Raw genomic sequence first — 54,967 nt, forward strand, 5'->3', positions numbered from 1 at the left:
CAACGCGGCCAAGTGCTGTGCAAGCCCAATTCGATCAAGCCACACACGCATTTCACCTCTGAAATCTACGTGCTCAGCAAAGACGAAGGCGGCCGCCACACCCCTTTCTTCAACAACTACCGTCCCCAGTTCTACTTCCGTACCACGGACGTGACCGGTGCGATCGAGTTGCCAGAAGGCAAGGAAATGGTCATGCCAGGCGACAACGTGTCGATCACCGTCAAGCTGATCAACCCCATCGCCATGGAAGAAGGTCTGCGTTTCGCTATCCGTGAAGGCGGCAAGACCGTCGGCGCCGGTGTGGTTGCCAAGATCATTGCTTAAAACGACGTAGGAAGCACCATGTCTACCAAGCAAAAAATCCGCATCCGCCTGAAGGCGTTTGACTACAAACTCATCGACCAATCGGCCGCTGAAATTGTGGATACCGCCAAGCGCACCGGCGCGATTGTCAAAGGCCCAGTGCCTTTGCCAACCCGCATGAAGCGTTTTGACATTCTGCGTTCGCCGCACGTCAACAAGACCAGCCGCGACCAGTTCGAAATCCGTACGCACCAGCGTCTGATGGACATCGTCGACCCAACGGACAAGACCGTTGACGCGTTGATGAAGCTCGATCTGCCCGCTGGCGTGGACGTCGAAATCAAGCTGCAATAAGCAAAACGGTGTGGTTTCCGCGCAAGCGGGAGCCACAAACCACCCAAGGAAATAGTCCGCACTTGCCTCAAAGCCAAGTGCGGGCTATACTCCAAGGCTGCGCGGAAATTCGTTAGGGTTTTCACGCGGTTTTATTAACAGTCTTTCACACACAAACCGTGTAGCCAATTGCAGTTGCACGGGTGGAAGTTACGGAGAAAACAATGAGTCAAAGCAACTCCCTAGGGTTGCTGGGCCGCAAGGTAGGCATGATGCGCCTATTCACCGATGAAGGGGACGCAGTTCCTGTCACGGTGGTAGACGTGTCTAATAACCGCGTGACCCAGATCAAAACCCAAGAGAATGACGGTTATGTGGCCCTGCAGGTCACATTCGGTGCACGCAAAGCTTCGCGTGTAACCAAGCCGGCAGCCGGTCACCTTGCGAAAGCAGGCGTTGAAGCCGGTGAGATCATCCAAGAATTCCGCGTTACCTCGGATGCCGCAGCCCAGTACAAGCCTGGTTCTGCTGTGCCCGTGTCCGCCGTGTTTGCGGTGGGTCAAAAGGTCGACGTGCAAGGCACCACGATTGGTAAAGGCTACGCCGGTACCATCAAGCGCCACCACATGAGCTCGCAACGTGCATCGCACGGTAACAGCCGTTCACACAACGTTCCTGGCTCCATCGGTATGGCCCAGGATCCAGGTCGTGTGTTCCCTGGCAAGCGCATGACGGGCCATCTGGGTGACGACCTCGTCACCACCCAGAACCTCGACGTGATCCGTATTGACGAAGCCCGTCAACTGCTTTTGATCCGGGGCGCAGTTCCTGGTTCCAAGGGCGGTTTTGTGACGGTGCGTCCGGCCATCAAGGCCAAAGCAGCAAAAGGAGCGAACTAATGCAGCTCGAACTCCTGAATGACCAAGGCCAGGCCGCATCCAAGATCGATGTGCCCGAAACCGTATTCGGTCGTGCTTACAACGAAGACCTGGTTCACCAAGTCGTAGTCGCTTTCCAGGCCAACGCGCGTCAAGGCACCCGTGCCCAAAAAGACCGTGAGCAGGTTCGCCACTCGACCAAGAAGCCATTCAAGCAAAAGGGAACTGGCCGCGCTCGCGCCGGTATGACCTCCTCGCCCCTGTGGCGCGGCGGCGGTCGTATTTTCCCGAACATGCCTGATGAAAACTTCACGCAGAAAATCAACAAGAAGATGTACCGCGCTGGTATGGCCGCGATCCTGTCGCAGCTGGCCCGTGAAGGCCGTCTGGCTGTGGTGGACTCGTTGACTGTTGATTCGCCCAAGACCAAGCCCCTGGCGGCTAAGTTCAAGGCGATGAACCTGGCATCCGTGCTGGTCATTTCTGACCAAATCGATGAAAACCTGTATCTGGCTTCCCGTAACCTCGTGAACATTCTGGTGGTTGAACCCCGCTACGCCGATCCGGTGTCGCTGGTGCACTACAAGAAGGTTCTGGTGACCAAGGCTGCCATGGACAAACTCCAGGAGATGTTCGCATGAGCCGCATGAACTTGACCAACCGTCAATTTGACGAAGGCCGTCTGATGCAAGTGCTGATCGCTCCCATCGTGTCTGAAAAGGCAACCATGGTGGCTGAGAAGTCCAATGCAGTGACGTTCAAGGTACTCCAGGACGCGACCAAGCACGAGATCATGGCTGCTGTGCAGCTGATGTTCAAGGTGGAAGTCAAAGGCGTTTCTGTGGTCAACACCAAAGGCAAAACCAAGCGTTTTGGCAAATCCATCGGTCGTCGCGACAACGTGCGCAAGGCCTATGTGACGCTGAAGCCAGGTCAAGAGCTGAACCTGACCGGGGAGGCCGCGTAATCATGGCTGTCATTAAAATGAAACCCACTTCGCCAGGCCAACGCGGCATGGTGAAGATTTCGCGTGACCACCTGTACAAGGGTGCTCCTCACGCGGCGCTGTTGGAACCCCAGTTCCAAAAAGCGGGCCGTAACAACAATGGTCATATCACCACCCGCCACCGTGGCGGCGGTCATAAGCACCATTACCGCGTTGTGGACTTTGTTCGCAACAAGGATGGCATTCCTGCAAAGGTCGAGCGTATTGAATACGATCCAAACCGTACGGCCCACATCGCTCTGGTGTGCTATGCCGACGGCGAGCGTCGTTACATCATTGCTCCCCGTGGTCTGGAAGCCGGTGCAACCCTGCTGAGCGGTGCTGAAGCCCCGATCCGCGCTGGTAACACCTTGCCTATACGCAACATTCCTGTCGGTTCGACCATCCACTGCATCGAGCTCAAGCCCGGTGCTGGTGCACAGATCGCCCGTTCGGCTGGTACCTCCGCGACGCTGCTGGCGCGCGAAGGCACCTACGCCCAGGTGCGTATGCGTTCGGGTGAAGTTCGCAAGATCCATATCGAATGCCGCGCCACCATTGGTGAAGTCGCCAACGAAGAACACAGCCTGCGCCGTTTGGGCAAGGCCGGTGTCAAGCGTTGGATGGGTATCCGCCCAACCGTTCGCGGTGTGGTGATGAACCCTGTGGATCACCCACACGGCGGTGGTGAAGGTAAGACCGGCGAAGGCCGTCATCCAGTCGATCCTTGGGGCAATCTGACCAAGGGTTACCGTACCCGTAACAACAAGCGCACCCAAGTGATGGTGGTGTCGCGTCGCAAGAAGTAAGGGGTAGCTAGATGACTCGCTCACTCAAAAAAGGTCCATTCGTAGACCACCACTTGATTGCCAAGGCTGAAAAGGCCGTGGCAACCAAGGACAAAAAGCCAATTAAGACCTGGTCGCGTCGTTCCATGATCTTGCCCGATTTCATCGGCCTGACCATTGCTGTGCATAACGGCAAACAGCACGTCCCTGTCTATATTACCGACCAAATGGTGGGCCACAAGTTGGGAGAGTTCGCACTCACCCGTACTTTCAAGGGTCACCCTGCCGACAAAAAAGTCGTGCGGAAATAAGGAAAGACCATGGAAACACGTGCAGTCCTTCGTGGCGTGCGTTTGTCAGTAGACAAAGGCCGTCTGGTCGCAGATTTGATCCGCGGCAAAAAGGTAGACCAAGCTCTGAACGTTCTTGAATTCACGCAGAAAAAAGCTGCTGTGATCATCAAGAAGGTGCTGGAGTCGGCTATCGCCAACGCTGAGCACAATGACGGTGCCGATATCGACGAGTTGAAGGTTAAAACCATCTACGTCGAACAAGGTGCGACGCTCAAGCGCTTCACGGCCCGTGCAAAAGGCCGTGGTAACCGTATCAGCAAGCCCACGTGCCATGTGTACGTGACGGTCGGCAACTAAGAGGTTCGGAAGATATGGGACAAAAAATCCACCCTACCGGCTTTCGTTTGTCGGTCAGCCGTAACTGGTCCAGCCGTTGGTACGCAAGCAACAACGACTTCGCCGGCATGCTGGCCGAAGACATCAAGGTACGTGAGTACCTGAAAGCCAAGCTGAAAAACGCTTCGGTTTCGCGCATTCTGATCGAGCGTCCTGCCAAGAACGCCCGCATCACGATTTTCTCGGCTCGTCCGGGCGTCGTGATCGGCAAGAAAGGCGAAGACATCGAGAACCTCAAGCGTGACCTGGCCAAGCAATTGGGCGTGCCCGTCGCAGTCAACATCGAAGAAGTGCGCAAGCCTGAAATCGATGCCAAGCTGATTGCCGACAGCATCACCCAGCAGCTGGAAAAGCGCATCATGTTCCGCCGTGCGATGAAGCGCGCCATGCAAAACGCCATGCGTCTGGGTGCCCTGGGCATCAAGATCATGTCGTCTGGCCGTCTGAATGGCATTGAAATCGCTCGTTGCGAGTGGTACCGCGAAGGTCGCGTGCCACTGCACACCTTGCGTGCGGACATCGACTACGGCACCTCTGAAGCCAAAACCACTTACGGCATTATTGGCGTGAAGGTTTGGGTCTACAAGGGTGACCACCTGGGTCGCAATGATGCCCCCGCCGCGCAAGAGCCGCGCAGCGAAGAAGAACGTCGTCCCCGTGGACCCCGTCGCGATGACCGCGGTGGCCGTCCCGGTGGCAATGACCGTCCTCCAGCACGTGCTCCCCGCCGCCCTGTAGGTGCCAATGCGGCTCCTGCAGACGGTAGCGACAAGCCTGTTGAAGCCACAGGTGCAGCTGCACCGAAATCTACCGTTCAGCGCGTCCGTAAAGTAGCCGCGCCTGCTGCACCTGCTGCAGCTGACGGTAAAGGAGAATAAACATGTTGCAACCCGCGCGTCGCAAGTACCGCAAAGAGCAAAAAGGCCGTAACACCGGCATCGCAACCCGGGGTAGCTCGGTTGCGTTCGGTGATTTCGGTCTGAAGTGCACTGACCGTGGCCGTCTGACGGCCCGCCAGATTGAAGCCGCACGCCGTGCGATTTCCCGTCACGTGAAGCGTGGCGGCCGTATCTGGATCCGCGTGTTCCCTGACAAGCCAATTTCCCAAAAGCCTGCTGAAGTGCGTATGGGTAACGGTAAGGGTAACCCTGAGTATTACGTGGCTGAAATTCAGCCGGGTAAGATCGTTTTTGAAATCGTCGGCGTTCCTGAAGAACTGGCCCGTGAAGCGTTCCGTTTGGCTGCTGCCAAACTGCCTTTGCGTACCACCTTCGTTGCCCGCATGATTGGCCAGTAAGCAGGAGACTGATATGACCAAATCTACTGAACTGCGCACCAAAGACGTTGCCGGCCTGAAGGACGAAGTGAAAGCGCTGCAACGCGCCCATTTCGGCCTGCGTATGCAAAAAGCCACGCAACAACTCACCAACACAGCCACGATCCGCACCGCGCGTCGTGACATTGCCCGCGCCAAGACCATTCTTGTCGAGAAGCAAGCCGCTGACAAAACCGCTAAGTAAGGAGCGAAAACATGACGGAAGCTAAAACATCCCTCAAGCGCACCTTGATTGGCAAGGTGGTCAGCGACAAACGAGCAAAGACTGTGACCGTGCTGATCGAGCGCCGTGTGAAGCACGAGCTCTACGGCAAGATCGTTGGTAAGTCGAGCAAGTACCACGCCCATGATGAAAAGGGTGAGTTCAAGCTGGGCGACACCATTGAGATCACGGAAAGCCGTCCGATCTCGAAGACCAAGAACTGGGTTGCTACCCGCTTGGTGCAAAAGGCTATTGCAGTCTAAAGCTGCAAACTAGTTAAAAAACGGCTCACAATGTGGGCCGTTTTTGTTTATGGGGCTGGCACAGCCCCATTTTTCTTTTTACTCCAGGAGCACACCATGATCAAAGTTGGCGACACCCTTCCATCCACCACCCTGTTCGAGTATTCCGAAGTCGAAGGCGAAGGCTGCAGCATCGGCCCGAACGCCGTCGACGTGGCCAAGGCCACCGCAGGCAAGACGATTGCGCTGTTCGCCCTGCCTGGCGCGTTCACGCCCACCTGCTCTGCCCAGCACGTGCCCGGCTATGTGGCCAACGCAGAGGCTTTCAAAGCCGCCGGCGTAGACGAAATCTGGTGCCTCAGCGTGAACGACGCCTTTGTGATGGGCGCCTGGGCGCGCGACCAGAAGACTGCAGGCAAGGTCCGTATGCTGGGCGACGGCAGCGCCGACTTCGCCAAGGCCACCGGCCTGACGCTGGACCTGACGGCCAAAGGCCTGGGCCTGCGCAGCAACCGCTATTCGATGCTGGTGAAGAATGGCGTGGTCGCCAGCCTGAACATCGAAGGTCCGGGCAAGTTTGAAGTCAGCGACGCAGCCACCCTGTTGGCCCAAGCCAAGACCGCATAAGCTACTTGCTATCAATAAAAGAGCTGCTGACGCAGGTAGTACCTGCGCCAGCAGCTCTTTTTTTTAAAAAGTTCAGTGTCAGACGACGGCTTTCTTCAGCCAATCGGCAAAGGCTGCGCATTCCCAGCGGTCCATGGCGCCGGTGTTCCAGCACAGGTAATGCGCATGCGGGCTGGGCACGCTGCGGGCATACAAGCGCACCAGCGCACCGTTGTCCAGCCAGGGCGCACCCAGGCGTAGCCGGACCAGGGCGATGCCCATGCCGGCCGCCGCGGCATCGCACATCAGGCCGATGTCGTTGAACTGCGAGCCATCGGCGGGTTCGGGCCAGTCGAGTTGGTGGGCCGCGAACCAGGTGCGCCAAGGCTCCAGCGGTGAGCGCAGCAGGCGCGCGCCTTCCAGGTCGTCCACCGCGTCGAACGGGCCGTGCTCGCGCACAAAAGCCGGCGAGGCCAGCGGCGTAACCTCGTCACGGGTCAGGCAGACGTGTTCCACATCCGCATAGCGCCCGGTGCCGAAGCGCACTATCAGGTCGGCATCTTCGGCCACCACGTCGAGCAAGGGAATCGACACCTGCAGGGTCAGGTCGATCTCGGGATAGGCCTCGGTGAACTGGCGCAGCCGCGGGATCAGGATGGCCCGGGCAAAGGTCGGCGTGACCGCCAGCCGCAGCTTGCGCTTGCCGGGGGCCGACTGGGTGCTGGGGAAGCGCTCCAGAATCGCCAGCCCCTCGCGCACGTGGGCCAGGTACTCGCTGCCTTCGGTGGTCAGTGAAAAGTCGGCCCGCCCAAACAGCTTGGTGCCCAGGATCTGCTCCAGCTGCTTGACCCGGTGGCTGACCGCGCTGGAGGTAACGCACAGCTCGTCGGCCGCCTGGGTCACGCTGCGCAAACGGGCCAAAGCTTCGAAGGTCAGCAGGCACTGGATTGGGGGTATACGCGTAGCACTCATGCCGGCATTGTCCCTCTTACGCCAGGGGGTGCTCGCTACAATGGCCCCCTTTTTGCCTAGGGGATTGCGCGTGTCTGACCGTTTCAAAGTGTGGCTGCAGTACCTGCTGCCCAAGCACGCCATCACCGCTTTTGGCTGGCATGTCGCCACGGCACGCGCCGGCAGCATCACCACCGGCATCATCCGCTGGTTCGTAGCCAAGTACGGGGTGAACATGGCCGAGGCGGCCAATCCAGATATCAGCAGCTACGCCAGCTTCAACGAGTTCTTCACCCGCGCCTTGAAGCCCGGCGCCCGTCCACTGGCCAAGGCCGATCTGGTGTGCCCGGTGGACGGCGCGATCAGCCAGTTTGGCCGTATCGAGCGCGACCAGATCTTCCAGGCCAAGGGCCATACTTTTTCGACCACCGCGCTGGTGGGCGGCGACGCTGCCCTGGGTGCGCTGTTCGAGAACGGCCACTTTGCCAATATCTACCTGAGCCCCAAGGACTACCACCGCATCCACATGCCCTGCGATGGGCGCCTGACGCGCATGACCTACGTGCCGGGTGAGCTGTTCTCGGTGAACCCGGTGACGGCGCAGGGCGTGCCCGGCCTGTTCGCGCGCAACGAGCGGGTGGTCTGTGTGTTTGATTCGGCGCGTGGGCCATTCGTGCTGGTGCTGGTGGGCGCTGCCATCGTCGGCAGCATGGCCACCGTCTGGCAGGGTGTGATCAATCCGCCACGCGGCCCGGTGCGCGAATGGCGCTATGACGACCAGCAGGTGGTGTTGAAGCAGGGCGACGAGATGGGCCGTTTCCTGCTCGGTTCCACCGTGGTGATGCTGTTCCCCCAAGGCCCGCTGAGCTTCAACACCGCCTGGGCACCAGCAGCTAGCGTGCGCCTAGGTGAAGTGATGGCCAACGCTATTTGAAAATCACCGTTTTGTGGCCGTTCAGCAGCACGCGGTGCTCGCTGTGCCACTTGACGGCGCGGGCCAGCACCTGGCTCTCGGTATCGCGGCCCTGGGCGGTGAAATGCTCGACGGTGCGACTGTGGTCTACGCGGGCTACGTCCTGTTCGATGATCGGGCCTTCGTCCAGGTCCGCCGTCACATAGTGGGCGGTGGCGCCGATCAGCTTCACACCCCGGTCATGCGCCTGGTAGTAGGGCTTGGCGCCCTTGAAGCTGGGCAGAAAGCTGTGGTGGATGTTGATGGCACGGCCGGATAGCTTGCGGCACAGGTCGTCGCTGAGGATCTGCATGTAGCGCGCCAGCACCACCAGCTCGGCACCTTCGCTTTCAATCACCTCGTAGGCGCGGGCCTCGGCCTGGGCCTTGGTGGCGGCAGTCACCGGGATATGGTGGAACGGCACGTTGTAGCTGGCCGCCAGCTGGTAGAAGTCGCGGTGGTTGCTGACAATGGCGCGGATGTCCAGCGGCAGCAAGCCGCTCTTCCAGCGGAACAGCAGGTCGTTCAGGCAATGGCCTTCCTTGCTGACCATCAGCACGGTGCGCACCGGCTCCGAGGTCTCGTGCAGGCTCCAGCGCATGGCAAAGCCTTCGGCGAAGCTGCCCAGCTGGCTGCGCAAGTCGGCAGCGCTGACGGCGCCGCAGGCGAACTGCACGCGCATGAAGAACAGGCCGGTGTCGTGGTCGTTGTACTGCGCGGCTTCTTCGATGTTGCTGCCGCGTTCCAGCAGAAAGCCGGAGACGGCATGCACGATGCCCTGGCGGTCGGGGCAGGACAGGGTGAGGATGTAGGCGTGGTTGTGGGTTGGGGTCATACAGGCTGGATTGTCGCCGAGCTTGCGGCTGCGGGTCAGCCGGGCAGCTGCTTCTGCAGGCTGGCGCAGTAGTCGGTGGCGGGAATGCTGGGTGTTTGCCACGTGCTATCAAAATTTACTATGCTTTTGGTAGCTGCTGGCGCTGGTCCTGCCTGCAGCAGAACGGCTTTGGATACCAGGTTTTCAGGCAGGTATTGTGGCACGCCCAGGCTGCGGTCCACATGGCCGGCGCCGGCCAGCAACAGCACGGTCTTGCCGCGAACGGCAGCCGCCTGCAGGGTTTGCGCCATGGCCATGTCGCGGGCGATCTGGATGCGCGTCATGGGCGCGATCTGGCTTTCGGGCAACAGGCCGCAGTGGCCAAGGCGGATCGCCTGCTGCTGGGCCTTTAGCGCCGGGCCGGGCAGTTGGCCGTCCAGCGCGCTGTTCGCCATGGCGGTGCGCATCTGGGTCCGCGGCAGGTTCGCGCCAAGCACCGGCACGCCAGCCCGCATTGCAGCCATCACCGCCGGCCCGTAGGCGGCCCAGGGCCAGCCAGCGTCGTCCCATTGCAGGGCGGCCTGTACCTGGGCGGCGTCGGCATCGCGCGGTAGTGCTGCAGTGCTGCGGCCTTGCTCGGCCATTTCGATGGCCACGGCGGCGAGCTGGCCTTGGGTGGCCAGGGCTTCTATGGTTTCGCGGTGGATGCGTTGGTGGTCGGGGGCGTCGTGCTGTTCGCCCAGCAGGATGGCATCCGCCGGCAGCAGCGCCAGAGCGCGGTTCGGCGACATGCTGGCGCAGCCCGTCAACAAGGCCATGGCCAGCAGGGCGGCGCGCAGCAGCATGCTCAGTGGATGACGACCGGGTTTTGCGCCAGGCCGGCGTATTGCTCCAGCGTGTCTTCGACTTCTTCCTGGGTCGGGGTGTTTTGCTGCCAGGCGGCGATGTGGCGCTGGAACAGCTCGGCCCAGGAGCCATCCAGGTAGACCTCTTTGCCCGAGCGTTTGTCGACAATTTCAAAGCCGTGGCGCTCCAGCGTGGGTGCGCGCGGGGTGTCCATTTGCGGCAACAGGGCCTCCAGGGCGGCATTCGGCTGCATGTGGACCACCACAAAGGATTCAGAGTCGTAAAGCGTGTTCATGGTGCGGTCCTTTTCAATCACTGATGCACAGATGGCTACGTTTCTACAGTTTTCAAGGCAGCTACAGATTACGGCTTTTCCACGCCGCGCAGTTGTTGGTCGATGAAATCACCGTTGGCATTCGTGATTTTTAGCCGCGCCGGCAGGTAGCCCAGGTTGGGGGCCAACCAGATTTCGACCTTCTGGTCGAATTCCTTGCGCGGTTTGCGGATCAGTTTGATGGTTTCTAGCTCGCCGCTGGGCACCCGGATCTTCTCCGGCGTCTCCACGGTAAAAGCCCAGATATCCGCATCCTTGGGGCCCACGGTTTGCAGCGCAATGCCGCTGCCGGCAGGGTAGCTGGCTGGATCGGCGGCCAGCATGCCGGCAATTTGCAGGATCACGCTCAGCTGGTCCTGGGCAGCGGCCTGCAGGGTGACTTCGGGCGTGTTGGCGCTGAAGGTGACTTTGTGCTTCTCCTGGTCGAAGTGCGCGGCCTGTTCGCTGCGCCATTTGTCGGAAAACCGGGTCGGCGCCAGGCCGCCAGGCGTGATCTGCCCGCTGCTGGTACGGGTGCGCGAGCCAAAGAACAGCATGCTGGCCTGCAGCTGGGCGTCATAGTGCTGGCCGTCCTGCCGCCACAGCAGCTCGCCGCGCGCCTGGTAGCGCAGCTTTTTCGATTCACCGCTGAGCTCGTAGAGCAAACGCACGGACGCCGGAAAGGCGAAGGCCGTGGCCTGGGTGACGGTGGGCGGGGCGGGCGGGGCCGAGACCGGGGCGGATGCAGCGGGTTCCGGTGGTGCTGGTGGCGTGACCACCGGGACTTCCGGTGCCGAGGCCGGTGGTTCGGGCAGCGGGGCGGGCTCGGCTGGCAGGGGGGCCGGGGTCTCCACGCTGGCGACGGTGGTGCTGGCGGGGGCCGCGTCCACTGGGGGCGGGGCGGGTTGGGGCTTGGGCCGTGCTACCGGAGGCGCCGGCGCCGGGGCGGCTGCGACCGGAGGAGGAGGCGGCGCGGCGATGCTGCGGGTTTGCAGTGCGCGGACTGTCGGGGCTTCCCCTTGTACCTGCAGCGCCGCTGGCAGCTCGCGCAGCAGCAGCAGGTGGGCCAGTGCCACACCGCCGCCGATCATCAGCAGCGCACGCAGGGGCAGGGTGGGCTTCGTTAAACTCATTTGTCTATGCAACGCTTGATCCACTCCACCCGGCTGACTCCCCTATGAAATTGGCCACCTACCAAGACGGTTCCCGCGACGGCCAGCTCGTAGTGGTGTCGCGCGACCTGGCTTCGGCCCATTATGCGACCGGCATTGCCAGCCGCCTGCAGCAGGTGCTGGACGACTGGGGCTTCCTCAGCCCACAGCTGCAAGACCTGTACGACGCGCTGAACCAGGGCCGGGGCCGCCACACGTTTCCCTTCGATCCGCTGCAATGCATGGCGCCGCTGCCGCGCGCCTACCAGTGGGTGGAAGGCCAGGCCTATCCCAGCCTGCTGCAGGCCCAGGACGCCGAGCCCGGCCTGGTGCTGGCCCCGGGCAGCGGCGACAACCTGCTGGGCGCCTGCGAGCTGCTGCGCTGCCAGTCGGAAGCGCTGGGCGTGGACTTCGGCGCCGGCCTGGCCGCCATCACCGCCGATGTGCCGCAGGGCGCGACCCCGGCCCAGGCGCTGGACGGCGTGCGCCTGCTGCTGCTGAGCAACAGCGTGCGCCTGCGCAGCCTGGAGCCGGTAGAGCGGGCCAAGGGCGCGGGTTGGGTGCAGAGCGCGCCGGCCACCGCGTTCAGCCCGGTTGCCATTACCCTGGACGAACTCGGCGATGCCTGGGACAAGGGCCGCGTGCACCTGCCGCTGCACACCAGCTGGAACGGCCGCAAGGTCGGCATGTGCGATGCCGGGCCCGAGATGCAATACCACTTTGGCCAGCTGATCGCCCAGCTGTGCGCCACCCGCAACGTGCGGGCGGGTAGCATCGTCGGCTCCGGCCCGGTGGCCAACGCGGGCGTGGGCAGCAAGTCCAAGACCCAGTGGCCCCAAGGCTATAACTGCATCGCCGAAAAGCGCGCCATGGAGACGCTGCAAAGCGGCCAGCCGAGTACGGCTTACCTGCAGTTCGGCGACACGGTGCGCATCGAAATGAAGGGCCAGGACGGCCTGAGCCTGTTCGGCGCCATCGACCAGGAATTGGCACCCCTGCTGGGCTGAAAGCGCCGCCCAGATACGAAATATAGGAACCCATATGCAACATCGTTTTCGCCATTTATTGTTGGTTGCCACGCTGGCCGTCCTGGCCGGCTGCGCATCCGCCCCGCCCGAGGCCCCGTGGCCCGACCAGCAGATCGACATCACCCAGATGCGCACCAGCACCCCCTGGCGGGTCAAGGTGCCGACGCCGGCGCCGGATCTGGTGCGGGACCGCTCGCGTACCAGCACCGTCATCGTGGAGATCCTGGTGGACGCCGACGGCAAGGTGCTGCGCAAACGGGTCGCCCAGTCCAGCCAGAACCCGGTGCTCGACGAGGCCTGCCTGCTGGCGGTGAACGACATGCAGTTCGCACCCTACCGCGGCGTCGGCGGTGCCGAGGCAGTCACGGTGATCGCCCCCATGACCTTCCCGTTCTACGACCGGCCCAGATAAGCGTGACTGGTTTGCTATATAAAAAGTAGCTGCTTGCGCTGGTGAAATAAGCGCTAGAGGCACTTTTTATATCGAAATTCGGCGGTGTCTTGAAACTGACACGCCAACGCCATCAATCTGCCATGCAGCCCCCGTAGTCTCGACAGCGTGAACAACGCTGAAGAGATCATCGTGGAATCATTCGCTGCACAACCGGCCAGTCTGCGGATTGCGCTGGTGACCGAGACTTTTCCGCCCGAAGTGAATGGCGTCGCCATGACCCTGGGGCGCCTGGTGGAAGGCATGCTGCAGCGCGGCCATGCGCTGCAAATCGTGCGGCCGCGCCAGCCCGGGGCGGAGGCCCAGGGGCCGCGCGCGGGGCTGGATGAAGTGCTGTCCGCCGGCGTGCCGATTCCCAGCTACGGCAATTTCCGCTTCGGCCTGCCGTCGAAAAACCGGCTGCTGGCGCTGTGGCAGCAGATGCGGCCCGACGTGGTGCACGTCGCCACCGAAGGCCCGCTGGGCTGGTCGGCGGTGACGGCGGCGCGCAAGCTGCAGCTGCCGGTGACCAGCTCGTTCCACACCAATTTCGACAACTACTCGGGCCACTACGGCCTGGGCCTGCTGAAGACGCCCATCGACGCCTACCTGCGCAAGCTGCACAACCGCACCATGGCCACCCTGGTGCCGACGCCGGCCATGGTCTACGCGCTGCAGGCGCGCGGCTACCGCAATGTGTCGGTGCTGTCGCGCGGCGTGGAGATCGCCCAGTTCAGCCCGGCGCGCCGCTCCAGTGCGCTACGCGCCAGCTGGGGCGTGGGCGAACAGGATGTGGTGGCGCTGTATGTGGGCCGCCTGGCCCGCGAGAAGAACGTGGCTGCCGTGCTGGCCGCCTTTTCTGCGATCCAGGCGCGCCAGCCCACGGCCAAGCTGGTGCTGGTGGGCGACGGCCCGCTGCGCAAGGCCTTGCAGGACAGCTGTCCGCAGGCGATTTTTGCGGGCGTGCGCCAGGGCGAAGAGCTGGCCACCTACTACGCGTCGGGCGACCTGTTCCTGTTCCCCAGCATGACCGAGACCTACGGCAATGTGGTGCCCGAAGCCCTGGCCAGCGGCCTGGCCGTGCTGTCGTATGCGCATGCCGCGGCCGCCCACCTGATCCGCCAGGAGTACAACGGCGCGCTGGTGCCGCTGGGCGAGGAAGCCCAGTTTGTGCAGGCCGCGGTGGCCCTGGCCAGCCACCCGCAGCGGCTGCAGGCGCTGCGCCTCAACGCCCCGGACAGCGTGGCCCACCTGGGCTGGGCCGCGGTGGTGGACAGCTTTGTCGGCACCTTGCGCACCGTGGTGCAATGCCACGGCGGGCATTTCAGCAGTCTGCCCGCGGCGCAGTTTGTGCAGCCTAAACCGTCGGTTGCGTCCAGCGCATAAGGGCTTGGCCCATGCGGACCGTTGAGCCATCGCGCAAGCCCTCGCACAGCGCAAAGCCCTTGGGCGCCAGCACGATGATGGTCGAGCCATGCTGAAACCAGCCCATCTCCTGGCCCTTGGTGAAGCTGGCGTTGCAGGGCAGGGTGTTCGGGCCTTGGTACTTCAGGTGCAGCAGCACATCCAGAAAATGCAGGCGGATGCTAGCCACCAGGATCGCCGCGACCGGCACCAGCGCAACCGTCTGGCCGCGCGCCGGGCCGTCGCCGGTGATGCGGGTCTTCAGAAAGGCGCGTTCGTTCTTGCAGAACAGCTTTTCAACCCGCTTCAAAGCAATCGGGTTCACGTTCCAGGTGTCGCCGGAAAAGTAAGTCACCTTCTCTACCGTGCAGTCCTGAGGCGCGTGGAAGCGGTGGTACATGCTGGACGTGAGCCGCAAGGTCACGAAATAGCCGTCGCGCCATTCGCCGCTGCGTGCCTCGTCGCCCAACAGCTCTTGCAGCGTGTACGGAAAGCCCTTGGCCTGGAACACCTGGCCGCCTTCGATCGGACCAAAGGCGCCAACGATGCCATCGCTGGGGCTGCTCAGCACCGCCGGGTCCAGTGCGATGGGGCGCAGGCCGTCTTTCAGTTCGCGGGTAAAGCAGTCGTGCATGCTTTTGAACTGCGTCTTCTTGGCCTCGCTCAGGTCCAGGTCCGAGAAGAACTTCCACACCGCGATCGAGGCATCGCGCACCAGCGGCTGCTCGATCTGGCTGAACCAGCCCATGGCCTGCGTCAGCCAGCGCCGTGGCAGGCGGTTGGTGAGCAAAAAGTTCAGGTCTTCCTGTTTCAGTAGTTGCTGTATCTGCTGGCGTATCTGCATGGTCAATCTCTTTTGAAAGGAAAAATCTTGTGAATGAATCAATGGCTTTGCTTGCTTTGGGAGGCGGTGCCGCGCTTTACGCTGCAACCCGCGTGAAGACGCGGCTGGAGTTGTCTCTGGCCAAACACCGCTCGCTTACCGGGCACCCGCGCATGGCGCGGCGCATGGCCGCGCAGCTGCCGAACTACGGCTACGACGATGCCCAGGCTTTTGGTCTGGACGGCGCGCCGCCCGAGGTGGTGGGGTTGCGCAAGACCGCGCTGGCCCGGCTGGCCACCGAGTACGCCAGCCGCTTCGCCCACAGCCTGCAGCTGACGTGCGCGGCCGAGGGCGATATCTCCGACATGCAATTCATCGCCGCCTACAAAGTGCCCTACCAGTTCCGCGAGCTGTTCGGCAAGGCGCTGAAGACCGGCTCCTTCGTACAGTCCACGGCCGGCGTGACCGTGACCGATATGGACGGCAACGTGTTCTACGACCTGACCGGTTCGTACGGCGTGAACCTGTTCGGCAACGACTTCTACAAAGACTGCATCCGCCAGGGCAGCGCCATGGTGGCCGAACTCGGCCCGGTGCTCGGCTCGTACCATCCGGTGGTGGCTGACAACGCGCAGCGGCTCAAAGCCATCTCCGGCATGGACGAAGTGAGCTTCCACATGTCCGGCACCGAGGCCGTGATGCAGGCCGTGCGCCTGGCCCGCTACCACACCAAGCGCACGCATTTGCTGCGCTTTTGCGGCGCCTACCACGGCTGGTGGGGCGATGTGCAGCCCGGCATCGGCAACCCGGTGACCGAGCGCGACACCTACACCTTGAAGGATATGGGCGAGGCCACCTTGCGCGTGCTGCGCCGCCGTAAAGACATCGCCTGCGTGCTGGTGAACCCGCTGCAGGCCCTGCACCCGAACATCGGCGCACCGGGAGATTCCTCGTTGCTGGACAGTGGCCGCAGCGCGCATTTCGACCGTGCCGCCACGACACGCTGGCTGAAGGAGCTGCGCCAGATCTGCACCGAGAAAAACATCGCGCTGATCTTCGACGAGGTGTTCGTCGGCTTCCGCCTGGCACCCGGCGGCGCGCAGGAATACTTTGGCGTGCAGGCCGACATGGTGACCTACGGCAAGACACTCGGCGGGGGCCTGCCGGTGGGCGTGGTCTGCGGCCAGCATGCGTGGATGAAGCGCTTTCGCGAGGAGGCCCCGGCCGACATCTGCTTTGCCCGCGGCACCTTCAATGCCCATCCCTATGTGATGGGTGCGATGAATGTGTTTTTGCAGAGTCTGGAGACCGCGCCGATCCAGGCCATGTACGCCGGCCAGGACGCGCGCTGGGACCAACGCGCTGCGGATCTGAACCAGCGCCTGGCCGCTGCAGGCGTGCCGGTGCAGGTGGCAAACATGTCGTCTATCTGGACCGTGCTCTACACCCAGCCGGCCTGCTACAACTGGTTGCTGCAACATTACCTGCGGCTCGAAGGACTGGCCTTGAGCTGGGTGGGTACCGGGCGTTTCATCTTCAGTCTGAATTACAGCGATGCCGACTTTGCTGCCGTGGCCGAGCGCTTCGTGCGCGCCGCCCAGGCGATGCAGGCCGATGGCTGGTGGTGGCATAACCCGGGCTTGACCAACAAGCTGATCAAGCGCCGGGTACTGCGGGAGATGCTGGCGCACCGCTTCTGACAGGGCCAGCACCACGCCGCTCAGGCGTGGTGGGCTTTGCGGGGTTCGATCAGCTCGCCGCGCAGCAAGGCCAGCGGTGCCTTGTAGTACAGCAGGATGTCGTGGAAGGGGTCGGTCAGGATCTTGGTCATCCAGACCAGGCCGGCTTCCACGTCCTTGATGAAGAACAGGTGCACGGTGCGGAACACCAGGCCGCCCACGCCCACGGCCAGCCACAGCAGGCCGGTGTTGCGGGCAAAGCCTTCCCAGGTGGTGTGCGGCTCCAGCAGGCCGAACAGGCCGGGCTGCCAGACCAGCAGCAGCGGTGATGCCGCCCAGATCGCCAGCAGCACCACTTTGCGGCGCAGGTTGTAGCCAACCTTGATGTCTTCCTTATGTTCGTGCGTGGCCTGGTTCACTACGTCATAGCCCTTGGGCTCGAAGAAGAAGTGCCCGGCCTGGCGACTCGTCATCGACACCAGCCAGGCCAGCAGCGCGGCCAGCGCCGGGTCTTTGAACAGCAGCGCGTAGGCGCAGACAAAGCTGACTGCGCTGACCAGGTGCAGCGACTGGTTGATACGGCTGTGGTGGTAGTAGCGGTGGTCGTCCCAGCGCTGCATTCTGAGTTGCTCGAAGAAGTCGGACATGGGTGGCTCCTGGTTAAACGGTGGCGGTGTGTTGCATTGGCACGCTGGTGGCGGTAGAGGGCGACGGGTCTTGCCAGTGCAGCAGCTCGAGCCGCCCGTCCATGTGCTCGACCAGCGCGGTGCGGCTCTCCACCCAGTCGCCGTCGTTGCAGTACAGCGTGCCGTTGATGCTACGCATCTCGGCGCGGTGGATGTGGCCGCAGACGACACCGTGGTGGCCGCGCTTGCGGGCTTCGGCGGCCACGGCTTCCTCGAAGTCGGTCACGTAGTTCAGCGCCGTTTTCACCTTGCCTTTAAGGTAGGACGACAGCGACCAGTAGGGCAGGCCCATACGGGCGCGCAGGCTGTTCAGGTGCCGGTTCAGCTTCAGCGTCAGTTCGTACAGGTTGTCGCCCAGGTAGGCCAGCCATTTTGCGTACTGCACCACCGCGTCGAAGTAGTCGCCATGCACCACCCACAGCTTGCGGCCGTCGGTGGTGACGTGCACCGCCTCCTGCACCACCTCGATGCCACCGAAGTGGTGGCCCACAAAGCCGCGCGCAAATTCGTCGTGGTTGCCGGGCACGAAGATCACACGGCAGCCTTTGCGGGCGCGGCGCAGCAGCTTTTGCACTACATCGTTGTGCGACTGCGGCCAGTACCAGCGCCGGCGCAGCTGCCAGCCGTCGATGATGTCGCCCACCAGGTACAGGTAGTCGCTGGGGTAGGCTTTGAGGAAGCGCAGCAGCGGCTCGGCCTGGCAGCCGGGCGTGCCCAGGTGCAGGTCGGAGATGAAGATGCAGCGCAGGCGTTGCGCCGGCACTGCGTCGTCGTCGGGTCCATCGTCGTCAGATGGCGCCAGCGCGGCGCGCCAGAGTCCGGCGGCGGGCGCACCTGCGTCAAAGGCCTGGAACATCAGGCCCCTGCCGGTGCGGCAGCCCCACAGGATGCGCAGATGCGGTGCGACATATCGTTCATGGCAGCTCCATGGCAATGCAGTTGCCCGCGAGTGTGCGGTGGCCATGTGACACGCAGAAGGCGCTGGTGTGGCAAATGCATGACGCGCGCCGGATGCCGCCCGGAACCTTTGGCCCTGTTTCGGCACCAACCAGTTCCGTTACGTCCAGAGAACCTTCCATGAATGCATCTGAAACCCGGGCCATCGTCACCCTGAGCCTGCTCGCCGCCTTTGTCGATGGTGAAAAGCACGAGCGCGAGCGCGCCGAGATCAAGCGCATCGCCGAAGGCCTGTCGCAAGCCGATGGCCTGAACCTGCCCACGCTGTACCAGGACGTGCTGCTGCAGCGCGTCTCGCTGGACAGCGTGGCGGCGGCGCTGGTCAGCGTCGAGTCCAAACAGCTGGCCTATGAAATGGCCGTCTGCGTCTGCGATGCGGATGGCGTGCATTCCCCTGCCGAGCAGCGCTTCTTGGCCAGCGTGCAACAGGCCCTGGGGTTGCAAAAAGCGGCTGCCGAACAGTTCGTGCAGCAGGCCGACGCCATGGCCTCCGCGCCGTTGGCCGCGACCGCAGCCGCCATTACCGCTAATGTCAGCGATGCCGAACTGGACAAGCAGATCCTCAACGCCGCCATCGTCAACGGCGCGCTTGAGCTGCTGCCCGAATCCCTGTCCACCATGGCCATCATTCCCTTGCAGATGAAGCTGGTCTACGGCATCGGCAAGGCCCATGGCTTCGAGCTGGACCGCGGCCATATCAAAGACTTTCTGGCTACCGTCGGCGTAGGCCTGACCTCGCAGTACCTGGAGCAGGCCGGGCGCAAGCTGCTCGGCGGCTTGCTGGGCAAGGTCGGCGGCGGCCTGCTGCGCGGCCTGGGCCAGCAGGCGGTCAGCACCGGCATGAGCTTTGCCGCCACCTATGCGCTGGGCCATGTGGCCAAGCGCTACTACGCGGGCGGGCGCAGCATGTCGACCCAGGTGCTGAAGGACGTCTACGCCAGCGTGACCCAGGAGGCGCAAGGCCTGCACAGCCGCTACCTGCCGGCCATGCAGCAGACGGCCCGCAGCCTGGACGCGGGCAAGGTGCTGGCCATGGTGCGCGGCGCCTGAGCTGGCGCGCAGGCGCGGCATAATCGCTGCCATGCCCACGCTGCGCAACCCCCACGCCTTCGCCCGCCATCTGGCGCGCTGGGTGCTGCTGTGTTTTGCGCTGTCGCTGGGTGTGGCGATTGCCGCGCCGCTGACGCACCCGCTGGCCATGGAGCTGGTTTGCTCCAGTGCCGGTGCCGTCAAGCTGCTGGTCAAGTCGGCTGACGGCAGCACCCAGGTGGTGAGCCAGATGGGCGACTGCCCGCTGTGCCTGACCCCTGGCGCGCCGCCGCCAACTGCCCGGGTGCAGGTCGAACCGGCCCAGCCGCTGGCCTATGTGCTGCGCAGCATTCCGGCCGCCCACATCGCCTGGCTGACCGCTGCGCCCCTGCCGGCGCGCGGGCCGCCGACCTTGCTCTGAACTATCAAATATGTAGCTACTCGTGCAGGTGCCACCTGCGCTAGCGGCCTATTTCTTGTTTTTTTGAGTTGGGGTCTTGCGACCGAATATTTTCATGTCTATTTCAATTGCTATTAAATCCGTAGCTGCCTGCGCAGCTGTTATCTGTGCCAGCAGCGCTTTTGCCCATGTCACCTTGGCGGACCAGGCGGCGCTGGCCGGCACCTATTACCGCGCTACCCTGCGCGTCGGCCACGGCTGCGAGGGTTCGCCCGTGACTGGCTTGCGTGTCACCATCCCGGCCGGCTTCCAGGACGCCAAGCCCATGCCCAAGGCCGGCTGGCTGCTGGCCATCAAGAGCGGCAAGCTTGACAAACCCTTTGACGACCACGGCAAGCAGGTCACCGAAGGCGTGACCGAAATCACCTGGACCGCTGCGTCCAAAGACAGCTGGCTGCAGGACGCCTACTACGACGAATTCGTGCTGCGCGGTGCCCTGCCTGCCACGGCCGGCGCCATGTGGTTCAAGGTGCTGCAGATCTGCGAGAAAGGCAGCGTCGACTGGTCCGAAGTGCCGGCCAGCGGCACCTCCAGCAAGGGCCTGAAGAACCCGGCGGCGCTGCTGGAAATCATCCCGTCGGAACACGTTGGCCATGCCCATTAAAGGAATGAATGCTATGAAATTCGCAGCTATTGCCGCAATACTGGTCTGCGCCAGCGGCCAGTTGTTTGCCCAGAATGTGGAAGTCAGCAACGCCTGGGCCCGCACCACCGTGCCGGGCCAGAAGGGCAGCGGCGCCTTCATGACCCTGACCGCCAAGGAAGCGGCCCGGCTGGTCTCCGTGTCCACCCCGGTCGCCGGTGTGGCCGAGGTGCACGAGATGAAGATGGAGGGCGACGTGATGAAGATGCGCGCGCTGCCCGGCGGGCTGGATCTGCCGGCCGGCAAACCCGTGGCCCTGACCCCCGGCGGCTACCACATCATGCTGATGGACCTGAAGGCCGCGCTGCCCAAGGACAGCACCATCCCGCTGACCCTGGTGTTCCAGGACGCCAAGGGCGTGCAGAGCAAGCAAGAGCTGAAGCTGCCGATCGCCACCACGGCCCCCGGAGCCCCTGCGGCGGCCGCCCACAAGCACTGACCACGGCGCACACGGCGGGTCTTCACTGCCGTTTTCGCCAAGTGCCGCAGGCCTGAGCCCCTGCACCCTCTGAATGTCCCGCGCTGACAGGCGCAGCTGTAGCTGAACGCGTCCCTACGCCGGGCCGGGTTCGCTCGCCTATTCCATTTTTGAAGATATGACTTCCTCGAATGCAACTTCGCCTTCTCACACGTATGGCGCGTCTGGCACGCCGGGTGCGTCCCGTTTTTATGCCATGGCCTGGCGCTGGCATTTCTATGCCGGGCTGTTCGTCGTGCCCTTCTTGCTGATGTTGGCCGTGACCGGCCTGGTGATGGTCTTCTTCACCGGCTTCCAGACCCGCCTGGGCACGACGACCTACGTCACACCCCAAGGCCAGGCCCTGGCGGTGACCGCGCAGGCCCGGCCCGTGCTGGCGCAGTTTCCTGCGGCCCAGCTCAAGGAATACATCGCGCCCAAGACACCCGATGTGCCCAGCTGGTTTCTGATGCTGCACGACGGCGTGACCGATGCGGTCGCCGTGAACCCCTACACCGCCGAGGTCATCAAGGTGGTAAACAAGGACACCACGGTCTTCGCCTGGGCCGAGAAAATCCACGGCACGCTGCTGCTGGGGCCTACCGGTGACTACCTGGTAGAAGTGGCCGCCGGCCTGGGTATGGTGATGCTCATCACCGGCCTGTACCTGTTCTGGCCGCGCCAGCTGGAGCGGTGGTCCGAGGTGCTGGTACCCCACTGGCGGGCCACGGGCCGCAAGTGGTGGAAGTCGCTGCACGCCAGCCTGGGCTTCTGGCTCAGCCTGGTGCTGTCTTTGTTCCTGCTGACCGGCATGTCGTGGACGGGCGTGTGGGGCGCCAAGCTGGTCCAGCCCTGGAGCAGCTTCCCGGCCACCAAATGGGACGCCGTGCCCACCTCGGACGCCACCCACGCCACGCTGAACAGCGCGGGCCTGCACGACGTGCCCTGGGGCTTGGAGCAGACCCCGTTACCGGTGTCCGGCTCCCAAATGGGTACGCCCGGTGTGGGCGCTGGCGAGGCGGTGAACCTGGACGGCGTAGCCGCCTTGGCGCAGCGCCTGGGGTTCACCGGGCAGTATCACATCAATGTGCCGCAGGATGCCACGGGCGTGTACTCCATCTCGGCCGACACCATGAGCGGGGATCTGGCCAACCCGTTCCAGGACCGCTTTGTGCACGTGGACCGCTACACCGGTCGCATCCTGGCGCAGGCGGGCTATGCCGACTACGCCCCGGTGGCCAAGGCCATGGCCGTGGGGATTGCCTTGCACCAGGGCGATGTAGGGCTGTGGAGCGCCTGCGCCAACGTGCTGTTCTGCCTGGCCGTGGTGCTGTTGTGTGTGAGCGGCGTCGCCATGTGGTGGGTGCGGCGCCCCAAGGGCAGCGGCCGGCTGGCCGCGCCCAGCGTGCCCGCCCAGGCCCCTCTGTGGAAGGGCGGCGCGGTGGTGATGCTGCTGGTGGCTGTGGCTTTCCCCTTGGCAGGCGGCGTATTGCTGGCGGTGCTGCTGCTGGACTGGCTGGTACTGGCCCGCGTGGCGGCGCTGAAGACCGCCCTGTCTTGATGCCAAGCGCCATCTGGCGGTGCGCAATGCGGCTCCATTGGGGTAAGCTGTGAAAACCCGCACCGCTACCCCCCACAGGAGACACCATGAGCGATACACCCGCCTTTGATTTCAGCAAATTCGTGCCCGGCTTTGATTTCTTGCAGAACCTGGGCAAAGGCGCGGCGAACGCAGCCCCGGCCATGCCCGCGATGGGCGGCTGGGTGGCTCCCACCATCAATGTCGAAGAGCTGGACAAACGCATCACCGAGCTGAAGGCCGTGCAGTTCTGGCTCGACCAGAACGCGGTCGCGTTGAAGGCCACCATCCAGGCGCTGGAAGTGCAGAAAATGACCCTGGCCACATTGAAGGGCATGAACTTCAGCATGACCGATCTGGCCAGCGCCTTCAAGCTCAAGCCCGATGTAGCCGCCGAAAAACCGGCAGAGAAGCCGGCCGAAAAGCCCGCCGCGCCCGAACCCGCACCGGCACCCGCCGAAGCCGCTGCCGACGCGCCGGCCGCGCCCGGCGTGGTCGACCCGCTGAAGTGGTGGGGCTCGCTGACCGAGCAGTTCCAGCAGATCGCCGGCGTGGCCCTGAAGGACGCCAGTACCCAGGCGGCGATCGAGAAAAGCAAGAATCTGGCGACCAACTTCGCGGCCGAAGCCCTGAAAAGCGTAGGCGCCATGGCCAAGGCCGCCCAGGTGCCGTCGGCCAAGCCCGCCGCCAAAGCCGCTGCCAAAAAGACCCCCGCCAAGAAAGCGCCAGCCAAAAAGGCCGCGGCGAAAAAGCCGCTGAACTGATATCCTGAACCCGAACTGCATTCCGAGCTGGCTATGAAACTCTTTCCCCACGGCCACGCCACCCACCCGCAATGGCGCATGGCCGCCGGCCTGGTCCTGGCGCAACTGCGCGCCCACATGGCCTTGCCCGACTACGCCAGCGCGCCCACCCTGGGCCTGCTCTACATCACCGACCACTACGCGGCCGACGCCCAGGACATCCTGGACCACCTGAGTGGCGAGCTGCCCGAGGTGACCGACTGGTCGGGCACCGTGGGCATAGGCATCGCCGCCAACAATGTCGAGTATGTGGACGAGCCCGCGCTCAGCGTCATGCTGTGCGACCTGCCGGCCGACCAGTACCGCGTGTTCTCCGGCGTGGCGCCGCTGGGCCTGGGTTTCGAGGCGCATACCGCCCTGGTGCATGCCGATGCCAACACCCCCGATCTCACCGAGCTGGTGGCCGAAATGGCCCAGCGCACCGATACCGGCTACCTGTTCGGCGGCCTGGCGTCCAGCCGTTCGCGCTCGGTGCAGTTTGCTGTCGGTGGCAACGGCAACATCAAAGGCCATGGCGCGGCGCGCGGCGTGTTCAGCGGTGGCCTGAGCGGCGTGGCCTTTGGCGGCGGCGTACCCCTGGTGTCGCGCGTCACCCAGGGCTGCCAGCCGATCACCGCCACCCGCGTGGTCACCGCGTCCGACGCCAACCTGGTGCTGGAACTGGATGGCGAGCCCGCGCTCGACGTGCTGCTGCGCGACCTGGGCGTGAACCTGGAGCAGCCGCAGGAAGCCCTGGGCCGGGTCCGCGCCACCCTGGTCGGCCTGACCCGTGCCGCCGTCGGCGATACCGTGGTGCGCACCGCGCATTTCGGCAGCGAGGTGGTGGTGCGCCACATCATCGGCCTGGACCCCACGCGCAAAGGCGTAGCTATCGGCGACAACGTCGAAGTCGGCACCCGGCTGGCCTTCTGCCAACGCAATGTGGCGGCGGCCAGGGCCGACCTGGTGCGCATCTGCGCCGAAATCCGCGAAGAGTTAGAGCCCGAAGAGCTGTCGGTCGAGCTGGCTACCGCGCTGGCCGCGCCCGAGGCCGAATCTGCCCCCCACCCGGCGCGGCGCATTGCCGGAGCTGTTTATGTAAGCTGCACCGGCCGCGGCGGCAACCACTTCGGCGGCCCCAGCGCCGAGCTGCAGATTGTGCGCCGGGCCCTGGGCGACGTGCCCCTGGTCGGCTTCTTCGCCGCCGGCGAGATCGCCCGGCAGAACCTGTACGGCTACACCGGCGTGCTGACGGTGTTTACCGACAGCGCTAAGTAGGCGCAACGGTTTCTCACCCGAGGAACCCGCAGAACCGGCTGTGCCGGGCTGTAGGGTTCGCCCCCTGCAAGGGGGTGGGCGGAAAGCGCTTGCGCTGTAGCCTGGGGGTGTTCAACGTCTCAAAGCCGTAAACGCGGCGAACTCCCAGCGCCGCATGCCTAGCACCAGGGTGTAGGCTTCGCGTGCATCCTCGGGCAGCTTCTGGTCGGCCAGGTGCTGCTGGGCAAAGTCCTGCGCTACCCGCTGCAGCCGCTCCAAGAACACCGGCGCCAGGCTGCGGCTCACCGAGCCATGCACCAGCAGCAGGCCCTCGCCCGGGCCGTCAAAGCCGCCGCTGTAGTAGTCCAGCACCACGTCCTCGCGGAAGAACTGCATCACCGGCCCGTGCGGCCGCCAGCGGAAGGCCTTGGCCAGCCGCAGCCGGTAGCGGTTCAGCGGGCGCAGCTCGATGATGCCGATACGGTCCAACTGCGTCAGGCAGGCAATGCACTCGGCCTCGCTGAGTCGGTAGCAGGTCACGATCTGCTCCAGCGTCCACTGGCTGAGCACGCAGATCGCCACCAGCAGCAGCTTCTTGTCGGCCACCACCGCGCGCTCCTGTTCCTGCGTCAGCTCGGCCAGCAGCGGCTGGGCATCGGCCACGCGGCGCGCCAGCTCGGCAAAGTCCAGCTTCAGCGCGCGGCAGATAGCGTCTACCCGCGACAACGGCATATCGCCTTTGGACAGCATGCGCTTGACGCTGGATTCCGCCACCCCCAGCTTGGCCGCCAGGTCGGCGTAGGTCAGCTGGGCGGCTTTGAGTTCTTTCTTCAGGGCGGTGACGAGGTCGGCGGTTGTGCTCATGGGTATCGATTATTGATACCTTTTGTACTGTAAGCGCATGCAGGTTGGTATTTTGTGGCGGGTTTGCGTGGGCTGTACCGACACTCGCGCCACTTAATCTTCAAGGAGTTGGCTGTGGCGTTCTTTTTACGAGACCTGGGAAACCGCCGGCCGCGGCCTGCTCAGCAATCCGCAGGGGCTGGGCACAATGCTGCCAACATGCCACAAGGAAGCCGCCATGCCCCAAGCCGCCACTGAGCTCACCCGCCGCGCCTTTTTAGGCGGCGTGGCCGCTGGGGCGGTGCTGGCAGCGACCGATGCGGCGGCCACTTGCCCGGCCGACCCTTTGAGCGTCTGCAATGTGACGCACCTGTATTCAATGCCGACGGCGCAGATTGTGGCGGTGCGCAATGCCGACGACATCTGCCAAGCGCTGCGGCGCTGGCCGGGCCAGGTCAGCGTGGGGGGAGGGCGCTTCAGCATGGGCGGGCAGACCGCGCTGGCGGGTGGCTTGCAGCTGGATATGCGCAGCATGCAGCAGCTGGTTGCGCTCGACCCGGTGCGCAAAGTGGCGCGGGTGCAGGCCGGCATGCGCTGGCGGGATCTGCAGACGTTGATCGACCCGCATGGTCTGGCGGTGCGCACCATGCAGAGCTACGCGAACTTCACCGTCGGCGGCTCGGTATCGGTGAACTGCCACGGGCGCTACGTGGGCCATGGGCCTATCGTCTCCAGCGTGCGGGCGCTGCAATTGGTGTTGGCAGATGGCACGGTGCTGGAGACTTCGCCCGAGCAGCATGCCGAGCTGTTTTTTGCAGCCATTGGCGGCTACGGCGGCGTCGGCGTGGTGACCGAGGTGGAGCTGGCGTTGGACGACAACTTCGCCATCGAGCGCCATACCGAACGGGTGGCGCTGGCGGACTACCCCGCCTGGTTCAAGCAGCAGGTGGCCAGCGACCCCAACGCGCTGCTGCACAACGCGGATTTGCAGGCGCCAGACTTCGGGCAGCCGCATTGCGTGACCTGGCGGCGCAGCGACAAGCCGTTGACGCAGCCGGCCCGTTTGCGCAGCACCCAGGGGCGCTACCTCAAGGAAAAAGCTGCCATCTGGGCCATGACCGAACTGCCGGGCGGGGATGCGTTGCGCCGCCAGCTGGTCGACCCTTTGCAGGACCGGCCCGCCGTGGTCTGGCGCAATTACGAGGCCAGCCACGACGTGGCCGAGCTGGAGCCTGCGACGCGCTCCATCGCCACCTATGTGCTGCAGGAATACTTCATTCCCGAGCGCCATTTCCTGGCGTTCGCCCGGCAGATGGCGGTGTTGCTGCAGCAGTCGTCCACCGGCACCTTGAACGTGTCGATCCGCCATGCGCCGGCCGACCGCCAGAGCCTGATGGCCTGGGCGCAGGAGGATGTGTTTTCCTTCGTGGTTTATTACAAGCAGCGGGTCGCCGGGGCTGCCCAGCCGGCGGTGGCCTCATGGACCCGTTCGATGGTGGGCTTGGCCCTGGCGCATGGGGGCACGTACTATCTGCCCTACCAGTTGCATGCCACGCAGCAGCAGTTCGATACGGCCTATCCCCAGGCCGCCAGGCTGCGGGCCTTGCGCCAAAGCCTGGGGGCGACCCGGTTCAGCAATGCCTTGTGGGACCGGTACGGCGTTTGATGACACCCATGTTTGCTATATTTTAAATAGCTGTATGCGCACATAGAATGTGCGCCACAGCCCTATTTGGCATTAAAAATGACACTACAGACAAACGATTCTGCGCCCCATCCCAACCAGTTCGCGCTGCTCAAGCAGCGGCGTTTTGCGCCGTTCTTCTGGACCCAGTTCTCCGGGGCGGCGAACGACAACCTGTTCAAGTTCTCGTTCACCGTGATGGTGACCTACCAGCTCAGCGTCAGTTGGTTGCCGCCGGCGCTGGCGGGGCTGGTGATCGGGGCGCTGTTCATTCTGCCGTTCCTGCTGTTCTCGGCGACTAGCGGGCAGCTGACCGACAAGTTCCCCAAGACCCGGATGATCCGCGCGGTGAAGAACCTGGAGATCGCCATCATGCTGGTGGCGGCCTACGGCTTTTTCACGACCAACCTGGCGGTGCAGATACCGGTGCTGCTGGCCTGTGTGTTCCTGATGGGGCTGCACTCCACCTTGTTCGGGCCGGTCAAGTTCGCCTACCTGCCGCAGGTGCTGTCGGACGCCGAGCTGACCGGCGGCAACGGCATGGTGGAGATGGGCACCTTCGTGGCCATTCTGCTGGGCAATATCGTCGGCGGGCTGCTGGTGACGATCCCCGAGGTCGGGCATACCGCGGTGGCCATCGGCTGCGTGGCGCTGGCGCTGATCGGCCGCTGGCTGGCGCAGGCGATTCCCGAGCTGGCAGCCACCGATCCGCAGCTGAAGATCAACTGGAACCCGTTCACCGAGACCTGGCGCAACCTGCAGCTGGCGCATGGCAACCTGGTGGTGTTCCGCTCGCTGCTGGGCATCAGCTGGATGTGGTTCTTCGGCGCGGTATTCCTCAGCCAGTTCCCCAGCTTTGCCAAGGAGGTGCTGCACGGCGACGAGCAGGTGGCTACGCTGTTGCTGGTGCTGTTTTCCATCGGTATCGGCACCGGCTCGCTGCTGTGCGAGGTGCTGAGCCGCCGGCATGTGGAGATCGGCTTGGTGCCGCTGGGCGCCATCGGCATGAGCGTGTTTGCGGTCGATTTGTACTTTGCCTCGCGCGGCCTGCCGGTGGTGCCGGTGATGGGCCTGGGGGCTTTTGTGGCGCAATCCGCGCACTGGCGGGTGATGGCCGACCTGGCGCTGCTCAGCCTGTTTGCCGGGCTGTACAGCGTGCCCATGTACGCGCTGATCCAGCTACGCAGCCAGCCCACGCACCGGGCCCGCATCATCGCGGCCAACAACATCCTGAACGCGCTGTTCATGATTGGCAGCTCGGTGATCGCCGGGGCGCTGCTTAGCAGTGGCTTCAGCATTCCGCAGATCTTCTTGTTCACCGGCCTGGCGAATGCGGTGGTGGCTTTCTACATCTTCCTGCTGGTGCCCGAGTACCTGCTGCGCTTCGTGGCCTGGCTGCTGTCGCACTGCGTGTACCGCTTCAAGGTGACGGGCGAGCAGCATATCCCGATCAGCGGCCCGGCGATCCTGGCCTGCAACCACGTGAGCTTTGTCGATGCAGTGCTGCTGATGGCGGCCAGCCCGCGGCCCATCGTGTTTTTGATGGACCACCGGATCTTCCAGGTACCGGTGCTGGGCTGGCTGTTCCGCCTGGCCAAGGCGATTCCCATCGCGCCGCGCGCCGAAGACCCCGCGGCCTACGACGCCGCGTTTGCGGCTGCCGCCAAGGTGCTGCAGGACGACGATCTGCTGGGCATCTTCCCCGAGGGCGGCATCACCAAGGACGGCACGCTGCAGGAGTTCAAGGGCGGCATCATGAAGATTCTGGAGCGTGCGCCGGTGCCGGTGGTTCCGATGGCGCTGACCAATCTGTGGGGCTCGTACTTCAGCCGGGCCGAAGGCGGCACCGCCATGGCCAAGCCGTTCCGGCGCGGCATGCTGAACCGGGTGGGGTTGAACGTAGGGCCCGCGATGGCAGCGGGCGAGGTGCAGCCAGAGGCGCTGCGGCTGCGGGTGGCGGGGCTGCTGGCCTAGGCTGCGCTGGCGTACTGGCCTAGCAGGGCTTCAAACTCATCCAGCGGCACCGGTCGGCTGAACAGATAGCCCTGGCATAGCGTGCAGCCATTCAGCGCCAGGAACGCGCGCTGCTGCTCGGTTTCCACGCCTTCGGCGATCACGTCGATGCCCAGGCTATGGGCCATGCCGATGATGGTCTGGACGATCAGGGCGTCGGTGTGCTGGATGCCGATGTTGCGCACAAAGCTCTGGTCGATCTTCAGCTGGTCGAGTGGCAGCCGCGTCAGGTAGGACAGCGAGGACTGGCCGGTGCCGAAGTCGTCCATCGAGAAACGCAGGCCCAGCCCCCGCAGCACCTTCATCTTGGCGATGGTGTCTTCCACATTTTCCAGGGCCAGGCTTTCGGTGAGCTCGAGCTTCAGGCGGTCCGGGCGGGCACCGGTGTGGCGCAGCACCGCGCCGACCTGCTCCATGAAGTCCGGCTGCCGGAACTGCAGCGCGCTGACGTTCACCGCCAGCTGCAGGTCGGCGGTGGCCGGGTCGTTGCGCCAGCGCTGTAGTTGCTTGCAGGCGGTTTGCAGCACCCACAGGCCGATGGGCAGGATCAGCCCGGTTTCCTCGGCCAGCGGGATGAAGTCGAACGGCGACACCAGGCCGCGCGTCGGGTGCTGCCAGCGGATCAGCGCCTCGGCGCCCACCGGCTGGTCGCCCGGGCCGATCTGGATCTGGTAGTACAGCTGGAACTGCTGCTCGGCCAGCGCCGTGCGCAAATCGTTCTCCAGCGCAGCGCGGGCGCTGACCGCGGCCTGCATCATCGGATCGAAGAAGCGAACGGCATTGCGCCCGGCATTCTTGGCCGCGTACATGGCGAGGTCGGCGTACTTGATCAGCTCTTCCAGCGACTGGGTTTGCCCGCTGAACAGCACCGCGCCCATGCTGGTGGTGCTGTGCACATGGTGCGAGGCCAGCTGGTAGGGCTGGTTCAGGGTGTCCAGGATTTTCGCGCCCACGGCCTGGGTCTGTTCTGCGGCCTCGGTGGCAAACGGGCTTAGGTCTTCCAGCAGCACCAGGAACTCGTCGCCGCCAAACCGGGCCACGGTGTCGCCTTCGCGGACGCAGCTTTTCAGGCGCAGGGCCACTTGCTGCAGCAGCACATCGCCCATGTCGTGGCCCAGGGTGTCGTTCAGGGTCTTGAAGTGGTCCAGGTCCAGGCACAACAGCGCACCATGCCTGTCGGTACGGGTGCTGGAGGCAAAGGCCTGCTGCAGGCGGTCCATCATCAGCCGGCGGTTCGGCAGGTGCGTCAGCGCGTCGTAGAACGCCAGGTGCTCGATCTCCTTGGCGGCGGCGGCTTTCTGGGTGATGTCCACCAGCGTGGCGACGTAGTGGATGAGGCCGCCGCCAGCGTCCGTGACGGCGGTGATGGTCATGTAGTACAGCCGCACCTCGGCGTTCTTGCAGCGGTTCCAGATCTCGCCCTGCCATTCGTTGGCGGTCTTCAGGGTGCTGTACATGGCGGTAAAAAAAGCCGCGTCGTGGCGGCCCGAGGCCAGCATGCTGATGGGCTGGCCAATGGTTTCTTCGGCGCTGTAGCCGGTGATCTTGCTGAAGGCGTTGTTGGTTCGCAGTACCACCGCGTCGCGGTCGGTGACCAGCACGCCTTCCTGCGATTCGAAGGCGATGGCGGCGATGCGCAATTCATTCTCGGCATGCTTGCGTGCCGTGATGTCCTTGCCGATTCCGTGGTAGCCGCAAAACTTGCCGCGGTCGTCAAAAATCGGTGTACCGCTGATGGATATCCAGTAGGGCTGCTTGGTGTGAATGTCGACGCGCTGGATTTCAAAATCATGGAACGGCAGGTGCTGTTGCAGCAGCGCCTTGTGCTGTTCCCATTGGGCCTCAGTCACATTCAGCGTTGGCTCGTCCCAGCGGGCATGTCCATAGGGTGAAGTGTCTTTTTTATCGAGCTGTGCTTGTGCATTGCCCTCAAAGCGTACGAACCGAAACTGCGCATCCTGTTCCCAGTACCAGTCGGAGGACAAGGCCGAGAGGATGCGAAACCGCGCCTCGTTGGCCTCCAGTTGCCGGTGAACGCGGTACGACTCGGAGACATCACTGAAGACCAGCACCACACCGACGATCTCGCCATCGGCATTGCGGATCGGCGCGGCGCTGTCGGCAATCTGGTATTCGGCGCCGTCGCGCGCCAGCAGTGCCGTGTGGTTGGCCAGCTCCACGACTTCGCCGCGCGCCATGACCACCTGCACCGGGTCCGGTATGGGCGCGCGCGTGCCGGCATCGACGATGCGGAACACCGCCCGCAGCGGCTGCCCCACGGCGTCGGCCATGGACCAACCGGTGAGCCGCTCCGCCACGCCATTCATGCGGGTGACCCGCCCCTCGGCATCGGTGGCAATCACGGCGTCACCAATCGAATGCAGGGTGATGGCCAGGTTTTCCTCGCTCTCGCGCAGCTGGTTTTCGAAGCCCTGCCGCTTCAAGGCCATGTTGTTGAAGCGCTGGGCCAGCTCGCGCAGTTCGCGGATGCCGGTGGTCGGCATCTGCGGCAGATAGCGCCCATGGGCCAGCCCGTCGGTGGCGTCGAGCAGGCGCTGCAGCGGCTGGGCGACAGCGCGGCGTATGCCTTCGTGTGCCAACCCAAAGCTGAGTAGCAGGCCGAGCAGCAGAAAGCCGATGTCGTTCCACATCCGCTGGTTGGCGGCGGCATACAGGTTTTCCAGTGGAATGGTCAGGCTCATGGTGGCAATCGCCTTGCCATCCGATTCGATCAGTGGCCGGAACACCACCAGCTGGCGCTTGCCATCGCTGTCGTGGCGGTGTAGCACGCCGATGTCGCCGTGCTGGTTCAGTGCGCTGCTGAAATTGGCGTCGTAGAACAGCAGGCCCAACTCCAGCGGCGCGGGTGGGTATCGGGCAATCACGTAGCCGCTGGGGTCGGTCACCCGGGCCACGGCGCCATCCGGCAGGCTCAGGTCGGCCAGGCGGCGGCTCCACCAGTCGAGTGATACCACCGCCACCGCCGCGCCCACCACCTTCTGGCTGGCGAAGTTGACCACCGGATAGGCAAAGTTGACGCTGGAGGCCTGGGTTGCGCGGTCCACCTGGAACGCGCCTACCGAAAACTCCCGCGACTGGATGGCGCGCTGGAAGTAGGGGCGGTCGGCCACGTTCACTGGCGCCCTCAACGGGGTGGCGTTGCACAGCAGCGCGCCATCGGCCCGCGGCAGGCCCAGGTTGACGTAGGTATTGTTCAGCGACAGCACTTCGGCCAGGTACTGCGAACAGCCGGCTGCATCTGGTTGCTGGGCCTGGGGCAGGTAGGCCAGGTTCTGCAGGAATTCGCGGGTGTTGTTGATCAGCCTTTGCTGGGTGGCAGCCAGGCTTTTGACGGTCAGCGTGGCGCGCTCTTCGGTGGCGGCAATCGCTTCGGTGCGGTTGGCGTGCGCCTGGTAGACCACCAGCAGCACCGCCGGCAGGATGGTGACCAGCACCAGCAGCCGGATCCTGGCCGACAAGGAGCTCCACTTTCCAGCTTGCCACAGACGCATACCGACCTTTCCCAAGAGGGCGCTTTACGCCATGCAGAGATGCGCTTGATCTTAGCCTGCATCGGCCCCGCAAGGCCAGCTGTCTGGGGCGGGCATGCCCTAACCGCTTTGCTGCATCCGCAGCCTGCGGGCTGCGTCTTCGGCCCGGGCGTCATCAATTTCGCGCAGTACGCTGCCCATGTCGACGGCGCCGGCCTTGCGCTGGTAATGGCCGGTGAGCGTCACCTCGGTGCTCAGCAGGCCGCGCTGGTACAGCTCCCACATCTCGGGGCCGAAGTCGGTGTGCAGCAGCTCGGGTGCGAACTGGCCAAAGAAGTCGCGCAGATTCAGCACATCGCGCAGCAGCATGCGCTGGGCGTGGTTGTTGCCGGCCGCATCCACTGCCTGGGGCAGGTCGATGATCACCGGGCCGTCGGCGGCCAGCAGGATGTTGAATTCCGACAGATCGCCATGCACCGTGCCCGCGCACAGCATGCGCACTACTTCGGCCAGCAGGCTGGCGTGGTGGCGGCGCGCGTCTTCGGGGCTGAACACCACGTCGTTCAGCCGCGGGGCGGCGTCGCCAGCGGCATCGGTCACCAGCTCCATCAGCAGCACGCCTTCAAAGAAGTTGTACGGCCGCGGCACGCGCACGCCGGCATCGGCCAGCTTGTACAGCGCATCCACCTCGGCGCTTTGCCAGGCCGCTTCTTGCGATTCGCGGCCAAACTTGCTGCCCTTGGCCATGGCGCGGGCCTGGCGGCTGTTTTTGACCTTGCGATTTTCGGTGTAGTCCACGGCTTGGCGGAAGCTGCGGTTGGTGGCTTCTTTGTAGATCTTGGCGCAGAGGGTGTTGTCGCCGCTACGCACCACGTAGACCATGGCTTCCTTGCCGCTCATCAGCTGGCGGACCACGGTGTCGATCAGGCCTTCTTCGACCAAGGCTTGCAGTCTGGGGGGAGCTTTCATGCGGCCCATTTTGCACCGCGTACCTGGGCGGTAAAAAGTATCGTAATTCGATACCTGGCAGCGTATTTCATCAAACTAGACGAAGAATGCGTGCGGGTCGGGCCTGGCGCTGGACACAATCGCGGCCATGTTCAACCACTCTTCGCAGGAAACCATGCAAGCTTCCAAAACCGTTCTGATCCACCGCGACTCCAAAGCCTGGTCGTTGCAGGTCTGGCTGTCGTTCGCCATCGCCATCTTTGTCTGCGCCGTCGGCCTGGCCTATCTGCCGGGCCAGGATCTGGACCGGGCTTTCATGGTGATGGGCTACTTCTTTTGCCTGTCCGCAGCTTTCGTGCTGGCCAAGTTTGTGCGCGACAACGAGCGCGCACAGGGCGAAGCCCGGGTTGCCGACACGCCGATGTTTAAGTTCGTGGTTTGGGGCGGCTTCTTCCTGGCCATGGGCCTGACCGGCTGGGGCCTGGCGCGCATGGACGTGAACGAGACCTACAAGGCCTTTCTGGGTGTGAGCTGGCTGTACCTGATTACCTGCACCTTCACTCTGGCCAAGACGCTGCGCGACAAGCATGACGCGGATGTGGGCGAAGCCCGTCTGCAAGGCCGGGCGGCACGCGTCGATGCGGTTGCTGAATAAGCCCCAAGGAAAAGGTCATGAACAAGACAATTGCTACTTTTTTAATAGCTGCCAGCGCATTCGCTGTCTTCGGTGGAGCCTTTTTTGATGCACAAGCACAGAGCGAGGCCTCGGCGCTGAGCGCTGTGTCGGCCTTGCCGGTGGCCTCGGTTGTGGTGGGCGCCAGTGCGGCTGCGGGATCGGTGGTGGCGGTGCCGGTCGTCTTGTCTACCGCCGGCGCGGTGCTGGTGGTCAAAACGGTGCAGTCCACCGCCCGCGGCACGGTGTATCTGCTGGAGCGGGCCTCGGACGGCGCGCAGGCCAGCATCGAAGTGGTCGGCAAGGGCGTGGCGGGCGCATCGCTGGTGGCAGGCAGTGTGGTCACGGTGAGCGTGATCGGCGCGGGCACCGTGCTGTCGGCGGCAGGTGAGGCGATTGCCTTCATCCCGAATGCGCTGGGCCGTGCCTTGCTGCACAACGAACGTGTGACCAATTGAACCGAAAGCCCGCCATGCGCCTGCAAATTCTGCCCGCCATCTGTTTGTGTGCCGGCCTGTGGCTGGCCCCACCCGCGCTGGCCGGGCGCTCCTGCGATGCCGAGCAGCCGCCCAAGGCCGCCACCATAGAGCGCGGCCTCACCTTGGCCGAACGCACCCTGGCGGCGCTGGATGCCAGCGGCGCGCGGGTGGTGATCCTGGCCCGCGCCGGGCAAGACCTGAGCCCGTACGGCCTGCGCTATTCGCACCTGGGCTTTGCCTACCGCCAGCCCGACGGCCAGGGCGGCCACGTATGGCGTGTGCTGCACAAGCTCAACCAGTGCGGCACGCCGGATGCTTTTATCTACCGCCAGGGCCTGGGCGAGTTCTTCATGGACGACCTCTGGCGCTATGAAGCCGCCTGGGCCGTGCCTACGCCCGAGGTCCAAGAGCGACTGCTGGTCTTGCTACAAGACACGCCCCGTGCCGTGCGCCTGCACAGCAAGCCCTACAGCCTGGTCAGCTACGCCTGGGCGACCAAATACCAGCAGTCCAACCAGTGGGCGCTGGAAACCCTGGCCGCCGCCATGGAGCCCAGTGCCGACTCGCGCGAGCGGGCCCAGGCCTGGCTGAAGTTCAAGGGCTACACACCCACCACCCTAAAGATCGGGCCGTTGACCCGGCTGGGTGCGCGCGCCACCAAGGCCAACGTGGCCTTCGACGACCACCCGAACGAAAAGCGCTTCAGCGACCGTATCGAGACCATCACCGTGGATTCGGTGTTCAGCTGGCTGCAACGCACACAGCTGGCGGGCGCGCCCGTACAGTTGGCCTTGTAACAAGGAATTGATATGAGCAAAGCACTGCGTTTGTCCGAAAAGTGGTTCCACCGCGGCCTGTGGCTGGTGGCCTTCATTTTTGCGGGTTTCCTGATCGGCCTGGGCGGCAGCGTGGTGGGCGATCTGCCGCAGGTGGAGCACCAGTTCACCCTGGAAGACTTCATCGACAAGCCGGCGGCCACCGAGGCGCGGGCCGCGGTCAAGGCCGGCCAGCTGGCTGAACGCGATGCCGACACCGCGCTGGAGCAGGCCAGCCTGAAGCTGCAGGTAGCCCAGTCCAATGGAGCGGCTGCCCGCGAAACTTTTGACAACTGGCTGGCCACCCGCCACGCCACCGGCCGCTCCGACCAGGACCCCGAGCTGCTCAGCCGCACCAAGGCGCTGGACCAGCTGAAGGCCGCTGAACGCAGCGCCCAGACCCTGATCGACCAGCAGGAGCAGATTGCGCTGGATGCCCGCCAGTCGGTGCAGGCCGCGCAAACCCGGCTGACAGCGCTGGAAGAATCGGCCCAGACTGGCCTGGACCAGGCACAGCGCAAGCAGGAGCTGCGGGTGTTCGGCTACCGGCTGGCGCTGACCCTGCCGCTGCTGGCCATCGCCGGCTGGCTGTTTGTCAAACAGCGCAAAAGCACCTACTGGCCGTTTGTCTGGGGTTTCATTTACTTCGCTCTGTTCGCCTTCTTTGTCGAACTGGTGCCGTATCTGCCGAGTTACGGCGGCTATGTACGCTATGTGGTCGGCATCGTGCTCACCGTGCTGGTCGGGCGCCAGGCCATCGTGGGGCTGAACCGCTACCTGGAAAAACAGAAGCTCGCCGAAGCCCTGCCCGATGCCCAGCGCCGCGAGGAACTCAGCTACGACGTGGCCCTGGCCCGATTGGCCAAAAGCGTCTGCCCGGGCTGTGAGCGCCCGGTGGACCTGAAGAACGACAGCATCGACTTTTGCCCGCACTGCGGCATTGGCCTGTTTGACCACTGCGCGCCCTGCCATACCCGCAAGAGCGCGTTTGCCAAGTTTTGCCATGCGTGCGGCACCTCGGCGAGCCGGCCGGCGGAGTCTGTGGGAACTTAGCCACAGCTCGGCACGGGCCGGGTGCTGCATTTAAGATACGGGTTATCCCCCATCTGAACCCCGCCCGCGACCCGCACGGGCTGCCCCGCCATGCCTTTGCTTGACCACTTGCGCACCCGCCTGCCCCTGTTCGCCCTGACCGTGGGCTCTTTCGGCATAGGCTCTACCGAATTCGTCATCATGGGCTTGCTGCCCGAGGTGGCGGGCGACCTGAATGTGTCCATCCCCTCGGCCGGCATGCTGGTCACCGGCTACGCCATGGGCGTGGTGGTGGGGGCGCCGCTGATGGCCGTGGCCTTGTCCAAGGCGCCGCGCAAGGGCGCTTTGCTGACCTTGATGGCCATCTTCATGCTGGGCAATCTGCTTTGCGCGCTGGCCCCCAGCTTCGGCCTGATGATGGCCGCGCGGGTGTTCACCGCGTTCGCGCATGCGGCTTTCTTTGGCATGGGCGCGGTGGTGGCCGCCGACCTGGTGCCGCGCGACCAGCGGGCCCAGGCCATGGCGCTGATGTTTGCCGGCCTCACCCTGGCTAATGTGCTGGGCGTGCCCGGCGGTACCGCCCTGGGCCAGGCGCTGGGCTGGCGCTACACCTTTGGCGTGGTGGCGGCCATCGGCCTGGTGGCGCTGGTGGGTCTGGCGGCTTTGTTGCCGCGCATGGCAGCCGTGCCCGGCCCCGGGCTGGCCCAGGAGTTCCGCATGCTGCGCGACCCGCGGGTGCTGCTGGGCATGGCTTTGAGCGGGGTGTCGGCTGCCAGCCTGTTTTCCGTTTTTACCTATATCCGTCCGATTTTGAGCGGCGTGACCCAGGTCAGCGATGACGGTGTCAGCCTGTTCCTGCTGCTGTTCGGCGTGGGCCTGACGGTAGGCAATCTGCTGGGTGGGCGCCTGGCCGACCGGCGGCCGCTGCGCATGCTGGTGGCCATCTTCTTCCTGCTGACCCTGGTGCTGGCGGGCTTCACGCTGACCAGCGCCTACTGGGGCCCGGCGCTGCTGACCCTGTTCGTCTGGGGTGTCATTTCGTTCGCCGCCGTGCCGGCTCTGCAGATCCGCGTGATGGACGCCGCACATGGTTCGCCCACGCTGGCGTCCACGTTGAACCAGGGCGGCTTCAACATCGGCTGCGCAGGCGGTGCCTACCTGGGCGGCCTGGCAATCCAGTCGGGCGTGTCCTATGCGCAGCTGCCCTGGGTGGGTGCGGCGCTGGCGCTGCTGGCGTTTGGCATGACCTTCATCGCCCGGGCCCAGGACCGCAAGCACGGCCGCCAGGCGGGCGCGGCGCGGGATGCCGCGGCTTTTGCCCATTGAGTTTTAGATAAAACAGGCCTCTGGCGCAGGTGGAATCAGCGCAGGCAGCTATCAAATAGATAGTGTTTCTGTGATTGCCAAGCTACCAGGCCAGCTGCAGCGGCCGCCCCTGTGCGGGAAAGACGTGGATGGCTGGCGCGGCGGGGAACACCTCGCTGGGGCCACGTTCGCGCGGGTCCAGAAAATCGCTCAGCACGTCGTCGCGCAGGCGGATGAAGGCCGGGTCGCTGCGATTGCGCGGGTGCGGAAGATCGACCCGCACGGTGCGGCGTATGCGCCCCGGGTGCGGCTGCATCACCACCACCTGGTCGCCCAGGAACACGGCTTCTTCCACGTCGTGGGTCACCAGCAGCATGGTGATCTTTTCCTTCTGCCAGATGCGCTGCAGCTCGCCCTGCAGGCGCGCCCGGGTCAGCGCATCGAGCGCGCCAAACGGCTCGTCCAGCAGCAGCACGCGCGGCCGGTTCACCAGGCCACGGGCGATGGCCACGCGCTGCGCCATGCCGCCGGAGATCTGGTGCGGGTAGGAGTGCTCAAAACCTTCCAGGCCGACCAGGGCCACGTGTTCGGCCACCAGGCCGCGCTTCTGGCCTTCGGTGAACGGCGCGTTGCGCAGGCCCACGGCGATGTTCTGCGCCACGGTGAGCCAGGGGAACAGCCGGTGGTCCTGGAACACGATGCCACGCTCTCGGCCCGTTCCGGTGATGGGTTCACCGTCGAGCAGGATCTGGCCCTCGTAATCGGCATCCAGCCCGAGCACCAGGCGCAGCAGCGTCGACTTGCCGCAGCCGCTGGCGCCGACGATGCTGACGAACTGGCCGCTGGGGATGTGCAGGTCGATGTTCTGCAGCACCTGCAGCGTGCCGCCGGCAGCCTGGGTACTGGCGTAGCGTTTGCCCAGGCCACGGATGTCGAGCTCGTTGGCCACCACGGTCTCTGTCGTCATGTCGTTCTACCTTTGAAAATGCGCCGTTCCAGCACGCGCGCGGATGCGTTCATCAACCAGCCCACCAGGCCGATCACCGCCATGCCGAAGATCACCAGGTCCATCTGGAAATGCTCGCTGCCTTCGATCAGCAGATTGCCGACGCCGCGGCCCGATACCAGCAAGTATTCGGCGCCGATGGTGGCCAGCCAGGAATAGATCAGCGCCAGATAGACGCCGGTGAAGATTGATGGGATCGCCGAGGGCAACACCACCTGCGTGACCGTCTGCCAGCGGGTGTAGCCGTAGACGCGGGCCACTTCCAGCAAGCTGGCCGGCGTGTTGCGGATGCCGGCCGCCGTGTTGACCACCACCGGCACCAGCGCGGCCAGCGACAGGAACACCACCTTGGCCACGTCGCCCAGGCCAAACCACACCGATATCAGCGGAATCCAGGCGAACAGCGAGATCTGCTTGAAGGTGTTGAAGCTCGGCCCAACCAGGCGGTTGAAGCGCGGCCACAGGCCGAGCAGCGCGCCGAGTACCAGGCCCGAGGCTGTGCCGATGAAGAAGCCGGTCAGCTCGCGCGCCAGGCTGGCGCTGAGCGCGCGCCAGAGCCGGCCGCTGCTGACCATCTCCCAGGCGGTGTCCAGCACCTTGCCGGGCGAGACCAGCAGGGCGGAATTCACCAGGTCGAGCCTGGAGGCCAGCCACCACAGCGCGAGCGCGGCCACCGGCAGCACCAGGCCGCGCCAGCGCTGGCTGCCGGGCACGGCCAGCGGTACGACGGTGGCGAGTTCGGCCTTGTCGAGTGTGCCGGCCATTAGTGCGCTCCCTCGGTGCTGGTCGCGCGGCTGCCGATGAAGCGGCGCTCGGCCAGGTCCAGCAGCCGGTCGATCGCATAGCCGATGGCGCCGACCACGATCACCGCGGCCATCACCAGGTCCAGCTGGAACAGCTGCCGGCCGTAGACGATCAAATAGCCCAGGCCTTCGCTCGACGCCACCAGCTCGACCACCACCAGCGACAGCCAGGCCTTGGTGAAGCCGAGGCGGATGCCGGTGAACAGCGTGGGCACGGCGGTCGGCAGCACGATCTCCAGCACCTGCTGGCGCCGGGTGTAGCCGTAGACCTCGCCCACTTCGCGCAGGTTCACCGGGGCTTGCCGAAAGCCCTGCAAGGTGTTCAGTGCCACCGGAACCAGCGCGGCCTTGGCGATGAGTATGTATTTCAGCGGCTCGCCTATGCCCACCAGCAGCAGCACAAACGGCAGCCAGGCCAGCACCGGAATCTGCACCAGCGCATTGAAGCTGGGCAGCACATAGGCTTCGACGCTGCGCGACAGGCCCATGGCCGTGCCCAGTGCCAGGCCGATCAGGCTGCCGACTGCAAAGCCGACCAGCACGCGCTGCATGCTGGCCGACACATGCAGCCACAGGTCGCCGCTGGCGGCCAGGTCTTGCAGCGTCTCCAGCACGAATAGCGGAGGTGGCAGCACCTGGGCAGAGATCCAGCCCTGGGCCGCGCCCAGCGTCCACAGGGCCAGCAGGACCAGCGGCAGCCAGAGTGACTCCAGTACCGTGGCACTGCGACGCACGATGCGTTGCACTTTGGGGCGCGCGGCTGGCGGGTGCTCGGCCGGGACCGGCAGGGTGGCGGTGGCGTCAGCGGACATGGGCGTCTGTGCTTACTTCGAGGCCACCGTGGCCGCGCCGGCCTTGGGCTTGCCCTTGGCATCGAATACGGTCCAGCGGTTTTCCAGGCCCTGCTTCTTCAGCGCGGCCTTCAGGTAGCGGGTGTCGAACCAGCCGTCCACCGGCACTTCGCGGCGTATCAGCTTGAGCTTGACTGCGTCGCTAACCACGGCCTTGTAGCGGCCGATGATGAAGTCGTCGACCAGGGGCGAGTTGCGCACCGCCAGGTCCTGCTTGTCGAACTCGGCTTCCCATGACGCCACCGGCGTGCCGCTGCGCGCCCACAGCTTGAACAAATCGGCCCGGTTCTTCTCGTCCGAGGCCCAGTCGGCGGCGCGCACGAACACATCCACCACACGCTGCACCTCGGCCGGGTTGTCCTTCTCGAAGTCCTCGCGCACCAGCAGCGATGCCTGGCGGGTATAGGCCGGGTCCTGGCCCTGGGTGGAATAGACCACCTTGGCCAGGCCCTGGTCGCGCACCTTGAACCATTCGTAGCCGCCAAAGGCCGCGTCCACACCGTTCGACACCACAGCCGCCTGGGCGCTGCCCACGTCCAGGTTCACCGCCTTCAGATCGCGCTCCGTCAGGCCATTGGCCGCCAGCACATTGTTGGCCACCAGGTGGCCGTTGGTGCCGCGGAAGATCGATACCTTTTTGTCCTTCAGGTCCTTGATGCCGCGGATCTCCGACTGCGGTGGCGTCACCACATACAGGTTGTTGCGCGCGCCGCTGACCAGCAGCAGCTTGGTTTTCAGGCCGTTGGCGCGGCCTATCACCTGGGGCAGGTCGCCCTGGTAGGCAAAGTCGATCTGCTTGTTCGATAGCGCTTCATTCACCGCCGGGCCCGCGCCTTTGAAGAACAGCCATTCGACCTGCACACCCGAACCCTTGAACTCTTCCTCCAGCCACTGGTTGCCGCGCACCACGCCGCCGGGCGAACCGCCCCAGTTGACCGGGTCGCCGCCACCGGCAGTGGCCACGCCGATGCGTATCACCTGCGGCGCGGCCTGCAGCGAGAAGGATGCGATGGACAGCGCCAGGCCGGCGGTGGCCAGGCTGATGCGGCGGATTTTGGAGAATTTTGGGGACATGGTGGTACCTTGAAAATGGAATAGAGAACCGCTCAGACCTTGCCGCGTACTTTGTCGGCGATGTCTGTGCCTTCGAAGAAGCGCGGATTGGCTTCGGTATAGAACTTGTAGGGGTTGCCGAAGGTGAAGGCCTTGAAGTCGGCGGCGGAGATCACGCCTTGCTCCACCAGGTCCCAGCTTTCGGCCAGCGGCTCGGTCAGGTCCGGCACGTCCCAGTGGCCAATGTCGGACGACCAGATGGCGTTGATCTTCACGCCCAGCGGGTGCACCTTGTGGTTGAAGGCCGCGGCCACGGTGCGGTCGTCGGCCTCGGAGCCGAAGAAGAAGTTGTTCACCCAGCGGTCGCGGATGTCTTCCACGCTTTCGATGCCGGCGGCCTTGAAGTCGTCCAGCTCGTCATCCACCGGGTCGCGGCTGTGCGGCAGGGCAGAGATGCCCAGGCTGTCACGCAGCAGCGTGTCACGGTTGATGGCTTTGCCCTTGGTCAGGTCCTGGCCGTAGCGTTCGAACAGCGACTCCAGCAGCTCGATGTCGGCATGTGCCGGGTTGTAGTTCTGGACTGCATGGCGATTGCGCTTTTCCCAGCGGTCCACCAGGTGCGTGTAGACGTGCGAGCCCCAGTCGGCGCCGCCTTCCAGCAGGCCCACGCGCAGGCCGGGGAAGCGCTTGGTCACGCCGCCGAAGAACAGCGCCTTGGCAAAAGCCTGCGAGCCGTCGGCGAAGTGGCCTACGTGGTTGAACATGTAGTTGCTGGTCGACTGCCGGCCGGTCCAACCCTGGCTGCCGTAGTGGGTGGTCACCGGTACGCCCAGCTCGACCACCTTGGCCCAGAACGGGTCGTAGTCGTGCTCGCTGTCGATGCCGAAGAAGTCGGTGTAGGTGGCGTGCTTGGCCACCTCGGGGTGCGCGTCCTTCGGGTACAGCGCGGCCACGGAAGGGATGGGCCGGCGCACGCCGCCGGGGATGTTGATGACCTTCAGGCCCAGGGTGTTCACCGCGAATTCCAGCTCTTCGATGGCCTCTTTCGGCGTGTGCATGGGGATGCCGGCCACGGGTGTCAGGCGGTGCGCGTGCTTGCGGTACTGGTCGGCGTGGAAGTGGTTGATCGCGCGGTGCAGCGGTTGGCGGAATTCGGTGCCGGCGGCGGCCGGCGACAGCACGTCGTTGGGGAACAGCACCGAGTAGTCAGCGCCTTGCTCGGCCAGGCGCTCGGCCAGCAGATCAGGCAGGGTGTAGGTGGCCAGGTCCAGCGTGTTGCGGGTGACGCGGGCCCACCAGGGGGCGCGCAGCGTGCGGTTGTGCTGACGCTCTTCGGCAGTCTGTTGGTACCAGTCCTTGCCGGCCGCGCTCTTGGTGGCGAAGCGGCCGCCCAGCGCCTTGCGCAGCGCATCGACCAGGGCCGTGCCGCCGTAGTGCTGCACATAGTCTTCCAGCGCCGGCGCGAAGTCGTTGACGTGCACATCGGTGTCGATCACCGGGTGGTCCAGCCGCGCCTTGACGGCAGCGGAACGCGAGGCTTGGGCGGTGTACAGGCGGTCGTTCATCAGAATTCTCCGTGGGGTGCAATGCAGATCGGCCTTTCAATGTAGGAGCCGATGGCATGCAGGCCAACGAAGGATTCCGTGTTACCTAAGACGGAATTTTTCTGTGCAAGAACCGATCATGGGTTTTTGCCCCCGTGCGTGTGCAGCACGGGGATGTATCAATGGGTTAGATGAAAGAGGGCTCTAGCGCATATGTTGATTGCGTTAATAGCTATTTAATAAATAGCATTCGCTAGGGCCCAATCCGCGTGAGAACGCCATCTTGGTAGCGCACCCGTTTACCTCGCCATCGGGTGTCCACATCGGGTACCACGGAGGAGGGTTTGCGCAACTCTCGCAGCAAGGTAGCGCCGTGCGACAAGCGGCCACCCATGCGCACGACCACGGCGCGGGCCTTTTGGTAGTCCGCATAGCGGCCTGGGTCCAGTGTTTCCTCTAGCAGGATGTCTTTGCCCAATATGCCTTCCACCGTGCCCGGATAGATCACAAAGCGGGTCGCCTGTTCGGTGCCACTATGACCGTCTTGCCAAAAACTGCCGTCTTGCGTGCGGGCGTGGGGGTGGGGCGCGAACCAGTTGGCGCGGTCGGCTGTGGGCATGGCGTGGTGTAGCCTGAAAAAGATGCGCATCAGGTTATCCCGATACCATTCGCGCACCTGCACGTAGTACCCGCGCATGCCAGGTAGGCCCAACTGGTGCGCGGCGCGCACGTGTGTGGGCCATTGGGGGAATGACTGCAATGGCAGCGCCAGAGCGGGCGGGCGGGGTGTCGCCGGATCGGTTTCCCAGGGTAGGCGGTGCGGCGCATCGTGCAGGTCTTGGTACACAGTGTCTGGTCGACCGAACCAATCGCCACTGCTGCTCGCGAGGGCCGTGGCAATGCATAAATTGCCCTGCACAACAAACACATAAAAGCGCACAAACCAGTCGGCGAGCAACTGGCCATCCGCGCCCGTTGCCGTCAGCTGGTCCAGTTCCTGGTTGAAACGGCGCAGCCCTGGCTCCAGCGCCCGCAGGCTTTTTCGGCTTTGCGCTTGCATGCGGGCAAACAGCGGCAGCGACCGCAGTAGCCGCACCGGACGTAGCGGTATGGATGGTGTGGAGCTGCCGACTTCGCTGGAGTAGCGCTGCGCCGGCAACCCCCAGTCGGCTAGCCGGGCCAAAAACAGGTCGTTGTTGATGTACGAGGCATCGCCAAACAGGGCAGTGAAGGGCTCGTTGTCCTGCAGCACCCGCGCATCCCAGCGGGCCATGACGGCGGGGATGCTGGTGGCGGCGCGGCGCTGGGCGTATTCGACCAGGCGGCTGGGTTGCGGTGGCAGGATTTCAGCGATGTTGGCGGCGGTCAGATGTCGGCACCAGCCGTAGTGGCTGATGGGGCGGTATTGCAGCAGCCATAGCTGTTGGCCGTCCCATGCCCATTCCACGTCGCCGTGTACGTAGTGGAAGCTGCGCAGCACCGATTGCAGAAAGGTCCACAGGGCCTGGGCTGTCAGGCCCTGGGTGGTTTGGAAGGCGCCGTCGGCCCAGGCCGGGCCCATGCGCGAGAGGATGGCCCGCCGGGGCGTGCCATAGCCGTCGGCCAAGGTCTCCAGATGGCCTTGCACCCATTCCACTTCCACCGCCAGATGGCGCACAAAAGCGATGCCGGAGACCTGGGGGGCGATATAGCGCTGCACCACGACTTCCTCCACGCCGTGGGCACGCAGTGCGTCAATGTGGGCTGGCACCTGGGTGGCTGGCAGACGGAGGTAGGTGGTGCTCAGGCCGGCATTGGCGGCATCGGCCTGGTCCTCGTAAGCGCTGGACGAGCGCACGGCCCAGAGCGCGCCGGGTGGGGTGGCCAGCAGCACTGGCAACCGCGGATCGGTTGGCTCGGTCACCGTGACGCATGGCGGCACCGGGAGACCCGCCAGCTCCGCCAGGCGCAGCCGCCCGCCCTTGCTGTGCGCCACAAAGCCCGGTTGACGGGACTCCAGCCACGCGGTGAATGCGCTGGGTTCATCGATCCAGGGGTAGTGGCCCCAGTCCGGCTGGATGTGGACCGTCAGCTGCGCCCGCGCCAGCACGGCAGACCAGGCCGCCGCATGGTCCTGGGCCAGCACCGCGTCGTGCCCGCCCCATACCAGCTCGATCGGATCGGTGATCCATTCCAGCAAGGGCAGGGCGGTGTCGGCCTTGACCAGGTCCCAGTAGGGGATGAAGGCCCGGCAGCGGCGGTAACCATTGCCTATGCGCTGGTACTGGGCGGGTGTCCAGCGCTGCGCTGAGAACTTGCGGGCAAACCAGGCGGGACGGTGCGATAGCAGGCCGTGCACGAGCTTGCGCAGCGGCAGCGGTGCCATCAATGCCGGTAGCGTGCGTTGCCACAGAAAAACGCCAACGGGCGCCAGCAGCACGGTGCGCGCAAAGTGCCCCGGCCGGCGCTGCAAGGCATGCAGTACGACCAGCGCGTTGACGCCCACGGCCAGGATGCTGTGGCCGGGGACGGTGGCGGCCAGCAGCGCTTCCGCATAGGCGGACAAATCCGCGCACGGCGGCTGCGGGTTGTCGCCGAAGCCGGGTAGCTCCAGGGGCTCGGCACGGTGGTGCCGGAAGTGGGGCCTGGCGTCATCCCACCAGTCGGCCGCGCCGCCGTTGCCGGCGAGCAAATACAGAAGAGGTTGTGGCATCAGGCAAGGTCGCGCAATGCGCTGGTCAGTGTGGGGTAGCGGAAGGCAAAGGCGGTGCTGGCCAGACGGGCTGGAACCACCCGTTGGCCATCCACAAACAGCTCGGCCATTTCTCCGGCCAGCCAGCGGATGGGGGCTGCGGGAATGTGGAACCACACGGGCCGGCCCAGGATCTGCCCGGCCGTGGCGGCAAACGCGGATTGGTTGACTGGCTCGGGGGCGACTGCGTTGTAGGTGCCGTGCATGGCGGTATCGCCCAGCGCGGCGGCGACCAGTGCCAGCACGTCGTCGCGGTGTATCCAGCTGACCGCTTGCCGGCCGCTGCCCAAACGTCCGCCAAAGCCCAGGCGGTAGGGCATCAGCAGCGGCGCCAGTGCGCCACCGGGGCCAAAAACCACACCCAGACGCAGTACCACCTGGCGCATATCGGACGTAACGGCGGACTGGGCGGCGGCCTCCCAGCGGGAACACAGCTCGGCCATGAAGCCTTGGCCTTTGGGGCTCTCCTCGGTCAGGTTTTCGCTGGCATCGCGCGCACCGTAGTAGCCGATGGCCGAGGCCTGTATTCACACCGTGGGCTGGTGCTGCGCCTGTGCCAGCCAATCCGCCAGCGCCTGGGTGGTGCCGATGCGGCTGGCCAACAGCTGCTGCTGGCGGTGAGCAGACCAGCGTGGACCCGCAACCGGCGCGCCCGCCAGGTTGATGACGGCGTCGAAGGCTTCTGTCGGGTCCAGTGCGCCCAGTGACCGTATGCAGCGCGCCCGTCCGTCGAACAGGTAGGCGGCCCGCAAGGGGTCGCGCGCCCAGATGGTTACGTTGTGGCCTGCGTCCAGCAATTGGGCCACCAGTGCTTCGCCGATGAAGCCGGTGCCGCCGGTCACCAGCACGCGCTGGTGCGCCAAATTGCTGAAAGGGTTGCTGGGCGTGGGCTGGTGTGCCATGCGCCAAGTCGCCAGGCCATCGCGCACGCCCGAGGCCGCTACACCGGCGGCAAGCAGCGTCAGCACCCAGCCGCGCCAGCCGAAATCGATACCCACCAAGGCGCTCGGCAATGCCGACCATTGCAGCAGTTGCATCCCGTACAAGCCGAACAATGCGCCGCCGTTGATGGCCAGCACCGTGTGCAGCACGCGCTCGCTGGCGGGCAGCTTGCGGCTGCGGTCCTCGACCACAAAGTCCCACAGCGTAAGCAGCACTTCAACCGCCACCACGCCTGCCACCACGAATGCCCAGGCGCCGTGAAAAGCCAGGTGGGCGATGCCGGCGAACAGCAGGCCGTACAGCACGGCCCGGGTGGCGTGGATCGACAGCTCCAGCCGGGCGCTGCGCCGATGGGGGAGATCGACCGTCAATTCATGGTGGTAGAGGGTGTCAAAAGCGCCCATCAGGCCCTGCGCGATCAACAGGTTCAAAGCCCATTGCAGATAAGGAGCTTCATGCATGTTTTGTTTTCTCAGTAGTCCGGTCGTGGCGGTACAGCCAGACCAGGGGTGGCAACATGCTGGCCAGTGCAAAGCCATCTGCCCACACGTGCGGCCAGACCTGGGCTTGCAGGGAAATCAGCATGTCTTGTGGGGCCCAGATGACCAGGCCGGCGATCAGCCAGCCCCAGGCGCTGGAGTTTTTCTGCGTGTCGCCGATGCGGATCAAGGCCCACATCCATAGCGACAGGCATTGCACGGTGGCGCCAAACAGGGCCAACCACCACACTTGCTGGGCACGCGCCGGGACGGGTGCCAGGCCGCTCCAAAAAGCGGTTTCGATACCCTGGTGGTAACTGTTGAATAGCGCGAAATTGGCGACCCACGGCAGCAGCGCACCGACCAGAAAATGAACCAGCGCCGCCGCGTACATCCAGCGCACCACCCAGGTCCGCGTGGTGGAAATTGAGGTTTTAGGCATGGGGTTCAGAGGGGTAGAAATGGATGGCCGGTGCGGCACACGCCGGCGTCGCAGGCTGGTACGGCCTGGTAGCCCAGCAGCCGCGAGAAGCGGTAGCGGTTGCGGGCAAAACCGCGGTACAGCGAAGCCAGCAAGGGCCGTAATGCCCGTACGCGCAGCGGCGACACCAGCCAGCCGCGCCCGACCAGGCTGTAGGCCGCCAGCAGGCTGTCGATGCCGACCAGCACCTGCCCGTCCGCCGTTCGGCTATACAGCTCGGTGTTGAGTGCGGCCATGTCCACGCCCAGCTGCGCGGGGTCGAAGCCGTCTTCGGCGATGTCGATGAATGCCAGGCGGCCGGCGCTGTCCCAGCGGCGCAACCGCCCCATTTCCGCCGTGCAGAATGGGCATTGCCCGTCGAAGTACAGCCGCAGTGCGGGTGCGTTCATGGCTTGGCATCCTTGCTGTCGGAACCTAAAAATTGCGCCACCGTGCCGCCCATCTTCAACAGGCGCTTCAGCGTGGCGGGGGGCAGGTGCTTGAAGTCGTCATAGGCGCGCATCAGCATTTCCATGAACTCCAGCATCGCGGCCATCTTGGCGTGGGTGGCGGTATCCAGCGCGGGGTCGTCTTTGGCACCATCGGCGCATTCGCGCAGCAGCGCCAGCGTGGGGTCGAGTTCGCGCTTTTTGCGCTCATCCATCACCACGCGGAAGATGTCCCAGATGTCCTGGTGGGCTACGAAGTGGTCGCGGCGGTCCGCAACTGCGTGGGTTACGCGGACCAGGCCCCAGCCCTGCAGTTCTTTCAGGCTGTTGCTGACATTCGAGCGGGCCACGTTCAGCGTGTCGGCAATGTCTTCGGCATTCAGCGGCTGGTTGCTGCAGAACAGCAGGGCGTGGATCTGGGCGACCGTGCGGTTGACGCCCCATCGGGTGCCCATTTCGCCCCAGTGGAGAACGAATTTCTGGGTGGTGGGGCTGAGTTCCATGTGGTTTCTCTAATTTCTGTTGTTGCAGAAATTAGAGAATAGAACGCGATATCTGTCAATGCATCGGTAAAAGATTTAACCGGTAATTTTGATGGCAGTGGCTCTAATGCCGGTGAAGTAAGCGGCAGAAGCTATTGAAAATATAGCTAATACTGGCTTCTTCACGAACTGCATCCTTGCAAATCAGGGAATGCCATTCCTGATTTGCAAGGTAAACCTAGACCCCACGCGCCCGATCCGCCTTGAACTGCGCGCGGAACGCGCCAAACGTGCCTGTGTCCAGCGCCGCGCGCATCTCCGACATCAGGTTCAGGAAGTAATGCAGGTTGTGGATGCTGGCCAGCATGGGGCCGAGCATTTCGGCGCAGCGGTCCAAGTGGTGCAGGTAGGCGCGGCTGAAGCCGTCGCGGCCGCCATTGGCATAAGACACGCCCGAGGTGCCGGCGCAAGCGTGGCAGGTGCAGGTGACGTCCAGCGGCTGCTCATCCGTCTTGTGGCGGGCGTTGCGGATCTTCAGGTCGCCATAGCGGGTGAACAGCGTGCCGTTGCGCGCGTTGCGGGTGGGCATCACGCAGTCGAACATGTCCACGCCTTCGGCCACGCCCTGCACCAGGTCTTCGGGCGTGCCGACTCCCATCAGGTAGCGCGGCTTGTGGGCCGGCAGCTTGTGCGGCGTGTGGGCCATGATGCGCAGCATCTCGTCCTTGGGCTCGCCGACACTGACGCCGCCGACCGCGTAGCCGGGGAAGTCCATCTCGACCAGCTGGTCCAGCGACTCTTGCCGCAGGTTCTCGAACATGCCGCCCTGGACGATGCCGAACAGTGCGTTCGGGTTCTGCAGTTTGGCGAACTCGGCCTGGCAGCGCTTGGCCCAGCGCAGGCTGAGCTCCATGGAGTTGCGGGCTTCGCGCTCGGTGGTGATGTGGCCCTTGGTGTCGTAGGGCGTGCATTCGTCGAACTGCATCACGATGTCGGAGTTCAGCGTGGTCTGGATCTGCATGCTGATTTCGGGCGTGAGGAACAGCTTGTCGCCGTTGACGGGCGACGAGAACTTCACGCCTTCTTCGCTGATCTTGCGCATCTCACCCAGGCTCCAGACCTGGAAGCCACCGCTGTCGGTGAGGATGGGCTTGTTCCACTTCTCGAACTGGTGCAGTCCGCCGAACTGGGCCATTACGTCCAGGCCCGGGCGCATCCACAGGTGGAAGGTGTTGCCCAGGATGATTTGCGCGCCCATTTCTTCCAGGCTGCGCGGCATCACGCCTTTGACGGTGCCGTAGGTGCCCACGGGCATGAAGATCGGGGTCTGCACCACGCCGTGGTTCAGCGTCAGCGTGCCGCGGCGCGCATGGCTGCCAGCGTAGCTGCCGTCGGCGGAAGGGGCGTCGGTGGCAAGTAGGTCAAATTTCAACATGGTCAGGCAGTCTTTCGCTGGAGCAGCATGGCGTCGCCATAGCTGAAGAAACGGTATTGGTTGGCGATGGCGTGGCGGTACAGGTCCATGATGTGCTCGTAGCCGGCAAACGCGCTGACCAGCATCATCAGGCTGGACTTGGGCAAATGGAAGTTGGTCACCAGCAGGTCCACATGCTGGAACGCAAAGCCCGGCGTGATGAAGATGCGCGTGTCGCCGCTGGCCACGCCCGACTGGGCCCAGGACTCCAGCGTGCGCACGGTGGTGGTGCCGACGGCGACCACGCGGCCACCACGGGCTTTGCAGGCGGCTATCGCCTGCTGGGTGGCGGCGGGCACCTCGTACCACTCGCTGTGCATCTGGTGCTCGGCGATGTTCTCGGTCTTCACCGGCTGGAAGGTGCCGGCGCCCACGTGCAGGGTCACGCTGGCGCGCTGCACGCCCTGGGCTTCCAGCTGTGCCAGCAGGGCGTCGTCAAAGTGCAGGGCGGCGGTGGGCGCGGCCACGGCGCCGGGTGCGCGAGCGAACACGGTCTGGTAGCGCTGCGCGTCCTCGGCCGAATCGGTATGCGTGATGTAGGGCGGCAGCGGCACATGGCCGTGGCGCTCCATCAGCGTGTAGGGGTCGTCGCCCGCGTCGTTGCTGAGTACGAAGCGGAACAGCGTGCCGTCGGCATCCGGCCAGCGGCCGAGCAGGGTGGCGCGGAAGCCACCGTCGCCTACTAGGTTGATGGTGGCGCCGGGCTCGGGCTTTTTGCTGACCCGCATATGGGCGGCAACCTGGTTGCCGGTGAGCACGCGCTCGACCAGCAGCTCGACCTTGCCGCCGCTGGCTTTCTCGCCAAACAGCCGGGCTTTGAGCACCTTGGTGTCGTTGAAGACCAGTAAATCGCCGGCCTTTAGCAGGCTGGGCAGGTCACGGAAGATGCGGTCCTGGGCCGCTGGGCCAGTGCCGTCCAGCAGGCGGGAGCTGCTGCGTTCGGGGGCCGGGTGCTGGGCAATCAAGGCCTCGGGCAGGGTGAAGTCGAAATCGCTGAGGGTGTAGGGTCGCATGTAACTTGAGGGCTGGACAAGCCCATACCAAGAGTTTTGAAAAAAGCTGTGGATTGTCCCATGCGGGAGGGAAAGCGGAGCCGCATCATGCAAAGTGGGTATATACCGGCGTCTGCTGCGGCCTGGATTCTTGTGGATACAGCAGAATGGGTTTTGCGGGTGTAAAGTGGGTAAAACCATTGGCATGCGAACAGCATGCACCGTGGCAGGAGGTCAACGCATATGCATGTCCCCACGCGAAACTGGTCGAATCGGCTCGACTTTCTGTGGCTTATTGCGGCCGTGTCTCGGGATCTGAGGCCTGGGCTTTTATCCGCCGTTGCCAGCTTGGCTGCCAGCTCTTCCAGCACATTGCATGGATGGGAATGCCGTGTCCGTTAATTTGCCCCTTGATACCTATCGTTTCTTGCTGGAGCAGGTGCAGGCTGCGATTTTCGTCGTGCAAGAACATTGCCTGGTTTACGTCAATCCGAACTTGAAGCAATTGTTCGGCTACCTGCCGGAAGACGACCTTTATGGCATGGAGGCGGCGGAACTCACGGCTCCTGATTACCGCGACTATGTGCGTCAACAGGTTCAGGCGCGGGTGGAAGGTGTGCCAGGGCATGTGTATGAAATCGAATGCATACGCAAAGATGGCACGCAGTTTTCTGCGCAGGTTCGGGGTGTTCGCATTGAGCTTCCCAATGGCGTGGCCGATCTGGTCACCTTGCATGACGTCAGTGACATCAAGCGCGCGACCCGAATGGCCCAGTCGCGGGCCCAACTGTTGAACAACGCAGAAGAACTGGCCCGTATCGGGTCGGCAGAAATGGATCTGGCGACCGGAGCCATGACTTTGTCGTCCGGCATGTTCAATATCTTTGGCGAAACCCCCAGCGATGCGACCGTGACGCGGGAATGGCTGCTGTCCCGCGTGCCGGTGGCCGATAGGCCCTATGTGCAGGCCATCAGCGAAGGTGTGTCGCCCGGGGAGATTCTGGAGTTCCAGCACCGCATCATGCATACCGATGGCAGCTTGCGCACGGTGCTGCACCGGGGCCTGGCCGAGGCGGATGCCCAGGGCCAGGTCGTGCGCTCGGTCACCATCCTGCAGGACATCACGGAACAACGTGCAGCCGAGCAACGCCTGGATACTTTGGCCAACACCGATGAAATCACCGGGCTGCGCAACCGCAATGCGCTGAGCGAAAAGTTGGATACCGTGTTGCGCGAAGCCCAACGCAAGGAAGTCCAGGTGGCCGTTATCGGCATACAGATCGGCCAATTGAAGCTGGTCAGCGAATCCTTGGGCAAGGTGGGCGGGAATCTTCTATTGGCGGCCGTGGCCGGTCGCTTGCAGGAGAGCCTGGATAGCAATGACATGCTGGCGCATTTCGGCAACGGCGAATTCACGGTGCTGTTGGCACGCGACGAGCCCATGGACGAGGCACTGGCGCGGCAGCTCGCGGCGGCATGGATGGACGCGCTGGGTGTGCCCTTGATGGTGGGCGATAACGAGATCAAGGTGACCTGCGGCATGGGGATCGCGCTGTTCCCCCAGCATGGGCAGGAGCCCGAAGAGTTGCTCCACCATGTCCAGGCCGCGACCTACCATGCAGACGCGCTGGGCAGCAACCAGATCTGTGTTTTCAGTGTCGACATGCAGTCCAAAGCTGTGACCCGGCTGGCGCTGGAATCCGGCCTACGGCGCGCCCTGGAGCGCAATGAATTCGAGCTGTATTACCAGCCCAAGCTGGACCTGGTGAGTGGTGCGGTGGTGGGCGCCGAGGCCTTGCTGCAATGGCATGCGTCAGGGCAGCCGCTGGGTGCGCGTACCGCCTTCCTGGACGTGGCAGAGGAAACCGGCTTGATCGTGCCCATAGGCGAGTGGGTGCTGCGCAGCCTGTGCGAACAGTCGCTGGCCTGGCAGCGGCTAGGCCTGGCACCGGGCCGGGTGGCGATGAACCTGTCGGCCCGGCAGCTGCTGCAGCCTGACATCGTCCAGCGTATCCAGACGATCCTGGCGGAAACCGGGCTGGAGTCGCGCTACCTGGGCCTGGAGATCACCGAGGGCGTGCTGCTGGGTGAGCGCGCCCATGTGACGCGGGTCCTCGGCGAGCTGAAGGCCATGGGCATCGAGATCTCGCTGGAGGACTTTGGTACCGGCTACTCCAACCTGAGTTATCTGCGGACCCTGCCGATCGACGTGGTCAAGGTGGACCGCTCGTTTGTGCACGATGTGACGGCGGCATCGCAGGACGTTTCCATCACCCGGGCCATCATCACCATGGCCCACAGCCTGCAGATGAAGGTGCTGGCCGAAGGCGTGGAGACCGAGGGTCAGCTGGCGCTGCTGATCGCCAACCACTGCGACCAGATGCAAGGGCATTATTTCAGCACCTCCATCCCGGCGGACGCGATGGCCGAGGTGTTGCGCCAAGGCCGGCAGCTGCCCGAGCATCTGCTGCTGCGGCGCACCCACCAGCGCACCTTGCTGCTGGTGGACGACGAGGACAACATCGTGGCCTCGCTCAAGCGCCTGCTGCGCCGCGACGGCTACAACGTGGTAACTGCCAACAGCGGCGCCCAAGGCTTGCAGCGCCTGGCCGAGCATGCGGTGGATGTGATCGTTTCCGATCAGCGCATGCCCGGCATGACCGGGGTGGAGTTTCTGCGCCGGGCCAAGGAGCTGTACCCCGAAACTGTGCGCATGGTCTTGTCGGGTTATACCGAGCTGCAGTCCATCACCGATGCCATCAACGAAGGCGCGATCTACAAATTCTTGACCAAGCCCTGGGACGATGAGCGTCTGCGCGGGCATATTGCGGAGGCTTTCTCGCACAAGGAAATGGCCGACGAGAACAGCCGGCTGGGCCGCGCGGTGATCGTGGCCAACCAGGAGCTGAGTGCGGTGAACGAGCGCCTGCAAACCCTGCTGGCCGAGCAGCGCGAGCAGATCAGCCGGGAGTCCAACAGCCTGGTGGTGGCGCGCGAGGTGCTGGACCTGATCCCAACAGCCATCGTCGGCCTGGACCTGGCAGGCATGGTGGCTTTTGTGAATGCCGACGCAGAGGCCTTGTTTGGCAGTGCGGCGCTGCTGCTGGGGCGTGATGCCGATGAAGTGCTGTCCCCTGCGCTGCTGCAGGTCTGGCGCCAGGCGGATGGCACTTACTACGACCTGCAGTTTGCTGCGCAGGCCTACCGCGTGGTCTGCCGCGTGATCGGCGAGGAGTCCCATTCCCGGGGCAAGTTGCTGGTGTTGACTCCTGCAGGCCCCGGCCTGTCTGTGGTGTAGGCCATGCATAAAACCACGGTTGCCATCGAGGACGTGCTGGATGCAGCGGTGCTGGCCGAGCCGGTGCTGGACGTGCACCAGCAGGTGCTGCTGTCTGCGGGTACGCTGCTCACGCCGGCCAGGCTGGACAGCCTGCGGCAACGGGGTGTTACCAGCCTGGTGGTTGTGGCCGCCGCGCCGGATGCCTCGGAGTTGTTGGCGCAGCAAGCGCACACCGACGAGCGTTTGCAATACCTGTTTCGGCATGCGCTGCAAGCCGGCCAGGTCAACCCCTTGCTGCATATGGTGGCACGCTATCGGCAGGGAGCTAGCCCATGACCAGCTTGTCTACCCAGGAGATTCTGCGCAGCGCGCGCGATCTGCCGGCCTTACCGGCGATCGTGATGGAGCTGATCCAGTGCATGGGCGATCCGCATGCCAATATGGAGCAGCTGGCGGTGAAGATTTCGCACGACCAGGCCTTGGCGTCCAAGACCTTGCGGCTGGCCAATTCCTCGTTTTACGGCTTGTCGCGCCA

The 54,967-nt window shown here is 64.3% G+C and carries 56 protein-coding genes and 2 pseudogenes (1 of these 58 cut by a window edge); 35 read left to right on the top strand and 23 right to left on the bottom strand.

Annotated features, from left to right (window positions below):
* The 13 genes and pseudogenes from tuf to BLT66_RS18750 form a co-directional block, all read left to right on the top strand.
* Positions 1-324 (top strand): annotated as a pseudogene (tuf, locus tag BLT66_RS18690) (elongation factor Tu); the annotation flags it as partial.
* Positions 325-342: 18 nt separating this feature from the next.
* A complete protein-coding gene (gene rpsJ, locus BLT66_RS18695; protein ID WP_019575636.1) occupies positions 343-657 on the top strand; it encodes a 30S ribosomal protein S10 in 315 nt (104 codons plus the stop codon).
* Positions 658-860: 203 nt separating this feature from the next.
* Positions 861-1,535 carry a 50S ribosomal protein L3 gene (gene rplC, locus BLT66_RS18700; RefSeq protein ID WP_092759957.1) on the top strand — a complete coding sequence of 225 codons (675 nt, stop codon included), beginning with the start codon at positions 861-863 and terminating at the stop codon, positions 1,533-1,535.
* Positions 1,535-2,155, top strand: a complete 621-nt coding sequence (gene rplD, locus BLT66_RS18705) for a 50S ribosomal protein L4 (RefSeq protein WP_092759960.1) — start codon at positions 1,535-1,537, stop codon at positions 2,153-2,155. Before rplC ends, rplD begins: the two co-directional genes overlap by 1 nt.
* A 5-nt stretch (positions 2,156-2,160) precedes the next feature.
* Positions 2,161-2,481, top strand: coding sequence for a 50S ribosomal protein L23 (gene rplW, locus BLT66_RS18710; protein ID WP_369821623.1), 321 nt, complete (start codon positions 2,161-2,163; stop codon positions 2,479-2,481).
* 2 nt (positions 2,482-2,483) lie between these two features.
* A complete protein-coding gene (rplB, locus tag BLT66_RS18715) occupies positions 2,484-3,308 on the top strand; it encodes a 50S ribosomal protein L2 (RefSeq protein WP_092759962.1) in 825 nt (274 codons plus the stop codon).
* Between the two features lie 11 nt (positions 3,309-3,319).
* Positions 3,320-3,598, top strand: coding sequence for a 30S ribosomal protein S19 (gene rpsS / locus BLT66_RS18720; RefSeq protein ID WP_076196164.1), 279 nt, complete (start codon positions 3,320-3,322; stop codon positions 3,596-3,598).
* A gap of 9 nt (positions 3,599-3,607) precedes the next feature.
* On the top strand, positions 3,608-3,937 hold the full coding sequence (rplV, locus tag BLT66_RS18725) for a 50S ribosomal protein L22 (protein WP_076196166.1): 330 nt from the start codon (positions 3,608-3,610) through the stop codon (positions 3,935-3,937).
* Positions 3,938-3,951: 14 nt separating this feature from the next.
* On the top strand, positions 3,952-4,854 hold the full coding sequence (rpsC, locus tag BLT66_RS18730) for a 30S ribosomal protein S3 (RefSeq protein WP_092759964.1): 903 nt from the start codon (positions 3,952-3,954) through the stop codon (positions 4,852-4,854).
* A gap of 2 nt (positions 4,855-4,856) precedes the next feature.
* Positions 4,857-5,273: a 50S ribosomal protein L16 gene (gene rplP, locus BLT66_RS18735; RefSeq protein WP_029708121.1), complete on the top strand. Its 417-nt coding sequence runs from the start codon at positions 4,857-4,859 to the stop codon at positions 5,271-5,273.
* Positions 5,274-5,286: 13 nt separating this feature from the next.
* Complete coding sequence (rpmC, locus tag BLT66_RS18740; RefSeq protein WP_092759966.1) at positions 5,287-5,496, top strand: 50S ribosomal protein L29; 210 nt, start codon at positions 5,287-5,289, stop codon at positions 5,494-5,496.
* 11 nt (positions 5,497-5,507) lie between these two features.
* A complete protein-coding gene (gene rpsQ, locus BLT66_RS18745) occupies positions 5,508-5,777 on the top strand; it encodes a 30S ribosomal protein S17 (protein ID WP_092759968.1) in 270 nt (89 codons plus the stop codon).
* Between the two features lie 96 nt (positions 5,778-5,873).
* Positions 5,874-6,383 (top strand): peroxiredoxin, encoded by a 510-nt coding sequence (locus BLT66_RS18750; protein ID WP_092759970.1) that lies wholly within the window; start codon positions 5,874-5,876, stop codon positions 6,381-6,383.
* Positions 6,384-6,461: 78 nt separating this feature from the next.
* Here the strand turns inward: BLT66_RS18750 and BLT66_RS18755 are convergent, their stop codons facing one another.
* Entirely contained in the window at positions 6,462-7,334 is an 873-nt protein-coding gene (locus BLT66_RS18755; RefSeq protein WP_092759972.1) for a LysR substrate-binding domain-containing protein, read from the bottom strand.
* A gap of 70 nt (positions 7,335-7,404) precedes the next feature.
* On the opposite strand from BLT66_RS18755, the gene asd (BLT66_RS18760) reads away from it, so the two are divergent.
* Positions 7,405-8,247 (top strand): archaetidylserine decarboxylase, encoded by an 843-nt coding sequence (gene asd / locus BLT66_RS18760; RefSeq protein WP_092760651.1) that lies wholly within the window; start codon positions 7,405-7,407, stop codon positions 8,245-8,247.
* Here asd (BLT66_RS18760) and purU read toward each other — a convergent pair.
* The 4 genes from purU to BLT66_RS18780 all read right to left on the bottom strand — a co-directional run bounded on the left by purU (position 8,240) and on the right by BLT66_RS18780 (position 11,371).
* Positions 8,240-9,100 carry a formyltetrahydrofolate deformylase gene (gene purU / locus BLT66_RS18765; protein WP_092759974.1) on the bottom strand — a complete coding sequence of 287 codons (861 nt, stop codon included), beginning with the start codon at positions 9,098-9,100 and terminating at the stop codon, positions 8,240-8,242. The genes asd (BLT66_RS18760) and purU overlap by 8 nt on opposite strands.
* Positions 9,101-9,135: 35 nt before the next feature.
* Complete coding sequence (locus tag BLT66_RS18770) at positions 9,136-9,924, bottom strand: ChaN family lipoprotein (protein WP_092759976.1); 789 nt, start codon at positions 9,922-9,924, stop codon at positions 9,136-9,138.
* Positions 9,925-9,926: 2 nt separating this feature from the next.
* Entirely contained in the window at positions 9,927-10,220 is a 294-nt protein-coding gene (locus tag BLT66_RS18775) for a BTH_I0359 family protein (protein ID WP_092760653.1), read from the bottom strand.
* A gap of 68 nt (positions 10,221-10,288) precedes the next feature.
* A complete protein-coding gene (locus BLT66_RS18780; protein WP_092759978.1) occupies positions 10,289-11,371 on the bottom strand; it encodes a DUF3108 domain-containing protein in 1,083 nt (360 codons plus the stop codon).
* A 44-nt stretch (positions 11,372-11,415) separates the two neighbouring features.
* Between BLT66_RS18780 and BLT66_RS18785 the strand changes: the two genes are divergently transcribed.
* The 3 genes from BLT66_RS18785 to BLT66_RS18795 all read left to right on the top strand — a co-directional run bounded on the left by BLT66_RS18785 (position 11,416) and on the right by BLT66_RS18795 (position 14,233).
* Entirely contained in the window at positions 11,416-12,396 is a 981-nt protein-coding gene (locus BLT66_RS18785) for a fumarylacetoacetate hydrolase family protein (RefSeq protein WP_092759980.1), read from the top strand.
* A gap of 34 nt (positions 12,397-12,430) precedes the next feature.
* A complete protein-coding gene (locus BLT66_RS18790) occupies positions 12,431-12,829 on the top strand; it encodes an energy transducer TonB family protein (RefSeq protein ID WP_092759982.1) in 399 nt (132 codons plus the stop codon).
* 147 nt (positions 12,830-12,976) lie between these two features.
* A complete protein-coding gene (locus BLT66_RS18795; RefSeq protein ID WP_255406999.1) occupies positions 12,977-14,233 on the top strand; it encodes a glycosyltransferase family 4 protein in 1,257 nt (418 codons plus the stop codon).
* On the opposite strand, the gene asd (BLT66_RS18800) is transcribed toward BLT66_RS18795, so the two are convergent.
* Positions 14,205-15,095 (bottom strand): archaetidylserine decarboxylase, encoded by an 891-nt coding sequence (gene asd / locus BLT66_RS18800; RefSeq protein ID WP_092760657.1) that lies wholly within the window; start codon positions 15,093-15,095, stop codon positions 14,205-14,207. The genes BLT66_RS18795 and asd (BLT66_RS18800) overlap by 29 nt on opposite strands.
* A 29-nt stretch (positions 15,096-15,124) precedes the next feature.
* On the opposite strand from asd (BLT66_RS18800), the gene BLT66_RS18805 reads away from it, so the two are divergent.
* Complete coding sequence (locus tag BLT66_RS18805) at positions 15,125-16,774, top strand: aminotransferase class III-fold pyridoxal phosphate-dependent enzyme (protein ID WP_255407000.1); 1,650 nt, start codon at positions 15,125-15,127, stop codon at positions 16,772-16,774.
* Positions 16,775-16,794: 20 nt separating this feature from the next.
* Here the strand turns inward: BLT66_RS18805 and BLT66_RS18810 are convergent, their stop codons facing one another.
* Both BLT66_RS18810 and BLT66_RS18815 read right to left on the bottom strand, forming a co-directional pair.
* The gene (locus BLT66_RS18810) at positions 16,795-17,400 is read right to left on the bottom strand and encodes a hypothetical protein (protein ID WP_092759986.1); all 606 of its coding nucleotides are present in this window, start codon (positions 17,398-17,400) and stop codon (positions 16,795-16,797) included.
* A gap of 13 nt (positions 17,401-17,413) precedes the next feature.
* On the bottom strand, positions 17,414-18,295 hold the full coding sequence (locus BLT66_RS18815; RefSeq protein WP_092759988.1) for a UDP-2,3-diacylglucosamine diphosphatase: 882 nt from the start codon (positions 18,293-18,295) through the stop codon (positions 17,414-17,416).
* A gap of 221 nt (positions 18,296-18,516) precedes the next feature.
* Between BLT66_RS18815 and BLT66_RS18820 the strand changes: the two genes are divergently transcribed.
* The 7 genes from BLT66_RS18820 to BLT66_RS18850 all read left to right on the top strand — a co-directional run bounded on the left by BLT66_RS18820 (position 18,517) and on the right by BLT66_RS18850 (position 24,624).
* Complete coding sequence (locus BLT66_RS18820) at positions 18,517-19,446, top strand: YcjF family protein (protein WP_092759990.1); 930 nt, start codon at positions 18,517-18,519, stop codon at positions 19,444-19,446.
* A gap of 31 nt (positions 19,447-19,477) precedes the next feature.
* Entirely contained in the window at positions 19,478-19,846 is a 369-nt protein-coding gene (locus tag BLT66_RS18825; RefSeq protein WP_092759992.1) for a hypothetical protein, read from the top strand.
* Between the two features lie 94 nt (positions 19,847-19,940).
* Positions 19,941-20,489, top strand: coding sequence for a YcnI family copper-binding membrane protein (locus tag BLT66_RS18830; RefSeq protein WP_092759994.1), 549 nt, complete (start codon positions 19,941-19,943; stop codon positions 20,487-20,489).
* A gap of 13 nt (positions 20,490-20,502) precedes the next feature.
* On the top strand, positions 20,503-20,967 hold the full coding sequence (locus BLT66_RS18835) for a copper chaperone PCu(A)C (RefSeq protein ID WP_092759996.1): 465 nt from the start codon (positions 20,503-20,505) through the stop codon (positions 20,965-20,967).
* Positions 20,968-21,124: 157 nt separating this feature from the next.
* On the top strand, positions 21,125-22,546 hold the full coding sequence (locus BLT66_RS18840) for a PepSY-associated TM helix domain-containing protein (protein ID WP_092759998.1): 1,422 nt from the start codon (positions 21,125-21,127) through the stop codon (positions 22,544-22,546).
* 86 nt (positions 22,547-22,632) lie between these two features.
* Entirely contained in the window at positions 22,633-23,328 is a 696-nt protein-coding gene (locus BLT66_RS18845) for a PhaM family polyhydroxyalkanoate granule multifunctional regulatory protein (protein ID WP_092760000.1), read from the top strand.
* 33 nt (positions 23,329-23,361) lie between these two features.
* Entirely contained in the window at positions 23,362-24,624 is a 1,263-nt protein-coding gene (locus BLT66_RS18850) for an FIST signal transduction protein (RefSeq protein WP_092760002.1), read from the top strand.
* A gap of 111 nt (positions 24,625-24,735) precedes the next feature.
* Here the strand turns inward: BLT66_RS18850 and BLT66_RS18855 are convergent, their stop codons facing one another.
* Entirely contained in the window at positions 24,736-25,467 is a 732-nt protein-coding gene (locus BLT66_RS18855) for a helix-turn-helix domain-containing protein (protein ID WP_092760004.1), read from the bottom strand.
* 217 nt (positions 25,468-25,684) lie between these two features.
* Here BLT66_RS18855 and BLT66_RS18860 point away from each other — a divergent pair, with 217 nt between their 5' ends.
* Entirely contained in the window at positions 25,685-27,112 is a 1,428-nt protein-coding gene (locus BLT66_RS18860; protein ID WP_092760659.1) for an FAD-binding oxidoreductase, read from the top strand.
* A 78-nt stretch (positions 27,113-27,190) separates the two neighbouring features.
* Positions 27,191-29,104 carry an MFS transporter gene (locus BLT66_RS18865; RefSeq protein ID WP_092760006.1) on the top strand — a complete coding sequence of 638 codons (1,914 nt, stop codon included), beginning with the start codon at positions 27,191-27,193 and terminating at the stop codon, positions 29,102-29,104.
* Here the strand turns inward: BLT66_RS18865 and BLT66_RS18870 are convergent.
* Together BLT66_RS18870 and BLT66_RS18875 are read right to left on the bottom strand one after the other, a co-directional pair.
* Entirely contained in the window at positions 29,101-32,622 is a 3,522-nt protein-coding gene (locus BLT66_RS18870) for an EAL domain-containing protein (RefSeq protein WP_255407002.1), read from the bottom strand. The genes BLT66_RS18865 and BLT66_RS18870 overlap by 4 nt on opposite strands.
* Before the next feature lie 132 nt (positions 32,623-32,754).
* Positions 32,755-33,603 carry a PA4780 family RIO1-like protein kinase gene (locus BLT66_RS18875; protein WP_092760661.1) on the bottom strand — a complete coding sequence of 283 codons (849 nt, stop codon included), beginning with the start codon at positions 33,601-33,603 and terminating at the stop codon, positions 32,755-32,757.
* A 127-nt stretch (positions 33,604-33,730) separates the two neighbouring features.
* Between BLT66_RS18875 and BLT66_RS18880 the strand changes: the two genes are divergently transcribed.
* From BLT66_RS18880 to BLT66_RS18900, 5 genes are all read left to right on the top strand, one after another.
* Positions 33,731-34,237: a YiaA/YiaB family inner membrane protein gene (locus BLT66_RS18880; RefSeq protein ID WP_369821617.1), complete on the top strand. Its 507-nt coding sequence runs from the start codon at positions 33,731-33,733 to the stop codon at positions 34,235-34,237.
* A 17-nt stretch (positions 34,238-34,254) separates the two neighbouring features.
* Positions 34,255-34,713 (top strand): hypothetical protein, encoded by a 459-nt coding sequence (locus BLT66_RS18885; RefSeq protein WP_092760010.1) that lies wholly within the window; start codon positions 34,255-34,257, stop codon positions 34,711-34,713.
* A gap of 14 nt (positions 34,714-34,727) precedes the next feature.
* Positions 34,728-35,531, top strand: a complete 804-nt coding sequence (locus tag BLT66_RS18890) for a DUF2145 domain-containing protein (protein ID WP_092760012.1) — start codon at positions 34,728-34,730, stop codon at positions 35,529-35,531.
* A 12-nt stretch (positions 35,532-35,543) separates the two neighbouring features.
* A complete protein-coding gene (locus BLT66_RS18895) occupies positions 35,544-36,602 on the top strand; it encodes a zinc ribbon domain-containing protein (protein WP_092760014.1) in 1,059 nt (352 codons plus the stop codon).
* 90 nt (positions 36,603-36,692) lie between these two features.
* Positions 36,693-37,907, top strand: coding sequence for an MFS transporter (locus tag BLT66_RS18900; RefSeq protein WP_092760016.1), 1,215 nt, complete (start codon positions 36,693-36,695; stop codon positions 37,905-37,907).
* Positions 37,908-37,989: 82 nt separating this feature from the next.
* Here the strand turns inward: BLT66_RS18900 and BLT66_RS18905 are convergent, their stop codons facing one another.
* The 12 genes and pseudogenes from BLT66_RS18905 to queA form a co-directional block, all read right to left on the bottom strand.
* Positions 37,990-38,853: an ABC transporter ATP-binding protein gene (locus BLT66_RS18905; protein WP_092760018.1), complete on the bottom strand. Its 864-nt coding sequence runs from the start codon at positions 38,851-38,853 to the stop codon at positions 37,990-37,992.
* Entirely contained in the window at positions 38,850-39,656 is an 807-nt protein-coding gene (locus tag BLT66_RS18910; RefSeq protein WP_092760020.1) for an ABC transporter permease, read from the bottom strand. The genes BLT66_RS18905 and BLT66_RS18910 overlap by 4 nt, the downstream gene beginning before the upstream one ends.
* Complete coding sequence (locus tag BLT66_RS18915) at positions 39,656-40,507, bottom strand: ABC transporter permease (RefSeq protein ID WP_092760022.1); 852 nt, start codon at positions 40,505-40,507, stop codon at positions 39,656-39,658. Before BLT66_RS18915 ends, BLT66_RS18910 begins: the two co-directional genes overlap by 1 nt.
* Positions 40,508-40,519: 12 nt before the next feature.
* On the bottom strand, positions 40,520-41,620 hold the full coding sequence (locus BLT66_RS18920; RefSeq protein ID WP_092760024.1) for an ABC transporter substrate-binding protein: 1,101 nt from the start codon (positions 41,618-41,620) through the stop codon (positions 40,520-40,522).
* 32 nt (positions 41,621-41,652) lie between these two features.
* Complete coding sequence (locus BLT66_RS18925; RefSeq protein WP_092760026.1) at positions 41,653-43,164, bottom strand: amidohydrolase family protein; 1,512 nt, start codon at positions 43,162-43,164, stop codon at positions 41,653-41,655.
* 232 nt (positions 43,165-43,396) lie between these two features.
* The gene (locus tag BLT66_RS18930; protein ID WP_092760028.1) at positions 43,397-45,835 is read right to left on the bottom strand and encodes a PEP-utilizing enzyme; all 2,439 of its coding nucleotides are present in this window, start codon (positions 45,833-45,835) and stop codon (positions 43,397-43,399) included.
* Positions 45,835-47,277, bottom strand: a pseudogene (locus tag BLT66_RS18935) (TIGR01777 family oxidoreductase). The gene BLT66_RS18930 and the pseudogene BLT66_RS18935 overlap by 1 nt, the downstream one beginning before the upstream one ends.
* Entirely contained in the window at positions 47,270-47,737 is a 468-nt protein-coding gene (locus tag BLT66_RS27255; protein WP_255407004.1) for a cell division protein, read from the bottom strand. The pseudogene BLT66_RS18935 and the gene BLT66_RS27255 overlap by 8 nt, the downstream one beginning before the upstream one ends.
* Positions 47,738-47,742: 5 nt before the next feature.
* Entirely contained in the window at positions 47,743-48,165 is a 423-nt protein-coding gene (locus BLT66_RS27260; protein WP_255407005.1) for a thiol-disulfide oxidoreductase DCC family protein, read from the bottom strand.
* A complete protein-coding gene (locus tag BLT66_RS18945) occupies positions 48,162-48,707 on the bottom strand; it encodes a GbsR/MarR family transcriptional regulator (protein WP_092760030.1) in 546 nt (181 codons plus the stop codon). The genes BLT66_RS27260 and BLT66_RS18945 overlap by 4 nt, the downstream gene beginning before the upstream one ends.
* A gap of 217 nt (positions 48,708-48,924) precedes the next feature.
* Positions 48,925-50,121, bottom strand: a complete 1,197-nt coding sequence (gene tgt, locus BLT66_RS18950; RefSeq protein ID WP_092760032.1) for a tRNA guanosine(34) transglycosylase Tgt — start codon at positions 50,119-50,121, stop codon at positions 48,925-48,927.
* A 2-nt stretch (positions 50,122-50,123) separates the two neighbouring features.
* Entirely contained in the window at positions 50,124-51,173 is a 1,050-nt protein-coding gene (gene queA / locus BLT66_RS18955; protein ID WP_092760034.1) for a tRNA preQ1(34) S-adenosylmethionine ribosyltransferase-isomerase QueA, read from the bottom strand.
* Between the two features lie 370 nt (positions 51,174-51,543).
* On the opposite strand from queA, the gene BLT66_RS18960 reads away from it, so the two are divergent.
* The 3 genes in view from BLT66_RS18960 to BLT66_RS18970 are tightly spaced (at most 3 nt apart) and all read left to right on the top strand, a layout consistent with a single transcriptional unit that may run on beyond the window.
* The gene (locus tag BLT66_RS18960) at positions 51,544-54,450 is read left to right on the top strand and encodes an EAL domain-containing protein (protein WP_176955101.1); all 2,907 of its coding nucleotides are present in this window, start codon (positions 51,544-51,546) and stop codon (positions 54,448-54,450) included.
* 3 nt (positions 54,451-54,453) lie between these two features.
* Positions 54,454-54,768, top strand: coding sequence for a hypothetical protein (locus BLT66_RS18965; RefSeq protein ID WP_092760038.1), 315 nt, complete (start codon positions 54,454-54,456; stop codon positions 54,766-54,768).
* Positions 54,765-54,967: the start of an HDOD domain-containing protein gene (locus BLT66_RS18970; RefSeq protein WP_092760040.1), read on the top strand. It continues 640 nt past the right edge of the window; the window shows 203 of its 843 coding nt (coding positions 1-203); the start codon lies at positions 54,765-54,767; the stop codon falls past the right edge of the window. Before BLT66_RS18965 ends, BLT66_RS18970 begins: the two co-directional genes overlap by 4 nt.

The sequence above is a fragment of the Rhodoferax sp. OV413 genome (assembly GCF_900104385.1).
Lineage (GTDB): Bacteria > Pseudomonadota > Gammaproteobacteria > Burkholderiales > Burkholderiaceae_C > Rhodoferax_B.

Coding starts and splice junctions, on each gene's coding strand:
- BLT66_RS18815 (WP_092759988.1), bottom strand. CDS start 18,295: ATGTTCCAGGCCTTTGACGCAGGTGCGCCCGCCGCCGGACTCTGGCGC.
- BLT66_RS18785 (WP_092759980.1), top strand. CDS start 11,416: ATGAAATTGGCCACCTACCAAGACGGTTCCCGCGACGGCCAGCTCGTA.
- BLT66_RS27255 (WP_255407004.1), bottom strand. CDS start 47,737: ATGCCTAAAACCTCAATTTCCACCACGCGGACCTGGGTGGTGCGCTGG.
- BLT66_RS18905 (WP_092760018.1), bottom strand. CDS start 38,853: ATGACGACAGAGACCGTGGTGGCCAACGAGCTCGACATCCGTGGCCTG.
- BLT66_RS18900 (WP_092760016.1), top strand. CDS start 36,693: ATGCCTTTGCTTGACCACTTGCGCACCCGCCTGCCCCTGTTCGCCCTG.
- BLT66_RS18865 (WP_092760006.1), top strand. CDS start 27,191: ATGACACTACAGACAAACGATTCTGCGCCCCATCCCAACCAGTTCGCG.
- BLT66_RS18860 (WP_092760659.1), top strand. CDS start 25,685: ATGCCCCAAGCCGCCACTGAGCTCACCCGCCGCGCCTTTTTAGGCGGC.
- BLT66_RS18925 (WP_092760026.1), bottom strand. CDS start 43,164: ATGAACGACCGCCTGTACACCGCCCAAGCCTCGCGTTCCGCTGCCGTC.
- rplC (WP_092759957.1), top strand. CDS start 861: ATGAGTCAAAGCAACTCCCTAGGGTTGCTGGGCCGCAAGGTAGGCATG.
- BLT66_RS18915 (WP_092760022.1), bottom strand. CDS start 40,507: ATGTCCGCTGACGCCACCGCCACCCTGCCGGTCCCGGCCGAGCACCCG.
- BLT66_RS18895 (WP_092760014.1), top strand. CDS start 35,544: ATGAGCAAAGCACTGCGTTTGTCCGAAAAGTGGTTCCACCGCGGCCTG.
- BLT66_RS18855 (WP_092760004.1), bottom strand. CDS start 25,467: ATGAGCACAACCGCCGACCTCGTCACCGCCCTGAAGAAAGAACTCAAA.
- rplB (WP_092759962.1), top strand. CDS start 2,484: ATGGCTGTCATTAAAATGAAACCCACTTCGCCAGGCCAACGCGGCATG.
- queA (WP_092760034.1), bottom strand. CDS start 51,173: ATGCGACCCTACACCCTCAGCGATTTCGACTTCACCCTGCCCGAGGCC.
- BLT66_RS18965 (WP_092760038.1), top strand. CDS start 54,454: ATGCATAAAACCACGGTTGCCATCGAGGACGTGCTGGATGCAGCGGTG.
- rpsQ (WP_092759968.1), top strand. CDS start 5,508: ATGACGGAAGCTAAAACATCCCTCAAGCGCACCTTGATTGGCAAGGTG.
- rplP (WP_029708121.1), top strand. CDS start 4,857: ATGTTGCAACCCGCGCGTCGCAAGTACCGCAAAGAGCAAAAAGGCCGT.
- BLT66_RS18755 (WP_092759972.1), bottom strand. CDS start 7,334: ATGAGTGCTACGCGTATACCCCCAATCCAGTGCCTGCTGACCTTCGAA.
- BLT66_RS18835 (WP_092759996.1), top strand. CDS start 20,503: ATGAAATTCGCAGCTATTGCCGCAATACTGGTCTGCGCCAGCGGCCAG.
- rpsS (WP_076196164.1), top strand. CDS start 3,320: ATGACTCGCTCACTCAAAAAAGGTCCATTCGTAGACCACCACTTGATT.
- BLT66_RS18945 (WP_092760030.1), bottom strand. CDS start 48,707: ATGGAACTCAGCCCCACCACCCAGAAATTCGTTCTCCACTGGGGCGAA.
- BLT66_RS18930 (WP_092760028.1), bottom strand. CDS start 45,835: ATGCCACAACCTCTTCTGTATTTGCTCGCCGGCAACGGCGGCGCGGCC.
- BLT66_RS27260 (WP_255407005.1), bottom strand. CDS start 48,165: ATGAACGCACCCGCACTGCGGCTGTACTTCGACGGGCAATGCCCATTC.
- BLT66_RS18790 (WP_092759982.1), top strand. CDS start 12,431: ATGCAACATCGTTTTCGCCATTTATTGTTGGTTGCCACGCTGGCCGTC.
- asd (WP_092760657.1), bottom strand. CDS start 15,095: ATGCAGATACGCCAGCAGATACAGCAACTACTGAAACAGGAAGACCTG.
- rpsJ (WP_019575636.1), top strand. CDS start 343: ATGTCTACCAAGCAAAAAATCCGCATCCGCCTGAAGGCGTTTGACTAC.
- rpmC (WP_092759966.1), top strand. CDS start 5,287: ATGACCAAATCTACTGAACTGCGCACCAAAGACGTTGCCGGCCTGAAG.
- BLT66_RS18750 (WP_092759970.1), top strand. CDS start 5,874: ATGATCAAAGTTGGCGACACCCTTCCATCCACCACCCTGTTCGAGTAT.
- rplV (WP_076196166.1), top strand. CDS start 3,608: ATGGAAACACGTGCAGTCCTTCGTGGCGTGCGTTTGTCAGTAGACAAA.
- BLT66_RS18880 (WP_369821617.1), top strand. CDS start 33,731: ATGTTCAACCACTCTTCGCAGGAAACCATGCAAGCTTCCAAAACCGTT.
- BLT66_RS18875 (WP_092760661.1), bottom strand. CDS start 33,603: ATGAAAGCTCCCCCCAGACTGCAAGCCTTGGTCGAAGAAGGCCTGATC.
- BLT66_RS18910 (WP_092760020.1), bottom strand. CDS start 39,656: ATGGCCGGCACACTCGACAAGGCCGAACTCGCCACCGTCGTACCGCTG.
- BLT66_RS18885 (WP_092760010.1), top strand. CDS start 34,255: ATGAACAAGACAATTGCTACTTTTTTAATAGCTGCCAGCGCATTCGCT.
- BLT66_RS18775 (WP_092760653.1), bottom strand. CDS start 10,220: ATGAACACGCTTTACGACTCTGAATCCTTTGTGGTGGTCCACATGCAG.
- BLT66_RS18820 (WP_092759990.1), top strand. CDS start 18,517: ATGAATGCATCTGAAACCCGGGCCATCGTCACCCTGAGCCTGCTCGCC.
- tgt (WP_092760032.1), bottom strand. CDS start 50,121: ATGTTGAAATTTGACCTACTTGCCACCGACGCCCCTTCCGCCGACGGC.
- rpsC (WP_092759964.1), top strand. CDS start 3,952: ATGGGACAAAAAATCCACCCTACCGGCTTTCGTTTGTCGGTCAGCCGT.
- rplW (WP_369821623.1), top strand. CDS start 2,161: ATGAACTTGACCAACCGTCAATTTGACGAAGGCCGTCTGATGCAAGTG.
- BLT66_RS18825 (WP_092759992.1), top strand. CDS start 19,478: ATGCCCACGCTGCGCAACCCCCACGCCTTCGCCCGCCATCTGGCGCGC.
- BLT66_RS18920 (WP_092760024.1), bottom strand. CDS start 41,620: ATGTCCCCAAAATTCTCCAAAATCCGCCGCATCAGCCTGGCCACCGCC.
- BLT66_RS18830 (WP_092759994.1), top strand. CDS start 19,941: ATGTCTATTTCAATTGCTATTAAATCCGTAGCTGCCTGCGCAGCTGTT.
- BLT66_RS18840 (WP_092759998.1), top strand. CDS start 21,125: ATGACTTCCTCGAATGCAACTTCGCCTTCTCACACGTATGGCGCGTCT.
- BLT66_RS18845 (WP_092760000.1), top strand. CDS start 22,633: ATGAGCGATACACCCGCCTTTGATTTCAGCAAATTCGTGCCCGGCTTT.
- BLT66_RS18770 (WP_092759976.1), bottom strand. CDS start 9,924: ATGCTGCTGCGCGCCGCCCTGCTGGCCATGGCCTTGTTGACGGGCTGC.
- BLT66_RS18780 (WP_092759978.1), bottom strand. CDS start 11,371: ATGAGTTTAACGAAGCCCACCCTGCCCCTGCGTGCGCTGCTGATGATC.
- BLT66_RS18850 (WP_092760002.1), top strand. CDS start 23,362: ATGAAACTCTTTCCCCACGGCCACGCCACCCACCCGCAATGGCGCATG.
- purU (WP_092759974.1), bottom strand. CDS start 9,100: ATGACCCCAACCCACAACCACGCCTACATCCTCACCCTGTCCTGCCCC.
- BLT66_RS18810 (WP_092759986.1), bottom strand. CDS start 17,400: ATGTCCGACTTCTTCGAGCAACTCAGAATGCAGCGCTGGGACGACCAC.
- BLT66_RS18890 (WP_092760012.1), top strand. CDS start 34,728: ATGCGCCTGCAAATTCTGCCCGCCATCTGTTTGTGTGCCGGCCTGTGG.
- rplD (WP_092759960.1), top strand. CDS start 1,535: ATGCAGCTCGAACTCCTGAATGACCAAGGCCAGGCCGCATCCAAGATC.